At 35.8% G+C, this 50,244-nt stretch carries 37 protein-coding genes and 1 tRNA gene; 15 read left to right on the plus strand and 23 right to left on the minus strand.

Annotated features, from left to right (window positions below; translation table 11 throughout):
- Window positions 1-498: thiamine-phosphate kinase (locus CCAND38_RS05540; protein ID WP_042344262.1), on the minus strand; the 498-nt coding region annotated here is incomplete at its 3' end.
- Between the two features lie 111 nt (window positions 499-609).
- Between CCAND38_RS05540 and CCAND38_RS05545 the strand changes: the two genes are divergently transcribed.
- Both CCAND38_RS05545 and CCAND38_RS05550 read left to right on the plus strand, forming a co-directional pair.
- Complete coding sequence (locus CCAND38_RS05545) at window positions 610-1,104, plus strand: DUF4920 domain-containing protein (protein ID WP_042344295.1); 495 nt, start codon at window positions 610-612, stop codon at window positions 1,102-1,104.
- 213 nt (window positions 1,105-1,317) lie between these two features.
- A complete protein-coding gene (locus CCAND38_RS05550) occupies window positions 1,318-2,154 on the plus strand; it encodes an IS5 family transposase (RefSeq protein WP_042344264.1) in 837 nt (278 codons plus the stop codon).
- Between the two features lie 190 nt (window positions 2,155-2,344).
- Here CCAND38_RS05550 and CCAND38_RS05555 read toward each other — a convergent pair whose 3' ends face one another.
- On the minus strand, window positions 2,345-3,043 hold the full coding sequence (locus CCAND38_RS05555; RefSeq protein WP_042344266.1) for a CPBP family glutamic-type intramembrane protease: 699 nt from the start codon (window positions 3,041-3,043) through the stop codon (window positions 2,345-2,347).
- A 201-nt stretch (window positions 3,044-3,244) separates the two neighbouring features.
- A complete protein-coding gene (locus CCAND38_RS05560; protein WP_042344268.1) occupies window positions 3,245-3,661 on the minus strand; it encodes a hypothetical protein in 417 nt (138 codons plus the stop codon).
- A gap of 157 nt (window positions 3,662-3,818) precedes the next feature.
- Here CCAND38_RS05560 and CCAND38_RS05565 point away from each other — a divergent pair, with 157 nt between their 5' ends.
- Window positions 3,819-4,412: an SCO family protein gene (locus tag CCAND38_RS05565; protein WP_042344269.1), complete on the plus strand. Its 594-nt coding sequence runs from the start codon at window positions 3,819-3,821 to the stop codon at window positions 4,410-4,412.
- Between the two features lie 15 nt (window positions 4,413-4,427).
- Window positions 4,428-6,896, plus strand: a complete 2,469-nt coding sequence (locus CCAND38_RS05570) for a DUF5686 and carboxypeptidase regulatory-like domain-containing protein (RefSeq protein ID WP_042344270.1) — start codon at window positions 4,428-4,430, stop codon at window positions 6,894-6,896.
- An 84-nt stretch (window positions 6,897-6,980) separates the two neighbouring features.
- Here the strand turns inward: CCAND38_RS05570 and CCAND38_RS05575 are convergent, their stop codons facing one another.
- From CCAND38_RS05575 to CCAND38_RS11365, 10 genes are all read right to left on the minus strand, one after another.
- On the minus strand, window positions 6,981-7,340 hold the full coding sequence (locus tag CCAND38_RS05575) for a hypothetical protein (RefSeq protein ID WP_042344271.1): 360 nt from the start codon (window positions 7,338-7,340) through the stop codon (window positions 6,981-6,983).
- A gap of 293 nt (window positions 7,341-7,633) precedes the next feature.
- On the minus strand, window positions 7,634-10,255 hold the full coding sequence (locus tag CCAND38_RS05580) for an MGH1-like glycoside hydrolase domain-containing protein (protein ID WP_042344272.1): 2,622 nt from the start codon (window positions 10,253-10,255) through the stop codon (window positions 7,634-7,636).
- A 388-nt stretch (window positions 10,256-10,643) separates the two neighbouring features.
- Window positions 10,644-10,719 (minus strand) — tRNA-His (locus tag CCAND38_RS05585).
- A gap of 258 nt (window positions 10,720-10,977) precedes the next feature.
- Complete coding sequence (locus CCAND38_RS05590) at window positions 10,978-12,102, minus strand: DegT/DnrJ/EryC1/StrS family aminotransferase (RefSeq protein WP_042344273.1); 1,125 nt, start codon at window positions 12,100-12,102, stop codon at window positions 10,978-10,980.
- Window positions 12,103-12,257: 155 nt separating this feature from the next.
- A complete protein-coding gene (locus tag CCAND38_RS05595; RefSeq protein WP_042344274.1) occupies window positions 12,258-12,704 on the minus strand; it encodes a hypothetical protein in 447 nt (148 codons plus the stop codon).
- A 79-nt stretch (window positions 12,705-12,783) separates the two neighbouring features.
- Complete coding sequence (sov, locus tag CCAND38_RS05600; protein ID WP_082024962.1) at window positions 12,784-19,836, minus strand: T9SS outer membrane translocon Sov/SprA; 7,053 nt, start codon at window positions 19,834-19,836, stop codon at window positions 12,784-12,786.
- Window positions 19,837-19,873: 37 nt separating this feature from the next.
- Window positions 19,874-20,458, minus strand: coding sequence for a Holliday junction branch migration protein RuvA (ruvA, locus tag CCAND38_RS05605; protein WP_042009097.1), 585 nt, complete (start codon window positions 20,456-20,458; stop codon window positions 19,874-19,876).
- A 253-nt stretch (window positions 20,459-20,711) separates the two neighbouring features.
- Window positions 20,712-22,334: a RagB/SusD family nutrient uptake outer membrane protein gene (locus tag CCAND38_RS05610; RefSeq protein ID WP_042344275.1), complete on the minus strand. Its 1,623-nt coding sequence runs from the start codon at window positions 22,332-22,334 to the stop codon at window positions 20,712-20,714.
- Between the two features lie 13 nt (window positions 22,335-22,347).
- Window positions 22,348-25,140 carry a SusC/RagA family TonB-linked outer membrane protein gene (locus CCAND38_RS05615; RefSeq protein ID WP_052458143.1) on the minus strand — a complete coding sequence of 931 codons (2,793 nt, stop codon included), beginning with the start codon at window positions 25,138-25,140 and terminating at the stop codon, window positions 22,348-22,350.
- Window positions 25,141-25,144: 4 nt separating this feature from the next.
- Window positions 25,145-25,405 (minus strand): carboxypeptidase-like regulatory domain-containing protein, encoded by a 261-nt coding sequence (locus CCAND38_RS11365; RefSeq protein WP_052458145.1) that lies wholly within the window; start codon window positions 25,403-25,405, stop codon window positions 25,145-25,147.
- 473 nt (window positions 25,406-25,878) lie between these two features.
- On the opposite strand from CCAND38_RS11365, the gene CCAND38_RS05620 reads away from it, so the two are divergent.
- From CCAND38_RS05620 to CCAND38_RS05645, 6 genes are read left to right on the plus strand one after another with little or no spacing between them, the layout of a single operon-like run.
- Window positions 25,879-27,171, plus strand: a complete 1,293-nt coding sequence (locus CCAND38_RS05620) for a c-type cytochrome (protein ID WP_042344277.1) — start codon at window positions 25,879-25,881, stop codon at window positions 27,169-27,171.
- A 50-nt stretch (window positions 27,172-27,221) separates the two neighbouring features.
- Window positions 27,222-30,290 (plus strand): TAT-variant-translocated molybdopterin oxidoreductase, encoded by a 3,069-nt coding sequence (locus tag CCAND38_RS05625; protein ID WP_042344278.1) that lies wholly within the window; start codon window positions 27,222-27,224, stop codon window positions 30,288-30,290.
- A gap of 37 nt (window positions 30,291-30,327) precedes the next feature.
- On the plus strand, window positions 30,328-31,722 hold the full coding sequence (gene nrfD / locus CCAND38_RS05630) for an NrfD/PsrC family molybdoenzyme membrane anchor subunit (protein ID WP_042008345.1): 1,395 nt from the start codon (window positions 30,328-30,330) through the stop codon (window positions 31,720-31,722).
- Window positions 31,723-31,727: 5 nt separating this feature from the next.
- Window positions 31,728-32,252 carry a DUF3341 domain-containing protein gene (locus tag CCAND38_RS05635; protein ID WP_042008348.1) on the plus strand — a complete coding sequence of 175 codons (525 nt, stop codon included), beginning with the start codon at window positions 31,728-31,730 and terminating at the stop codon, window positions 32,250-32,252.
- Window positions 32,253-32,257: 5 nt separating this feature from the next.
- On the plus strand, window positions 32,258-32,815 hold the full coding sequence (locus CCAND38_RS05640) for a c-type cytochrome (protein ID WP_042008350.1): 558 nt from the start codon (window positions 32,258-32,260) through the stop codon (window positions 32,813-32,815).
- A 26-nt stretch (window positions 32,816-32,841) separates the two neighbouring features.
- A complete protein-coding gene (locus tag CCAND38_RS05645) occupies window positions 32,842-34,113 on the plus strand; it encodes a hypothetical protein (protein ID WP_042344280.1) in 1,272 nt (423 codons plus the stop codon).
- An 83-nt stretch (window positions 34,114-34,196) separates the two neighbouring features.
- On the opposite strand, the gene CCAND38_RS05650 is transcribed toward CCAND38_RS05645, so the two are convergent.
- Window positions 34,197-34,775 carry an acyl carrier protein phosphodiesterase gene (locus CCAND38_RS05650; RefSeq protein WP_042344282.1) on the minus strand — a complete coding sequence of 193 codons (579 nt, stop codon included), beginning with the start codon at window positions 34,773-34,775 and terminating at the stop codon, window positions 34,197-34,199.
- 242 nt (window positions 34,776-35,017) lie between these two features.
- Between CCAND38_RS05650 and CCAND38_RS05655 the strand changes: the two genes are divergently transcribed.
- From CCAND38_RS05655 to CCAND38_RS05670, 4 genes are all read left to right on the plus strand, one after another.
- Entirely contained in the window at window positions 35,018-35,701 is a 684-nt protein-coding gene (locus CCAND38_RS05655; protein WP_369801111.1) for a GH25 family lysozyme, read from the plus strand.
- Window positions 35,702-35,915: 214 nt separating this feature from the next.
- The gene (rbfA, locus tag CCAND38_RS05660) at window positions 35,916-36,308 is read left to right on the plus strand and encodes a 30S ribosome-binding factor RbfA (RefSeq protein WP_042008359.1); all 393 of its coding nucleotides are present in this window, start codon (window positions 35,916-35,918) and stop codon (window positions 36,306-36,308) included.
- A gap of 36 nt (window positions 36,309-36,344) precedes the next feature.
- Window positions 36,345-37,502 carry an ABC transporter permease gene (locus CCAND38_RS05665; protein ID WP_042344285.1) on the plus strand — a complete coding sequence of 386 codons (1,158 nt, stop codon included), beginning with the start codon at window positions 36,345-36,347 and terminating at the stop codon, window positions 37,500-37,502.
- 12 nt (window positions 37,503-37,514) lie between these two features.
- Window positions 37,515-37,757 carry a uroporphyrinogen decarboxylase gene (locus CCAND38_RS05670; RefSeq protein WP_042344286.1) on the plus strand — a complete coding sequence of 81 codons (243 nt, stop codon included), beginning with the start codon at window positions 37,515-37,517 and terminating at the stop codon, window positions 37,755-37,757.
- Window positions 37,758-37,818: 61 nt separating this feature from the next.
- Here the strand turns inward: CCAND38_RS05670 and CCAND38_RS05675 are convergent, their stop codons facing one another.
- The 7 genes from CCAND38_RS05675 to CCAND38_RS05705 all read right to left on the minus strand — a co-directional run bounded on the left by CCAND38_RS05675 (window position 37,819) and on the right by CCAND38_RS05705 (window position 45,637).
- Window positions 37,819-38,370, minus strand: coding sequence for a thioredoxin family protein (locus CCAND38_RS05675; RefSeq protein ID WP_042344287.1), 552 nt, complete (start codon window positions 38,368-38,370; stop codon window positions 37,819-37,821).
- Window positions 38,371-38,455: 85 nt separating this feature from the next.
- The gene (locus tag CCAND38_RS05680; protein WP_042344288.1) at window positions 38,456-39,811 is read right to left on the minus strand and encodes a sigma-54-dependent transcriptional regulator; all 1,356 of its coding nucleotides are present in this window, start codon (window positions 39,809-39,811) and stop codon (window positions 38,456-38,458) included.
- Window positions 39,812-40,439: 628 nt separating this feature from the next.
- Window positions 40,440-41,153, minus strand: coding sequence for a 3'-5' exonuclease (locus tag CCAND38_RS05685; RefSeq protein WP_042008392.1), 714 nt, complete (start codon window positions 41,151-41,153; stop codon window positions 40,440-40,442).
- A complete protein-coding gene (locus CCAND38_RS05690; protein WP_042344289.1) occupies window positions 41,143-42,294 on the minus strand; it encodes a serine hydrolase domain-containing protein in 1,152 nt (383 codons plus the stop codon). The genes CCAND38_RS05685 and CCAND38_RS05690 overlap by 11 nt, the downstream gene beginning before the upstream one ends.
- 97 nt (window positions 42,295-42,391) lie before the next feature.
- Window positions 42,392-44,167, minus strand: a complete 1,776-nt coding sequence (uvrC, locus tag CCAND38_RS05695; protein ID WP_042344291.1) for an excinuclease ABC subunit UvrC — start codon at window positions 44,165-44,167, stop codon at window positions 42,392-42,394.
- 89 nt (window positions 44,168-44,256) lie between these two features.
- The gene (gene ribH, locus CCAND38_RS05700) at window positions 44,257-44,736 is read right to left on the minus strand and encodes a 6,7-dimethyl-8-ribityllumazine synthase (protein WP_042008373.1); all 480 of its coding nucleotides are present in this window, start codon (window positions 44,734-44,736) and stop codon (window positions 44,257-44,259) included.
- 112 nt (window positions 44,737-44,848) lie between these two features.
- On the minus strand, window positions 44,849-45,637 hold the full coding sequence (locus CCAND38_RS05705; protein ID WP_042008376.1) for a tetratricopeptide repeat protein: 789 nt from the start codon (window positions 45,635-45,637) through the stop codon (window positions 44,849-44,851).
- Between the two features lie 270 nt (window positions 45,638-45,907).
- Here CCAND38_RS05705 and CCAND38_RS05710 point away from each other — a divergent pair, with 270 nt between their 5' ends.
- Entirely contained in the window at window positions 45,908-47,842 is a 1,935-nt protein-coding gene (locus CCAND38_RS05710; RefSeq protein ID WP_231550001.1) for an LTA synthase family protein, read from the plus strand.
- 1,132 nt (window positions 47,843-48,974) lie between these two features.
- Here the strand turns inward: CCAND38_RS05710 and CCAND38_RS05725 are convergent.
- The gene (locus CCAND38_RS05725; RefSeq protein WP_042344294.1) at window positions 48,975-49,157 is read right to left on the minus strand and encodes a hypothetical protein; all 183 of its coding nucleotides are present in this window, start codon (window positions 49,155-49,157) and stop codon (window positions 48,975-48,977) included.
- Between the two features lie 574 nt (window positions 49,158-49,731).
- On the minus strand, window positions 49,732-49,932 hold the full coding sequence (locus CCAND38_RS05730) for a hypothetical protein (protein ID WP_042008384.1): 201 nt from the start codon (window positions 49,930-49,932) through the stop codon (window positions 49,732-49,734).
- Window positions 49,933-50,244: the final 312 nt, after the last annotated feature.

The following is a 50,244-nucleotide window of genomic DNA, read 5'->3' on the forward strand; positions in this document are numbered from 1 at the left end:
TTCTTTAGCGCCATTTCGATAAACAATATCCCCTTCATCAGCCTCGCCTATGGCTGTTATCGAGATGATTAACCCTCGGGTGGAGGAAGTTGTATCGCCTCCAATCAAATCCACATCGTAAAGTTTACATGCCAATCGGATACCCTCGTACAATTCTTCCAGTGCTTCCAACGGAAAACGATTGGATACTGCAATAGATACAGTGATTTGCGTGGCACGGGCATTCATTGCGTAAATATCTGACAAATTGACCATGACCGATTTGTATCCCAAATGTTTCAGCGGGACGTAACTTAGGTCAAAATGCACTCCTTCAATAAGTAAATCGGTGGAAATAACAGCTTTTTTTTGCTTAAAATCAATAACAGCTGCATCATCGCCAATTCCTTTTAGGGTCGAAGGCTGTTTCAGTTCAAAATTCTTTGTCAAGTGAGAAATTAATCCAAATTCTCCCAAGTCAGACAAAGTGGTACGTTGCGGAGTTTTATCTTCAATCATATGGCAAAGATACTAACTTTTGAAATAAATATGAAAGAAAACAGCAGTGAATTAAAAATTTTCATACCTTTGCAAAGAAATTTATTAAAAATAATTCTAAATAAAAACAAAATGAAAAAAATATTGTTATCACTTACTTTTGTAGTAAGTTCTTTCGTAGTTTTGGCTCAAGAAACGCCTATTAAAGAAGCCTCAGTGGGGGTGGAATATGGAGCGGGAGTTGTTGATGAAAACTCAGTAGAGCGAGTATATGACGCTGAGATGTTGGCAAGTCAGTTGAATGAATCTAATCGAGAGATGAATGACTTGATAATCAGAGCTAAAGTAACGAATGTATGCCCTAAGAGAGGTTGTTGGGTTACGCTGGAAAACGATGCTAATATGCTTATGTTTGTAAAGATGAAAGACTACGCATTCTTTTTGCCGAATTCAATCGTAGGAAAAACGATTTTGTTGGATGCAAAAGCGACCTACAAAACAACTTCTGTAGAAAAATTGAAAGCCAATGCTAAAAAAGCAAAAAAATCGCGTAAAGAGATACGAGCCATCACTGAACCTCGTAAAGAGATTCATTTGTTGGCAACAGGCATCCGCGTTGTAGAATGAGGTAACCTTTCCTAAAAAATATCGGATACTCCCGAAGAATTTGAAAATGAACTTAAATTTTTTACAAGCTCAACAAAATTTAGAAAATATTAGACTTTCTATTTCTAAATTGGAAGATGAAGCTATGATTCTTAATAAGGAACCTATCTTGACTTTTAGAAAACAAACAAGGAATTATGATTTTTGTGGTGTGAAACATAAAAACCTAAGACCTTGTTTGTAGTACTGGACAAAGATACGATAGTAGAAGAAATTATCCCACATTTGCCTAAAAGAAAAAGAGGATTTAAACCAAAATCGCCTATTAGTGAGATAATTAACTGTATTTTATACAAATTGAAAACAGGTGTTCAATGGGCACTTTTACCGATGGAACAATTGTTTTCAGAGGTAGTTCCGAGCTATAAAACCGTGTTTGGGCATTACCGAAAATGGTGCAAAGAAGGCGCTTGGCAGACTTGTTGGGTAGAAATTTTGAAGAAAAACAAATCGAAAATAGATTGTTCAAGTTGCGACTTTGACGGTAGCCAAACACCCGCAAAAAAAGGCGGCGAAGAAGTCGGTTATCAAGCTCGTAAAAAAGCAAAAACAATCAATAGTTTGTACCTGTCTGATAGGCAAGGTTTGATGTTAGCAATGTCTCAGCCTATATCCGGAGAACATCACGACTTGTATAATATAGAGACTTATTTTCAAGAAATTACATCCGTTTTGAAAAAGGCTGAAATCTCCACAGAGGGTTTATTTGTGAATTTTGATGCAGGTTTTGACAGTGAAAATCTTCGGAAAATAACCGCCTCAGAAGGTATCATAGCCAATATTTTTGAAAACAAAAGAAACCAAAAATCACCCTCTGAAGCGGAACATTATTTCGATAAAAAACTCTACAAAGAGCGTTACTCCATTGAAAGAAGCAACGCTTGGATGGATAGTTTTCGTTCAGTTTTAAATCGTTTTGATACTACCGTAAATGGTTGGATAGGTTTTAATTACTTTGCCTTTATCGTCTTAGGACTCAGAAAATTTAAACAAAAGAGAAAGTCGAGATGAGTTCGTTGAATATATTTCTCTTACTCCAAGTAAAGAAAGAAATTATTACGTGTATATTACTCTTCCAAAAGGACTAAAAACATCTTATGGTAAAGATATAATATTCAATAAGGAAATGACAGGTAGAGCAGACATCATAACAGAAGATATGAGGTTAATAGAACGGTTTTTCTATCAAATACGAAAACTATTAGGTTATCAGCTTTAAACTCAAAATCAGCGCTATTGCATTATTGATACTATGAGTTAAAATGCTATATATAATTCCAAAATTCATCCGTATATATCCGAAAAAAAAACCTGATATCATTTGTGGTAAGGTAATTAAAGGAATGAAAAGTAAATCTTTTCCTTCCAATGAATAATTTTGAAAGTGTAAAAGTCCAAAGCTAAATGCACTCAAATAGAAGATATATTTAAAATTTTTTTCGTAAAAATTCAGTATATTTTTATAATATTTTTGAATTACCAAGATTGATACCAACCCTACCCCTACAGGAATCGTAATTCGGATGAATAACATATCATTAAAATTCATATTTCTTATCCCTAAAATTACATTCAAAATAAAAAAAGATAATACGATAATGGGAATAAATATCCAGCGATTAAAAATTAAAATTCCTCTGAAAGCAATTTCTTCAAGTATAGGACCCAAAAAAGCTCCTATAAGAAGTATGTACAAAAAAGAATGGTTTTCAAAAAATGAGTGAGCAGCTCCATTTTTGGGTAAGGAAACGAAAATTCTTACTCCTAAATTCAAAACTACCGTCATTGCTATAGAAAATAATAACAGCCCTATACAATAGCTTATATTTTTAATAATACCCCAATTTTTTTTCTCTCCGTAATAAACAGGATTAGAAATATATCTGAAAAACTCAATCATTATATAAATTTTTTATACACAAAAATATAGTAAAAAAGGAAGCAAAATTAATTTTGCTTCTTTTTTATTTATCATTTAATCTATAGCAGATAGCTTTTATATGAAGCATCAAATCTTTGTTTTTTTGCCTCTTGTTCCCAATATGTATTAAGTTCTATTTTCTTTCGTAAGGGTGGTAAATACACCGACTCTCTTTTTAAGTTATTTTTCATTATTGGTCATAGGCAAAAGCCAAACTCCCTTATATTGGTCGTGTACATTTCTCCAGCTGCTTTGATAAGGTTTAGGCCCATGTAAAAATCCAGTTTGGGTATTTAGGAAAAAATCACCTTTATATCCAAGACTTTCGGCGGGAAACCCTTCACCAATATGAAAGCGACTGCGTTCGGATTTATTTAGCTCATGCGCATCTCCCCAACCTGTTGAGGTTTTAACTTGGTACGACATGGCATTGGTGTTGATGTACACATCACCAACACTTCCCAACTCGTTGGCAGGTAGTTCCACTCCGAAATGAAAAGCTCCTGCTTGTGTGAGAACGGTTTGGTGTAGTTCTAATTCTTCTTTGCTACAACCAAGCACAGCTATTATGAGGAGTATGTTTAAAATTCTTTTCATAAAAGCAATATTGTTTAAGTTCCTCCTTAGACCGACAAAATTAAAAAATAATTACATAGCACACAAAATTTTAACACTGGATTTTTTTTGGAATCCTAAGTAGTTTCATTTGAGTTTTGTTGTATATTTGTCCTTTTATTTACAAAAAATTGAATTTATGAAAAAGAGTGTTTTATTTTTACTTTTTATTGTTGCCTTTGGATGCACTTCACATGATTCTAAGTTAGTAACTATAGGAGAAGTTCCTAAGTTCTCACTTACAAATCAACATAATCAAACTGTCACAAATGATACTTACAAAGGAAAGGTCTACGTGGCAGAATTTTTCTTCACTTCGTGTCCCTCCATTTGTCCGATAATGACCAAAAACACGGTGAAGATTCAAAATACGTTTCCTAATGAAGATAGGCTTGGTTTCGCCTCATTCTCAATAAATCCAGATTTCGATACTCCCGAAATATTAAAATCATACGCTGACGTACAAGGAATTAAGAGTCCCAATTGGCATTTACTTACAGGGGAAGAGGATACTATTTACGATTTAGCCAACGAAGGGTTTAACTTACATGCCAAAGTTGACGACTCTGCTGAGGGTGGTTTTGAACATTCTGGATTGTTTGCCCTCATTGATACTAATGGAAACATCGTATCTCGTAAAGATGCCAACGGAAATCCTATTATATACTACAATGGATTGGATCAAGAACACATCAAAATGCTTATAGAAGACATCCAATTTCTGTTACAATAAAATGATAGTAGTAATATGAGGCAATTATTGACATCTATCCTTTTAGGAATTTTTGCATACTCCTTCGGACAAATTCAAGGAACAGTAACCGATCAAAATCAACAACCTATACCATTTGTAAGCGTTTACATCGAAAACGGAACGAAAGGAACCACTTCTAACGAAAAAGGAATGTATCTTTTGAATACAACCGATAAAAATCCGACTGTGGTTTTTCAATCTTTGGGGTATAAAACCGAGAGACGTACCATACAAATTGATAAAACGCCCTATATTTTAAACATCTCGTTATCAGAGGAAAGCTACTTGCTCAGTGAGGTTACCGTTAGTAGTAAAGAAAATCCTGCTAACGGAATCATTCGCAATGCTATCAAACACAAAACGAGAAACAGTGAAAAAACAGACCGATTTGAAGCCGATTTCTATTCCAAAGGTTTTCTGAAACTGATGAATGTCCCGAAAAAAATTTTAGGGCAGGAGGTAGGAGACATGGGCGGTAACATCGATACAATTACCCGCTCAGGCATTGTTTATCAGTCTGAAACAATTTCTAAAATAAAATTCGAAAAACCTCGTCAAATAAAAGAACATATCATCGCATCCAAGGTAGCGGGTAACAGTAATGGATTCAGTTTCAACACTGCAGCTTCGGCAAATTTCGATTTCTATGATAACTATATGAACTTCGATGCTAAAATGATTTCACCCATTGCCGATAACGCTTTTTCTTATTACCGATATCAATTAGAAAGTACGTTTTACGATGATCAGAAACGATTGGTAAACAAAATAAAATTGATTCCACGACGCGACAAAGAGCCTGTTTTTGAGGGATATATTTACATACTTGAGGATTTGTGGGCAATTTACGCTGTGGAAGTCACAGCTAAAGGCTATCGGATGAATAATCCTGCTATTTCGGAATTGCATATAGTCCAAAATTTCGGTTTTAATGAAACTTATGGGCTTTGGACAAAGAATTTACAACGTTTCGACCTTAAGGCTAAGATATTTATGGTTTCGTTGGAAGGTACGTTTTCCTACGTATATAACAACTACCAATTCAAGGATTCTTTCTCAAAAAACGAGTTTAAGGGTGAAGTTCGACGTTTTGAACAAAATTCAAATAAAAAAGACAGTATTTTTTGGCAAAAAAACAGACAAATTCCGCTTACGGAGGCTGAAATAGTCAATTATCGGAAGAAAGATAGTGTTGAAACTGTCAGAACTTCCGATAAGTATATCGATTCAGTTGAAACGAAGAATAACAAATTCGGTTTTTTCGATATTTTCACAGGATATTCATACCGAAAGACTTCCAAAAGATACAGATTTGGCTATGATGGTTTTATCGATCCAGGCAGTATGGGATTCAACACCGTACAAGGATACTTCCTCGGAACAGGATTCTATTTCAGCCGATGGAATAAAGAAAAAACTAATAGTACTAATATAGGAGTTGATTTTCAGTATAGTTTTGCCGAAAAAAAATTGCGAACAGCAGGATATTTTACGCATTTGTTCAATCGGATTAATTACCCTCGCTTATCCGTTAGAGGAGGTAGTGAGATTCATCAATTCAATCGTTCACAACCTATTTCAGGATTGGTTAATGAAGTAATGACCTTGTTTTTCCGTGATAATTATATGAAACTCTACCACGAAGAGTTTCTGTATTTGGGATACGGTCAAAACCTTACTCCAGAAACTTACATTGATGGCTCGTTACGATTTAGCAATCGTAGTCCGTTGAAAAACAATACTAATTATTCATTTTCGAAAAAGAATAAACCTTATCTATCTAACAATCCATTATTGCCGTTGAGCGATGAACCTTCTTTTGAGCCTCACTACACTCTGTCGGCTTCCATATATGCTCGGTTTCGTTTTAATCGAACCTATACCTCTTTCCCTGACAGAAGGATATATAATGAAAATGATAGGTATCCGGAGATTGTACTTGGGATGAAGAATGTGTTGAGTGCTAGTAAGAAATCCTATCAATATCAGCAATTACATGCTCGTGTCGATTACGAACCTTCATTTGATAATAAAGGAGATATGTTTCTTTGTCTCAATGGAGGATTGTTTTTCAATGCTAAGCATATCAGCTTTGTTGATTACAAGCATTTTAACGGAAATTTGACCCATCTGCAAGTAGAGGAAGATCCCAATGCATCGTTCTATCTGTTGCCTTACTATTCGCATTCAACCAATGAGGCGTATGCCGAGTTTCACGCACGCCATCGTTTTAGAGGATACATTTCGAATAAATTGCCTCTATTCAATAAATTACAATGGCATTTTGTTACGGGTTTTCACCAACTGCACCGTGAGGGTAAACGTCCCTACACCGAATTTACGATAGGTTTGGAGAATGTTGGCTGGGGTAAAATACGCCCATTGCGAGTGGACTATGTCCGTTCATTTGATGGTAACAAAGCTGTTAATGGAGTGATGTTTGGAATCAAACTGTTTGATTAAATTTTTATGGCATTAGTAAAATTCACTTAAATGGAAAAAATATAGGCTGTATAGAAAGCACCGTACAGCCTATTTATTTGTTTGTTAGGTTTTTGTTAATATCTGTGTTAAAATTTCATTTCTCCTAAATGAATAATTTAGACTATTTTGATTTGTATAGTTTATTATTTTTTCTAATTTATCAACAATTTCAATAGACTCATCTTTCATTTGAAAAAGTAATTCTATGATAATATCCAATGTTTCTATATCCTTTCCATACGAGGCAGTTATCTCTTCAAATGATGATGTTATGAAGAAATCTATACCATGTTGTGTGTATTTTTCTGATAAATTTGATATTTCTTTAAATCTTGTTTCTTTTACAGTATTCTTAGTTAGCACTGCAACTAATTCTTGAAAAAACAAATCTATCTGTTTTTTTAGATAATCCTTTTCTATCATAACACATACAAAATAATTTGAAATCACAAGTGCATTGTAAAACAAAAAAGTTGAGTTCAGTACTTAATTACATATATTTTCTAATAGTTAAATACTTATTTTTCAGTATTTTGACCACTTTTCATCGGCGTTGGAGATTTGGTATTAAGAAAATCAACGAAGAAAAGCGTGAAAATTTTCCACTGTTCGAAGCGACCGTATGACACTATAAAAAACTGAAAATCATAGAAATAGTAAAACACGTCCTCTTTTCTTCCTGTTTTATAAACTGGGATGCATACACCGCTTAAAGGTTACCAATCTCCAACTTCATCAATCAGATTTGCCACTAATGATGTCCAACCAGTTTGGTGTGATGCTCCGATGCCCCGACCGTTATCGCCGTGAAAATATTCATAGAATAAGATTAAATCTTGGAAGTTTTCTTGGCGATATACATCTGAATGTAATCTATTCACAGGACGATTTTCTTGTGCATCTTTTTGGAAAATACGAATCAATCGCTTACTAATTTCATCTGCTATTTGATTGAAATTCAATGTGTTTTGTTCATTTCCTGTTGGGAATTGATAGGTTGTATCGTCAAAAAAGCGATATAATTCTCGCAGAGTGTCAATCAGAATATAGTTTATGGGAAACCAGATTGGACCACGCCAATTGCTATTCCCCCCGAACATATTGCTTGTTGATTCTGCAGGATCGTACGCAATTTCATACATTTTTCCTTCCAAAGGTACACGGAAAGGATGTGTGTATATCTTTGATAATGAGCGTATTCCGTAGTCGCTTAAGAATTCTTTTTCATCGACTAAGGCACGTACCATTTTATCCAATCGGTTCTTAGGAACTAATGAAAGTAGCATTCCTTTGTTGTTGTCCGAGGTTTGAATAATCGGATATTTAAGTTCGTTCATCAAGTGTTTTTGAAACCATGAAAAACTGTTTTTAAATCGTGGTAAGCGATCTAAGGTTTCTTGGTCAATATGCAACACAGCGATTAGAGAAAGCATTCCTGCTACTGAGCGTACTTTTACCAATTTGGAATTACCATCTTTGAATATAATCCTATCGTAAAAAAATCCTTCTTTTTCGTCCCAAATGCCTTTATGTTCTTCGCTAATATGGTTCAATGCTTTGGCTATGTGGATAAAATGTGCAAAATATTTGGTTGCCATTTCCTCGAAAGACTCATCGTGTTTGGATATTTCCAAACTGATTTTCAGCATACATAGGCTGTACAAAGCCATCCATGCCGTACCATCTACTTGTTCCAAAGTTTCCACTCCTTCAATACCTTGTGTGCGGTCAAAAACTCCAATGTTGTCCAGCCCTAAGAATCCTCCTTCAAAAATGTTGTTCTGACTGGAATCCACTTGATTTATCCACCATGTGAAATTCAGGGACAATTTATTGAACATTCGTTTGAGAAAACTAATGTCGGATGTACCATTTTGTTTCTGATCAATATTGTAAATCATCAACGTTGCCCATGGTTGTACTGGAGGATTTACATCACTGAAGTTCCATTCATAAGCTGGAATTTGTCCATTAGGTCTCATATACCATTCCTTGGTAAACAGTAGTAATTGCTCCTTAGCAAACTGAATATCAATCATTGCCATGCTCACACAATGAAAAGCGGAATCCCAAGCGGCATACCACGGATACTCCCATTTGTCGGGCATTAGCAGTACATCTGAATTTCGCAAAGTTGTCCAATCGGAATTACGACCTTTCCAACGTTCTTTAGGAGGTGCAGGATGTTTACTATCGCCTTTGAGCCAACGTTCAATGTTGTAGTAATAATATTGCTTACTCCATAACATTCCCGAAAGAGCTTGTTTTTGAATTAGATAGAGTTCTTCGTTTTTCGTTTTTAACCTATTACGGTAAAAAGTATCACACTCTTGTTCACGCGATGCAAATAACTCATTTACACCGCTAAAAGGATTTTCTTTTTCCTCATTAGTAAGACGTAAATAGATAATTCGCTGTTCTTTAGTCTCAAGTTCAAAAAAGTACATCGGCGAGAATTTCGTTCCATGGTTTCGTTGCGTAGCAAGTTCGAAATCACCTGAAATCACAGCATCGTGAAACAAATCTTTTTTGTAAGGATGTTCGTTAGGATGTTTGTGTAATTTTTCGTTATTACTTTCATTTTCAGTGAATAAACATCTATCGGCTTGTTCAAAATAGAGATAGTAATCTTCCTCCAAGGCATTGCTGATTTTTACACTATTTTCATTTCCCTTTCGGGAGATACTCGGCAGGGGATTTACATCAAAAAAACTCCAGTGATTTCGGAGTAATAACGTTGGTAACACAAAAATTGGAGCTTTCTCTTCCCCTTGGTTGATGATGGTGATTTTCATAAAAATATCCTTTTCATCAGCTTTGGCATATTCTACTAAAACATCAAAATAAGCATTGTTTTTAAAAATTTCGGTATCAATCAACTCAAATTCAAGATCTCGCAATCCCTTTTTACGGTTAGTTTCTTCCAAAAGTTTATACGGAAATTCCGATTGAGGGTACTTGTAGAGGTATTTCATGTAGGAATGTGTTGGCGTGTTGTCTAAGTAATAATACAACTCTTTGACGTCCTCGCCGTGATTTCCTTGATTGTTACTCAATCCATAGAGACGCTCTTTGAGAAAGGGATCTTTACCATTCCACAGAGCTACCGACAGACATATTTTACTATGATTGTCCGAGAATCCTGCTAGTCCGTCCTCTCCCCAACGATAAGTACGACTACGAGCATGTTCATGAGGAAAGTAATTCCAAGCATCTCCGTTTGCACTGTAATCTTCGCGAACTGTACCCCACTGACGTTCACTTAGATAAGGCCCCCAAAGCAACCAGTTTTTTATTTTCTTATCTTTTTCTTCTATGCGTTTTTTTTCGGTGTTCATTACACTATAATTTTTGTTTTGTAGAGATATGTTGTACCATATTTCTGCTGAATTATCCTAATAAATTGTAATATACGATTCCTTCTATAGATATTTATTCGTTTACCTGATGGTTATCCATATGAATGTTTACAAATATACATGAAATATTATTACGATTAGATTTTTAACCTTAACTTAACTTTTATTTTCCACCATAGAATTATTAGCAGAGGTTTTATGAGATGTAATTTGTAACTGACAAATATTGTAATATGTTGATTTTAAGCTGAAATGTTTTAAAAAGTAAGGGAAAATACCAATATGATGAGAGTAATTGTGTAATATTTGTCATAAAAAAAGAGCTTTTTTGGATTACAAAAAGCTCTTTTTATTACAGTTATAATTTGGGTGGAATACCGGGCTCGAACCGGCGACCTTCGGAACCACAATCCGACGCTCTAACCAACTGAGCTAAAACCACCATTTTGCATTTGCGAGTGCAAAGATAAAAAATATTTTTAAATTACAAAAGTATAAATGCAAATATTTTTATTATTTTATTGAGTTTAGTGCTTAATTGCATATATTTTTAATGGTTAAACACGTATTTTTCAGTATTTTGACCACTTTTCATCTAAGGAAAAGAACAGTGTATAAAATAAATAATGAACTCGTTTATTTTATATCATGTTCCTTTGTTAAACATATAAATAACTGATTAATAGTGGATTGAACTCTGTTTAAACAACTTCATTGATGATACTTGTGATATATTCAATCTGTTCATCATCCAATTCAGTGTGCATAGGCAATGAAATGACTTCTTTCACAAGCTGATTGGTAGCTACAAAATCAGTTTCATCATATGAATCATTTGTATAAGCCTTTTGAGCGTGAAGTGGAATAGGGTAGTAGATACCGTAAGGCACACCTTTTTCTGTTAAGGCCTTTGCTAAAGCATCGCGTTTTCCATTAGTGATTCGCAGTGTGTATTGATGATAAACATGGTCATAATTCGTTTTAACAAAAGGGGTTACGATGTTTGGGTTTTCCATAAGTGCTTTTGTATATTTTTCAGCAGCAATTCGACGTTTTTGGTTGTAAGTATCCAAATGTGGTAACTTGGCTCTTAAAACGGCAGCTTGTAGGGAATCCAATCGAGAATTTACTCCCACAACATCATGATGATAACGCACGTACATTCCATGGTTTACGATACCACGTAGGGTGTACGCCAAATCATCATCGTTCGTAAAAATAGCTCCTCCATCGCCGTAGCATCCCAAATTTTTCGAAGGAAAGAAAGATGTTGCTCCTACATGTCCGATAGTTCCTACTTTTTGTTTACGTCCATCTGACCACGTAAAATCTGCCCCAATAGCCTGTGCGTTATCCTCAATAACGTACAAATTATGTTTCTTGGCTATTTTCATAATAGCTTCCATGTCAGCAGGTTGACCGAAAAGATGTACAGGAACAATTGCTTTAGTTTTAGGAGTAATGGCCTTTTTGATGGCATCAATATTGATGTTGAACGTATCGTCATAAACATCTACTAACACAGGTGTAAGATTTAACAATGCAATTACTTCAACAGTAGCGGCAAAAGTAAAATCGGCTGTAATGACTTCATCACCAGGTTTTAACCCTAATCCCATCATCGCAATTTGCAATGCGTCTGTCCCATTTGCACACGGAATCACGTGCTTCACACCTAAATAAGTTTCTAAATCCTTCTGAAAAGCACTTACCTGAGGGCCATTGATGAAAGCTGTGCTGTCTAAAATCTCATTAAAAGAAGATAAAACTTCATCTTTAATTTGTTGATATTGACCATTTAAGTCAACCATTTGTATTTTTTTCATAGAATATACTGTCTATATTTTGATACTCAAATAGATTCGTTTACAAGCTACAAAGGTACATAATTGTTGCGAATAATCAATATTTCATTGTGTAGAAAAAAAATGAAAAAAGCATATAACGGTTGGTGTTATATGCTTTTCTTTGGGTTATTTTGCTATTTATTTACAATTTTTTTGTACAAATCAAAGTAATAGCTACCATCAAATGTATCACTGACTCCTGAAATGCTTTCAAATGAAAACACGCCTACTGTGATTAGAACCAGACCCACTACAAAAAAAGCAACTTTTTTTGAAGGAGAGGTTACGTAATAATACAGTGAAATAGTCCCTAATATGCTAAAAATCAGATAAGGAATCACAACCCTAATACCATCCGTAAAAAAAGATGTTATGAGCAGTAAACTCAAAATGGGAGCATTTATCCAAATTAAATTATGGCGAGCTTCTTTCTTTTCTTTGTTACGAACTACAAAATATGAAACAAAGATATTTAGTAGCAAAAAAGTGATAAACATATAGTGATGATAACCACTAAAAAGAATTCCCGCAAGTAGGTATAATCCAATACCTATCAAACTTTTTTTGATGATTTGTTTCATAATGAGAGATGTTAAATGATTATACATCCCCAAATGTATGCATAATCATTTAAAACTCCAAATAATCATAAATTTTTCTCTAATTAAACGTATATTTCACGGATAACCCCGTACGGATGGTTGTCATCGGGAAAGCTGTTGAAATAGCTGATTTTGAGAAATTATATCGGAAATAGTACGAAGCCAGCAAGTTTCTGCTCAACGCATATTCTGCCGTAAAATCACCAATCCAGTTGCTTTGCCCTGCGGTTACTTGGTTGTTGGTAATTTCCATATTCCTGATAACGGTAAACTCATTCAGATGCGAGAGAGTTCCCTTGAGTATCAAATCACTTTTCAAAGTGGTTCGTACGCCATTCACTTTGGTTACAAAACGTAAATCTTTGATGCGATAGCCTAATCCCATTCGAAATTCCTTACGGATAATTTCGGTTAAATAGTCGTTGTCCAAACTGATGGATATAGTGCGGTCACGATTGATTTCAAACAACGCACTGATTGAGTTTTTCATTTCCATATCAGCACGAATCAGCGGATTGAATTGCTCTACCAAAGTTACGTTGGTGAATAGTTGCTGACTTAAATAATCACCTTTAGCATTGACTTTAAACAAATTATTAGGGTCGAATTCTAAATTCGTACGGAACTCACTTAGCACATAACTCGCATTATAGCCGTGAGCTAATGAAAATCGATTAAAATATCGTTTCATTGATTCCAATCGCCCCAATCCTGTGTAGGTTATTTTCCATTCAGGAACCGGAATGTTTTTAAAGGCACTCAACGAAGTGGAATTAGCATTTCCACCTGAATAGGCCGCAAAAAACGCCGGAATCATCACCGATTGACTGGTTTTGCTGTATCCCTTTGGAAAACCTTCTTGATCAAGATTATTTGGATCGTTCAAGTCTACACCTCTTTCTGAAGCCAAACGACTTGCTATTGTGATGCGATTTTCTTTGAAACGCTCAAACGGTACAGAGTTATATTCGTCTATTTTGTTGAAAGTGGTCGCAATCAAATTGGTTGTAATGTTGAAGTTACCTACTTGATTTCCTATAAGTTTATTATATGTTAGGTTGTTTACTTCAAAGGTCTCGGTGTAATTATCGGTATACTGACGTTTTGCTTTCAAATCAATTTGCAGATCAGGAATCGGTAACAAATTGGCAGTGAATGTTAAATCACGTTCCTTTGACTGTAGGAATTGATCGTTAAAATCAACAAAATCCGTTAAATACCCTTTTTTTGCCATTTCATAACGCACATCCGCCTGACTTCCAAACATGAAACCAAAAGAGGGTTTGGTTGTACCTAAGAATCCTACATTTTGAGTATACCCGGGTAAGGTTTTCCCATTGGTTTCAGCATAATTTACGCTAATGGTTTTCAGCATTGTAGCCAACGATTTGCCTACTGACGGCTTTTCACCGCGAGGAGTTGGTTTCACTCCCAAATAGCGGTAAAACTGTTCAAAGGATGCATTGACCATCAGGTTGTGCGTATTGGCATTTTGTAAAGTATTGATATCGTGTTTTGCTAACTGCAGTAAGGTTTGCGATCCACGTTGCCAATCGAAGTCGCCTGAGTAAGTGTAGTTTGCTTTCATAAAATCCAAAAATGGAAATTTGGACAGGGGTAGTTCATAACTTATTTGTAGTTTTGACAAAAAGTGATTTGGATTACCTAAATCCCAGAAATCACTCCACAAGGTTACGTTTCTGTCATATGAAGCTACATCACCATTACTGTCGTAGATGTAATAATTTCGGATAATACTATTATTTGTAGCGTTGAAACTTGCTTTCAAAGAGCGGGTTAGGTTGTAGTTTACTCCGAATTGATAATTATGTAAATAGTTACGCTGTTGTAATTCGGGTAAGGTTTTTTGCAAACTCGCGTCTACTCCTTCAAAATACACATCGCGAAATAATTGTTTTGATAATGAACGATTTACATCGGAAGAGAACATAATGCTGGTAGGCAATAAGTTAAGATTTACATCTGCCAACCATTGCCAGTATTTTTTACCCGTAAAACGTTCCGATTTTTTGAAAGGTTCAATAGTTTTATTTTCAAATCCATAGTTGTACAAGAATCCCGCTCTGACGTTTTGTTCATCTTCATAACGGAGTTCATAATCATGGTGATGCATCTCGTTATAGGCATAGTTAAACGTAAAGTTTTCAATATTGTACATACGTTTTTTCTGTCCTTCGGAAAAATTTTTCTTCACACCAATCAGATTGATTCCTTTGCGAACAGTCAGATTTTCAGCCTGTTCCCTGATAGTTTTGCGTTCTTCTGGTGTTTGTGCAATATTCAAACGATCATCGAGCTTAACATCTTGATATGAAGGATCATAGAACGGTGTAGAACGTTTTTGAGCATGATTTAAACTCACGGGGACTTGTATCTGCCATTTTTCGGGTAGTAATTTCCCTGCATTTATATTCATCACCACATCGTATTCTTGAGTGTTGTCAATTGAACGTTGGTTAGGCGTCTGGTCAACTGCACCGAAACCTACCGTATGCATACGTCCTGTAGCTGAGATATTTAACAAATCGGCCGCATTCGCATCTAGCGCTCCGACCATTGCCCAACCACCTTTGTTGGACAATTCTGCTACCCGAAGTTCATTGAACCAAAATTCTCCACTTTGGGTATTTCCTGTAATGTTTTTCACTCCAATCATCACTGAGCGGACACTTCCTAATGAAGGATTTCCTTTGATTACATAACGATTTTCTCCTATGGTATAAGGCGTATTTTCGTTTACTACATTCAGATTGGTATCGTAATAAGTAGCGTTGTTCAGTGTTTGATTTCGAAGTCCAATGGCTTTCATTTTTGTTAGTACATCCATTGACACAATTAGCTGATTTTCAGTTGGCCATATAGCCATATCAGTGTTTGCTCCTGAAGGTGTGATTTTCAATGGTATTTCTACCTGATAGTAATTTTCGTTAAAATCCGTACCGATACGCATAAATGCTACCATCTGATTGTCAGATAATGATTTATTTTGATACGCTTCTGCATGGACAAACATTTTGATATATTTGTACTGACGTAAATCCAAATTCATCACCTTATAAACAGCGCGGCTATCTAAAGGCTCTAAGTTATTTACACTGTAGGATAATGATTGCTCATTCTGTTCAACCAAAGTATTGTTAGCGTTTATACGTTCGCGGTATACTCCAGGAGGCATACGATATGGAATAGGGGTACGTGTTTCATTTTCAATTAGATTCACTGAACCTATTTCCACTTGGGTGTTATCATCTGAAGGATCGTCTAAATTAGTTTCTAAGGTTTCGCTGTAGTATCGCCAATCTCCACGAACCAAATCTAAAGTTCCGAAACGTAACAACATTTCTTGTGAAAATCCAGTCATGTACATCCGCATATGGGTAATGGAGTTCATGATGTCAATTTCTTCGTTCGGAGCTAATGGGAATTTATAACCTTCACGCACCATTTGCCCTTGAGCAATCGGAATTTTAAACTGAATCCAACGAGCGGATACGGTTCTGCCATTAGGAGCTTCCACAGCTACCGTTCTAATATCGTTTACAAAACGGTCGGAACGCGTAATATTCGGACGGATCTTCACTCGATATTCATAGTAATTATTCTCCGTATTCATAGCGAAATCCCCATTAACATCTTCAATATCAGGATTTGTAGTTGCTCCTCGGTTACTTTCAGTTACGGAAACAGGAGAATTTGCTTGTGTTCCATTGTAGTTGAAATAGCGATTCAAAATGCCTCCACCACGACTCATGAAATACTCATAGTTGTCCAATGCAGGGTCGTTCGGAGATTCGCTTAGATTGTTATTATAGACTGAAGCCTCATCACCATCGGATAATCCGTCTAAACCAATGTCTTGTAAGGCTCTGTTCGATGAATTGGTGTCAAACGCATAGAGTAGAGACTGAGCTCCGGGTACCTTGCCCCATGATGAGGAATTGACCGCTGCTGATGATGATAACCCCGGCAATCCGTTTTCATATTGCTTCCTGCCGTCCTTCAAAACGTCTTCTGAAATGTTTCCTAAGTTAAATACCAATTCTCCAGTTCCACTGTATTCACCTGAATGATAAGGATCTAACATCCAGAACTGTATATATTCAATATTACTTTCTTGAAAATCAGAATATGTTAATCCACGCATGATGCCTCCCCATTTCTCATCAGCATTGGCAGACTGAAAAGCTGGATTATTGTTGTACGAACCTTTATTATTTGGATAATATGCCAAATCCAAGGTTGTTTGTACAAGGGATTCACCCTGAGCTACTTGCTGTTCAGGGAATATTTCTTCTAAATAGATACGCCGTGTGCTATTTTTTGAGATTTCATCACCACTCACGTCGTTCGGTTTTTGTGATGAATAGAAAATAGGGTCAATGGTATACCATGCTAATTTGGCACGACCGTAGCCGTTTCGCATATTTTCAGGATCTTCAGGTGAAGTTCCGTATAACCTTCGTGGAGAATTTCCTGATCCTGAGCCAAATTCGAGAGGAGTACTGGCTAATTTCCATGCTAAAGGAGAGCGAATATCAATAGTTGCTTGAGCCGACTCAAAATCATCTAAGTAGACGGTAGTTTCTCCATCGAAATCATCTCCTTTAGGAGTTCCGGGGACAAGGTACGCAAATTCTCCTCGTACAGACAGATTAGAGGCTACATCTGATTTTATGGTAGGAATGCGATTTACCCAACGTGTCAAAAAAGGTAATTCAGTGGAGTATGTGCCTCCAAAACCAAAAATAGTGTTATTGACCGACTCTTGTCCATAGCTTGTTTTTTGGGTGAATGGACGCTCACGCAGGTTCACAACCGACGCTCCCATAATGAATTTATCACTGAATTTATGTTCGATATTCACTCCCATGAATCGAGTGGTCTGCCCACCAAAAATCAGATTATTTTCCATGGATACTTGAATCGGAATGTTTGATGCCTCCAAACTCGGATTTGTAATTTCGACCGTTCCCGACATATAGTCCACTAAATAATCAATACCCTCTTCGAGAATACGCCCTCCTGCCGTTACGGTTACTGACCCTCGAGGTACGTTGAACGCTCCTAATGAAATGCCACGCCGTCCTGAGGATTTGTAGCGTCCTTTCATTTGGAATTTATTTTTACTACCGTCCATCTGAGCCTGTGTTTTGGTATTGGCATACAAACTGGGATAGACATATTTTCGTTGGTTTTCGTTATACGTAGCAGGGTCATCGTAATTTCCACCTCCTAAGGTTTGGTGAAGAAATTTTCCAAAAGGCTCTACTTTAGTAAAAAATATCTTTCCGTACTGTTGATCAACTGTAATTCCTGGGATAAAATCAAAAAATCCGTCACCTCCAGGTTGGGGATCTTGGTATTTATTTAATCGATCGAAATTGAACAAATTTAGTAGGATTTTATCTTCCAATCCATTATCCCAACCCGCATCGGACACTTTTGAAATATAGTTTAGCGGGGATGGATCAGAGTAGTAAATATTCATTCTGAAATCCTCAGGGTCTAATTGCCCGGATCCTAGGGAATAGACGTTTTTCATCATTAAATCCCAGATAGGATCTTTTACGTTCAAACGATTACTCTTTAACATTTTCAGTACCAACAAATTATTGGTGATAGCGTTTTGGCTTGCTGAAGTGTTATAGGTTGTCGCTGAAATACCATCATTGGCAAATTCTCCTACTTGAAACACTTCACTCCCGTAGGTGTATTGATAAGCAACGGCCAGTACTTCATTGCTACTCAAGGCAACGTTTAGCGAAATGTATCCTAATTTTGTATCTACTTTATAATCAACCCCTTCTTCTAACTTACGAGCGTTTTCAATCACCGCATAATCATAGCCTTGGTTCACTAAATTGGAAATGGCACCGAAGCCTTGTTGTAAAGTAGCCACATCGCGAATCGCATCGGTTAACACCGAGGAACCTCCAATTTCAGCAGGGTCAAAACGGTTGGCAGCATTGGTTGGCATGTTGTTAGTTGTCGATGAAAAAAAACCTATGGGAGCATTTTGGTTGATGCGTGTGTTCAACGGATTAGCTTCTCCTAAATCCTGTAGTGCGAGTATGTTACGTATATTTCCTGTACGGTTATTACGATTTGTAACCCATACTTCCAAACGTGTGATTTGTACTTTGCTGTTAATAAAAGGATAATTTTCTAAGGCTTTATCATAATTATCACGGAAGAATTGTGCTAAGAAAAAGTTTCTATTTTCGTCATAGTCCAATGCGGTAAACTCAAATTCGGTAAGTATTCCTCCTCCCTGGGCAGTCACTGTTTTCCGTTCGGACTTTTGTTCAGAAAATACTCCTGTAATGGTAGTGCGACCGAATTTTAATTCGGTTTTCACCCCAAATAGACTCTGCGAACCAGTGATTAGAGAGTTAGACATCGGCATACTGATATTTCCTAACTCAACCTTTTGGATAATATCATCCTCGTTAGGTTCGTATTCCAACTTAAAAACGTTCTGAAAATCAAACGAAGCCTGAGTGTCATACTGAGCGTTTAATTTTAATCGTGTCCCGACTTGCCCCGTGAGTCCTAAACTGATTCTTTGATCGAAATCTAACCCATAAGTGATTCTATTTCTTGGAGTTATAGCTGGGTTGTCATTTTTATTAACGTATAAACCTAAATCAATTCCTACGTTTCCTTTAGGGATAAGGTCAATATTTCGCCCTCCAAAAATACTTTCAAATAACTCGGACTTAACATACAAATCAGGAAGCAAATCACGTTGAGCTTTATTTTTCTGCTCCTCTCCTTTGTTACCACTCAAAGCACTACTTTTTTCTCTAAAATAAGCACTTCGTTGTTCTCGTGTAATCAGCGCTTCATATTCTTCAATAGTAAGAATTTGAGGTACAGTCAAATCGGTTTCACCTAATGTTTGACGGTACACATAGCGATTCAATTGCGGGTTATAGGTATAGCGATTAGCAATGCTGGATGGTGTTCGCAATCCTATTTTGGGGATATTATTCTTAGTTTGTGTTGTATCTTTCGTAATTTCTTGTCCCCAAACCGATAGGTTAGTAAGAAATGCTATGAGAAAAATATATTTTAAATATCTATTCATCTTCAAGTAGTTAGATTTGAAATAGTTCACGCTGAAGTTATAAACTTTTCAGAGCTATTTTGATAATTTGTTCAACACTAAGTTCTTCCGAATCTGATTTGATAATTTTATCTACTACTTTTTCGGCTTGTTTACGCACAAATCCTAATACTTCTAAAGCTGCTAAAGCTTCCTCTTTGTTTGTATTTGATTGTGTAAGAGCTACTTCTTCAATATTTTGCACTTTCATCATCTTTTCTCGTAAATCCAAAATAATACGTTGTGCAGTTTTTGCTCCTATACCTTTAACACTCTGAATACTAGCAACATCTCCATTGACAATAGCTCCGCGAACTTGAGCAGCTGTCAATGATGATAGCATCATCCGAGCTGTACTCGCTCCAACACCTGATACGGAAAGCAACAGTACGAATATCTCACGCTCAGCACGGGTGAGAAATCCGTAAAGTGTATGAGAGTCTTCCTTGATTTGTAGATGAGTGTAAATTTTTATGGAATCAGCTTCAGGTAGAGCTGCAAAAGTATTTAAGGTGATGTTCACGAAATACCCCACACCGTTGCAGTCAACAACCACGTGAGTAGGGTTTTTCTCAATCAATTTTCCTTGTAACTGAGTAATCATGTTTATTTAGCGTTCAAAAAAGGGAAATTTTTGGCTAAAATAGAAAATATATTTCAATTACAAGGTAAATAATACATTTTTAAGGTTTGCTTAAGGGAGTTTTAACAGAGCGTATTAAGATCTATAATCATTAATGTAAATGTTGTTATGTCTTTTGAGAAAAAAAATCTCAAAAAGAATAATACTAAAAACCACAAAACTACTAAAATCAGTAACTTTGTGGTTTTTATACAGCTAATTTAGTATATTATGACTAATATCCCTTCGCTTTTTGGGCATTTTTCAATTTAGGATTTCTGTCGATAGCTGAAATTGGGAAAGGTAAACGTATAAACTTGTCTTCCCAACGACGTTTCTGAGCCAATTCACCGTGAATACTATAAATGCTTTTCATTACTTGCGAAGATATTCCCCAACGTCTAATATCGTTCCAACGGTGTCCCTCTCCTGCCAACTCAATACGACGTTCATTACGAATTACCTCACGCATAGCTTCTTTTGAAAGTCCTGCTGTCACATCGGGCATTCCTACACGTGAACGTACCTCGTTAAGAGCTTCATATACAGAAGCATCGGCTCCAGCAACTTCGTTCTGAGCCTCGGCATACATTAGTAGAATTTCAGCGTAACGAATTAATGGATAATCATTTACTTTTCGGTAGACGCCATTTTCAGGGTCAACCATTTTTCTGTAATTATACCCTGTTTTTGATGTGTTGCTTGCTTTTCCGTTGTTTTGCCAAACGAATTTGCTATCTCCTATGAGAGTGTTCCAAATAGCTCCTGGGAACAAAATGGAAGCATACAAACGTGTATCTCGGTTTTTAAACTCATCAAGATAAGAAGGTTGATAGTCTCCATTGTTGTAACGCACTTTTCGTTCATCATCCGTTGGAGGAGTAAAAGCCGTTCCGTCAGCTTTCCAATAAGAATTAACTAATTCCAAAGTAGGCGTAATAGAACTCCATCCACCACTAGTGTTACTTGATAACAAGTATAGACCAATGTAATTAAAATTATCCTCTATAAATTCTTGATTTAAAATGACCTCTACATTATTTTTATTCTCCTCCCAGAACATCTTTTCATAACTACGAAGCCCGTTGTAAAATTTTTGTTTGTGGGTATTGTCAGTGAAATCAATAAAAGCAGAATAATCATCTTTATCGCTATTTATGTCTACGTCTAATTTGAAGAGTCTATAACCCATTCCCATAATGTTTCGAGTAGCTTCAACCACTTGTGGATATTGACCATAAAACATATGTACACGTGCTTTTACAGCATAGCCTGCAGCTCTCCCCAAACGACTTTTTACCGAAGGCGTAGTAGGTAAATCAGGAATGCTTTCGGTTAGTTCATTAAGTACAAAGTTAATTACATCATTTTCAGAAGTGGGTTCTATTTGTCCCTGCTCAGTTTCTGTAATAGACGTTTTGATAAGAGGTACAGCCCCGAATCTGGAAGCCATATTGAAATAAAACCAAGCTCGAAGGGTTCTTACTTCTGCTTTATACTGTTTCTTTAAAGCATCAGACATAGGAACTCTGTCAATATTTTCTAAAAAATAATTAAAACGTCGTAACCCTGTAAAGCCATAACCGAAATCGTGATTGTCGGTAATGTCTCCTGCCGAAGCTACAGTAGCTTTGCTTTCCCAAGGATATTGGCAAAATGAATTATCTGCATAACCATCATCATACGCGTCATAAACACTCGAAGGGAGATACGCATAGCAACCAAGCAAAGCTCGTGTGGCATCGTCTTGGGTTTTCCAAAAACTATCGGAAAAAATTTTGTCCTGAGGCTCTCTGTCCAGATTACAACCCGCAATGAACAGCCCTACTACTAACGGAATTATATACTTTATTTTCATGTTGATTTTTTTTTTAAAATGATAAATTTACACCGAAAATGATATTTTTCATATTAGGATAAGTACCCCGAGCAGAAGGTGCTTCAGGATCAAAATCCTTCATACGATTATCCGCACGGAAAGTTATCAAGTTCGTTCCTGAGAGATAAAAACGTACCTTTTGACATCCCATGTGTCGGCTCACCTCTTCTGGCATAGTATACCCTAGAATAATACTTTTAATACGGAAGTAATCAGCATCGTATAGCCAAAAAGATGAAGTTTTGGTGTTGTGATCATTAGCTGAAGTGATAAGCAAACGAGGGTAATTAGCGTTAGGATCAGGATTTTGAGTTGTCCAACGTCCTAAATGATATTCTTTACCTCCAGCTCCATTGAAAAACGCCTGTGAAGCTTCTCCTGAGAGATAAACCATTACATCATTTACTCCTTGTCCTTGAACTGAAAAATCAAAACCTTTGTACGATACATCAAAACTTAATCCATACGTAAAATAGGGAACATCATTTCCTAAAACAGTACGGTCGTTAGCATCGAATTTTCCGTCATGATTCACATCAACATACTTAATATCACCAGCGGCTGTGTTGGTACTTTGTTTTACGTGATTGGCAACTTCTTCCGCATTTCTGAATAACCCTTGAGCTTGATATCCGTAGAAAGCACCGATTGATTCTCCTTCTTTGATGATAAAATTCCCACTGATTTGATTATCTTGTCCTTGTAAATCAAGAACTTTATTCCAAATTTTCGAAAAGTTCCCTGAAATACCATATTTCAGTTCGCCAATCTCTCCTCTGTAAGAAACAATTGCTTCAATCCCTTTGTTAGAAACCTTTCCTGCGTTTGTAGAGGCTTGCTCTTTATTTCCTAATCCTAATTCATAAGGTTGTGGTTTTTTCAATAAAATATCAGTAGTTAATTTGTCAAAAACATCTAATTGAACGTTTAATGAATTTCTGAAAAATGAAGCGTCAAGCCCGAAGTTCGTCATTGTAACGGTTTCCCAAGTCATATCTTTATTAACTTGAATAGAAGGCCAAGCTCCATCTGCTTTAACCCCGTTAGTAATGTATGCCGAACCAACTCCTAACGCATCAAAATAATCATAGTATCCCACATTGTTTACGTTACCCAATTGCCCCCACGACGCACGTAATTTCAAATCTGAAAGCCAATCAATATTTTCCATAAAATTCTCTTGTGAAATACGATACGCTGCAGAGAATGAAGGGAATACACCTAATCGATTATCTTTATGGAATTGTGAAGATTGGTCAGCACGTACATTGGCCTCAAATAAATATTTACTAGCGTAGTTATACTTTAAACGGCTAAAGTAAGACAAAAATGCTCGTTCTTCAATTCTACCATCATTACCTAAATTTTCAGCTTTTCCTGAACCTGCATTAATTGAGTTTAGATTGTTATTAGGAAAATCTTTACGTGAAGCACGAATCCACTCGTATCTATAATCCTCGTATTGAGTTCCTGCCATCAGTGAGAAATCATGATTATTTAAAGAAAGATCATAGTTTGCATAAAGCTGGGAAACTAAATTTTTAGTGTGTTCCCAAGTCTTAGTCATTTTATTAATCGTATTTTCCCCTTGGGTTCCGTTCATTGGTTGCTTGCTGATAAACCCGATTAGTTTTTCTACCTTATTCTCGAAGTTTGTATCTCTTTTGTCATAGGTTCTATACGATAACTGCCCCGTAAGGCTTAATCCCTTTATAGGTTTCCAGACTCCATTTAATGAGGCATTGAATCTAGTGGTCATGTAATCATTTCTACCATATTCAGCAATTTTTCGGAGAGGGTTGTTTTCCGCTAAAACAGTACTTTGACTGCCTCCGGTTACAGTTCCCCAGCTTCCATCGGTGTGGCGTGCTACGGTTAGTGGAGTCATTCGGTCTAAATCGGTAATAGAAAAATTACCGTCTCGTTTGTAATCATCACGAACGTATGAAATATTTGTTCCTAAGGTAAATTCGTCTGTGAAATCACGCTCCGTATTGGCTCTGAAACTGTATCTGTCCAATAAACGTCCTTTTACTACGGATTCTTGTTCATAAAATGTTCCACTTACAAAATAACGTGTTTTTCCTCCTCCTGAAAGGCTAATATTATGCTCTTGAATAGGGATTTGTTTTCTAAAAACCAATGAATACCAATCGTTATTAGGATATAAATCAGGTGAATCTTGTGCCACGATTCTGTCCATAGCCATCTGATCGTAAATAGCATTTTTACCTGCATTTACGTTGGCTTCATTCAAGAGTGTAGCGTAATCGTAGGCGTTTAATTTTTTAGGAAGAATAGTTGGCGATTGAAAACCGTAATATCCGTTGTAAGAAATATTGGCTTTTCCCTCTTTCCCTTTTTTGGTAGTCACCAAGAAAACTCCGTAAGCAGCTCTGGCTCCGTAAATCGCTGAAGCAGCAGCATCTTTCAAGATACTGATACTTTCAATATCTCCAGCGTAAATTCGTTGAAAATCACCTTCACTAACAGGTACACCATCAACTATATAGAGCGGTGCTGCAGTGCCGAGATTTCCACGTCCACGTATGTTGATGTTCCCCATATCCCCACCGATGTCGCCTGGCCGAGAAATAATTGTTACACCAGGAGCAACACCTTGTAGAGCGTTTGCAAGCGATGTAGTAGCCTTTCCTTCAATCGCTTCGGCTTTGACCGTATTTACGGTACCTGTGAGGTTGGCTTTCTTCTGAGTTCCGTAGCCCACTACAACTACGTCGTCTAATTGTTCAGCTTCTTCTTCAAGCAAAACATTGATAATCAATGTTTTACCCCCCCCCTGTAACTTTTTTACTCTGCGTATGGAAGCCCATAAAGCTGAACTCAAGTACATCGCCTTCTTGGGCTTGAATTTCATAATTTCCATCGAAATCAGAACTCACCCCTCGGGTTGTCCCCTTTACTAAAACATTTGCACCTGGTAGTGGCGCGTTGTTCTGGTCGGTAATTTTACCAGTTACCTTTACTTGTGCTAACAAAGGCGAAGTCAAAAACGCTAGCACAAATAGCATTAATACGTGTTTATACATTTCTTTTATGTGTTGGTTTTACCCCACAAAAGTATATAAAACTCGAAACAAAACAAAAGTTTAAATGTTAATTTTTTTTCATTTTTTTTATTTAATTCATATAGAGTTGTTTAAAAATATACTTCCCGCTTTTTTCTTATAGCCAAATTTAATTATCTCAATACAAATGTGATTAATATCATTTCTTAGCTTATAGAAATAGAAAAGAAACACATTTTGTTAATCTTAAAAAAAATAAAATCATCTTAAAAAAATCTTTGTTCAAATATTTTGTTAAAGAAATAACAGTTTTTAAAGCGATTTGTTTCTTTAAAAACTTTCTCAAAGGAATGTAGTTTATTTAGAATTTATATAAATTGAAATGAAACAGAATAACTTTTTTTTGTATTTTAAGAATATGTTATACTTTTGTGTCTTGAATCAATAAATGTTTAGAGTTCAACTATCGAAATATTAGATAATATATTTTTAATATGAAAAAGGTTAAAAACCATAACTTGTTTGGTGTCAGTGTTTTCTCTATTTTACTGACATTCATGTTTTCAACTTCGGCTTTTGCACAGGGCGATCCAGCTAAGGGAGAGACTTTGTTTAAGGCAAACTGTATGGCTTGTCACCAGTTGGATAAGCGTACTATTGGACCTGCCTTGGGTGGAGTTACTGAAAGGAGAACCACTGAATGGCTTCATGCGTGGATCAAAAATAGTGAAAAATTGATTGCCTCAGGAGACGCTGATGCTAAAGCTATTTTTGAGGAATTCAATCAAGTGCCCATGGCACCCTATGAAGACATTTTATCAGAGCAAGATATAAATGACATCTTAGCGTATACAGCTAATCCGCCAGTAGTGGAAGAGGTAGAAGAGGAGGTGTTTGTTCCTGTGGAACGCCCTGAGGTTGTTGCCGAAAGATCGCTCATCTACTTTATCACTATTGTTGGTATACTTGCAATTATTGTTGCGTTGATTGTTATTTTGTCGGTGTTGAATATGGCTTCCAAAGTTATTGCTGAAGGAAACATTACAACGGAAGAGTTTTCAAAACGTAAAGAAGGTTTCTTGGTTAGAGCATTTGCCGAAAATCCGTTCTTTGTACTGACTACGGTAACAATTTTGTTGTTCGGTTCAACCTATGCAATGTATGGATACTTTATGCAAGTAGATGTTAACCAAGGATATGAACCTATTCAACCGATTCACTTCTCTCACAAAATTCACGCAGGAGATAACCAAATTGATTGTAAGTTGTGTCACTCTGCAGCTCGTGTGTCAAAAACAGCGGGTATACCATCTTTAAATGTATGTATGAACTGTCATGAAACCATTTCAGAATATAAGGGTGAGCCAGATATGGTTAATGGTTATACACGTGAATTCTATTCTAACGAGATTAAAAAATTGTATGACGCAGTAGGCTGGGATGCTCAGAACTTCAAATATACAGGAGAGACGAAGCCAGTACGTTGGGTACGTGTTCATAATCTACCTGATTTCGCTTACTTTAACCACTCGCAACACGTAACAGTGGCAGGGGTGGATTGTCAACAATGCCACGGAAAAGTAGAAGAAATGGAGATCTTACATCAACATGCTCCATTGACAATGGGATGGTGTGTGGACTGCCACAGAAAAACCGAGGTGAACACTGATAATGGATATTATGAAAACTATAAAGAAGTTCACGCAGAGTTGGCTAAAAAACTTAACGTAGAAAAACTTACTATCGCTCAATTGGGTGGTTTGGAATGTGGTAAGTGTCACTACTAATTTTCGATTTATTATTTTTTAAAGAGTTAAATTTCAGAATATAACTAACTATGGCATCAAACAAAAAATACTGGAAAAGTGTAGAAGAACTTAATGAGAATTCAGTCATAGATACACTGAAACAGAATGAGTTTGTCGAAGAAATCCCAGTAGATGAGTTTTTAGGAGATAAGGCTACCTTAGAGTCCTCATCCACAACCCGTCGTGATTTCTTGAAATATGTAGGTTTCACTACGGCAGCTGCTACTTTAGCAGCTTGTGAAGGGCCTGTTCACAAAGCAGTTCCTTATGTTGTGTTACCCGAACAAATTCGTCCAGGAGTAGCTGACTACTATGCTACGGCAATTGCTGACGGATATGATTTCGCAAGTGTACTTGTGAAAACCCGTGAAGGAAGACCTATTTTAATTGAACATAATAAAGAAGCAAACTCCCATTGTGAGGCAAATGCTCGTGTGATTGCTTCGGTATTGAGCCTGTATGACAATCTCCGTGTAAAAAATCCGATTGCAAAAGGAGGTTCAGCTATATCTTGGAATGATTTAGATGCAGAGGCTATGAAAGCCTTGGAGAAAGCAGCACAAGAGGAGAAGCAAATTGTCGTATTCAGTCATACTTTAGCAAGTCCTTCAACCTATAAGTTAATTGAGAATCTCAAAGAAAAATATCCTACCGTGAAATTGGTGGAGTATGATGCCATTTCAGAAGAAGCTACTCTAAACGCATTTCAAAAAAAATATGGAGTTCGAGCAATGGCGGACTATGACTTTACAAAAGCAGATGTAATTGTTTCTTTTGGAGCTGATTTTATCGCTGATTGGCAGGGAGGTGGCTTTGAGGGAGCGTATGCCCAAAAGCGTATCCCAAAAAATGGGAAAATGTCAAGACACATTCAGTTTGAGTCAAATATGACTTTAACAGGAGCGAATGCTGACAAACGAGTACCTTTGACTCCTTCACAACAAAAAGTTGCATTAGCGAAATTCTATGGTTATTTAACTGGGATTTCTGTATCAGGAAATTTAGATGCTAAAGTAGAAGAGCAGGTTAAAAAGGCTGCTGAACAAGTGAAAAGAGCTGGAACAAGAGCCGTAGTAGTTTCAGGTATTCAAGACGAAAATGCTCAATTGCTAGTATTGGATATTAACGAAAGATTACAAAGCGTAGCTTTCAACACAAAGAACCCTATCAACGTTCGCAAGGGAAGTCTTGTGGCTTTGAAAGAATTGATAGCTGATATGAACAGTGGAAAAGTAGGGGTTCTGATTATCAATAATTTAAATCCATTATACACTTTGCCTAACGCAGCAGAGTTTGAAACAGCTCTACAAAAGGTAGCTTTTTCAGTGTCTTTTTCAATGAAAGCAGATGAAACGGCAATTAAAACAAATTATATAGCTGCAGCACCTCACTATCTCGAGTCTTGGGGAGATGTTGAATTTAAAAAAGGATACTATGGTTTAACACAACCAACAATCCGCCCTCTGTTTGACACACGTCAATTACAGGATGCATTGTTAAAATGGTCTGGATCAGACAAAACATACTACGATTTTATTAAAGAAAATTGGACAGTTTCCATTTTGGGTGAAGCTAAATGGAATAAAGCTTTACATGATGGAGTATTTGTTTCAGCTAAAGAAGAATTAGCAGTAAGTAATGAGGTTTCTGTGAATGAAGCACTTAACTCGTTGGCAAAAACTTCGACCAATGGGTTTGAATTGACTTTGTACTCAAAAATAGGAATTGGAGACGGGCAACAAGCTAATAACCCTTGGTTACAAGAGTTACCAGATCCGATCACGAGAACTACGTGGGACAACTACTTAACCATGTCATCCTATGATGCTAAAGAATTAGGCATTAAAAACTGGCACGTAGCTACCGGAGCTTTAGACGGGAACTACGCGGAGATTACTGTAAATGGAATTACGCTGAAGGTTCCTGTACTTATTCAACCAGGACAAGCGAGAGGTTCTGTTGGTTTAGCATTTGGCTACGGGAAAAAAGAAGCTATGAAAAAAGAGATGCAAGTGGGAGTTAATGCTTACCCACTGTATCAGAACTTCGATAATGTACAAAGTGTAACCATCAAAAATATTGGAGGGACGCATGAATTTGCTTGTGTTCAGTTGCACAATACCCTTATGGGACGTGGGGATGTTTTGAAAGAAACTACTTTAGAAGAGTTTAACACGAAAGATGCGAAAGAGTGGAATGTAAAACCAGTGGTGTCATTAGATCACAAAGAGGTATTAGCTTCCAGCGTTTCTCTTTGGGAAACTTTCGATCGTTCCTCAGGGCATCACTTCAATCTATCTATTGATCTAAACGCTTGTACGGGCTGTGGAGCGTGTGTGATAGCTTGTCATGCAGAAAATAACGTTCCAGTAGTTGGGAAAGAAGAAATGAGACGTTCGCGAGATATGCACTGGTTGCGTATTGACCGATATTATTCTTCGGCAGATACCTTCAAAGGTGATTTAGAGACTAAAGCGGGAATTGAGGGATTGAGTGCTGCACTTTCTACCTACGGAGAGATGGAAGACCCAGCTGAAAATCCGCAAGTAGCGTTCCAACCGGTTATGTGTCAGCATTGTAATAACGCTCCATGTGAAACGGTATGTCCAGTAGCTGCAACCTCACACGGTCGTCAAGGACAAAATCACATGGCATATAATCGTTGTGTGGGAACACGTTACTGTGCTAACAACTGTCCTTATAAAGTACGACGTTTCAACTGGTTCTTATACAACAATAACGATGAGTTCGACTTCAACATGAATAACGATTTGGGTAAAATGGTATTGAATCCAGATGTAACGGTTCGTTCACGTGGGGTTATGGAAAAATGTTCATTCTGTATCCAACAGACTCAGGCTGTTATCTTGAAAGCTAAAAATGAGGGTCGTGCAGTTCGTGAAGGAGAGTTCAATAACGCTTGTGCTTGTTCAGCAGCTTGTGGGACAGGAGCTATGGTGTTTGGTGATATCAACGAGAAAAATAGCGAAATCGCTAAATTGATAACCGACGACAGAGCATATCATTTGTTGGAACACATCGGGACACGTCCGAATGTGGTGTACCAAGTGAAAGTAAGAAATACGAACGAAGCATAAAAATAATTTAATAACTAAGAAATAATATAATAAGGATATGGCGTCGCATTATGAAGCACCTATACGAAAACCCTTAGTAACAGGCGATAAATCGTATCACGATGTTACGGTAGATATCGCCCGTCCAGTAGAGGGTAAAGCGAACAGGTTATGGTGGATTGTATTTTCCATTTCATTAGTAGCTTTCCTTTGGGGGTTGGGAAGTATGATTTATACAGTATCAGTAGGTATTGGTACTTGGGGATTAAATAAAACAATCGGTTGGGCTTGGGATATTACCAACTTCGTTTGGTGGGTTGGTATAGGACACGCAGGAACCTTGATTTCTGCTGTGTTGTTGCTTTTCCGCCAAAAATGGAGAATGGCTGTAAACCGCTCAGCCGAAGCAATGACTATTTTCTCTGTAGTTCAGGCGGGACTCTTTCCGATTATTCACATGGGAAGACCTTGGTTGGCGTACTGGGTAATGCCAATTCCAAACCAGTTTGGGTCGCTATGGGTAAACTTTAACTCTCCGCTTTTGTGGGACGTATTCGCGATTTCTACCTATCTTTCGGTATCGTTGGTATTCTGGTGGACAGGTCTGCTTCCTGATTTTGCCATGTTGCGTGACCGTGCCGTAAAACCTTTCCAGAAAAAGATTTACAGTTTAGTAAGTTTTGGTTGGAGTGGACGTGCTAAGGATTGGCAACGTTTTGAAGAGGTTTCTCTTGTTTTGGCAGGTTTGGCAACTCCGTTGGTACTTTCCGTACACACCATCGTATCGTTTGACTTTGCTACCTCGGTAATTCCAGGTTGGCATACTACTATCTTCCCGCCTTACTTCGTTGCTGGGGCAATCTTTTCAGGTTTTGCGATGGTAAATACGCTTTTGATTATCATGCGTAAAGTATGTAATTTTGAAGATTACATCACCATTCAACATATTGAATTGATGAACATCGTAATTATGATTACAGGTTCTATCGTAGGATGTGCATACATCACGGAGTTATTCGTAGCGTGGTACTCAGGTGTAGAGTATGAGCAATACGCTTTCTTGAACCGTGCTACAGGACCTTACGCTTGGGCTTACTGGTTGATGATGGGATGTAACGTATTTTCTCCACAATTCATGTGGTTCAAAAAATTGAGAAGAAGCATTATGTTCTCGTTCATCATTTCGCTTGTGGTAAACGTAGGAATGTGGTTTGAGCGTTTCGTGATTATAGTAACATCTTTGCATAGAGATTATTTGCCTTCATCTTGGACAATGTTCTCACCTACCTTCGTTGATATTGGAATTTATATCGGAACTATTGGATTCTTCTTCGTGTTGTTCTTGTTGTATGCACGAACATTCCCAGTGATTGCACAGGCTGAGGTAAAATCAATCTTGAAATCATCTGGCGAGAAATATAAAAAACTAAGAGATAACGACCCTAATCATTAATCATCATGAGTAAGAAAGTAGTACAAGCATTATATAATGATGATGATATTTTAATGGCAGCTGTAAAAACAGTTCGTTCTAAAAATCATCAGATTTCGGAAATATATACTCCATTTCCTGTTCACGGATTGGACAAAGCCATGGGGTTAGCTCCTACGCGATTAGCGATAGCTTCGTTCATTTACGGCTGTATAGGGTTAACTGTAGCTACCTTGATGGTTAATTATATCATGATCGAAGATTGGCCACAGGATATTGGAGGAAAACCAAGTATGACATTTTTACAAAATATGCCTTCTTTTGTTCCTGTCATGTTTGAGATGACGGTATTTTTTGCAGCTCACTTGATGGTAATTACTTTCTTTTTGCGAAGTAAATTATGGCCATTTAAAGAAGCAGAAAACCCTGATGTAAGAACTACTGACGACCATTTTTTGATGGAAATCGCAGTAACTGAAAACAATGTAAGTGAAGTAACAACTCTATTGAAGGAAACAGGAGCTGTTGAAATTAAAATAGCAGAAAAATAGGAGATATGAAAAATATAGTTAAAATAGCTTTATTCAGCAGTGTATCTTTACTTTTAGTATCTTGCTTTAACAAACGCGAGCCGAACTATCAATTTATGCCGAATATGTATGAAAGTGTTGGATATGAGACTTATCAACAATCACCGGCATTTAAGGACAGTATGCAAGCTCAACTACCTGTAGCAGGTACCATCAAAAGAGGATGGCAACCGTATGAGTACGCGGACACACCAGCGGATTTGTTACTTGCAAAAGAAGAACTGAAAAGCCCATTAGTAGCTGATACAGAAAACCTTGAGCAAGGTAAGTTTTTGTATGACATCTATTGTGCTGTTTGCCATGGTGAGAAAGGTGACGGAAAAGGAATTTTGGTTGAAAGAGGTAAATTTGGAGGAGTGCCAAGTTATGCCGATAAGAATCGTGTTATTACACCAGGCGGAACGTATCACGTCATTTATTATGGGCTGAATGCTATGGGTTCGTATGCCTCACAAATCAATGAAAAAGAACGTTGGCAAGTGGCGTTGTACGTAGAAAAACTACGTGATGAGTTAGTAAAATAATTTCCTAAAAGAAAGATATTTAGATTATGTATACATTTTCAAATAAATTAAGACTTACAGCAATTGTCCTTATCATCATTGGGATTATTGGAATTGGAGTTGGATTTTTCACAGCACCCAAAACTGTAGAAGACGTTAAAACCATGGAACAAGCTCATCATTCTGACGCTCACGCTGATGCTCACCACGATGATGCTCATTATGAACATGTGTTACATCAATTGCAGAACAAGCCTTGGGCTGCGGTTTATGTGGCGGCCTTGTTTTTCATGTTGATTTCTTTGGGAGTATTGGCTTTCTATGCAATCAATCGTGTGGCACAAGCAGGTTGGTCTCCTGTGCTTTTTAGAGTCATGGAAGGAATCACAGCATACTTATTTCCTGGAGTGGTTATTGTTTTTACCTTATTGGTACTTTCAGGGATGCATTTCAACCATCTTTTCATATGGATGGATGAAACAGTGGTGGCTCACGATGCTCTTTTACAGGGTAAACAAGGCTATTTGAACGTGCCTTTCTTCTTGGGGAGAGCCGCGTTTTATATGTTAGGTTGGGTAGGCTACCGTTATATTTCGAGACGTTTGTCGATAGCTGAGGACACAGCAACCACTAATCGTCCGTTTGTTAGAAATTTCAAGTGGGCAGCTGGATTCTTGGTGTTTTTCTTGGTTACCGAATCGATGATGTCTTGGGATTGGATTATGAGTGTTGATCCGCACTGGTTCAGTACTTTGTTCGGATGGTATGTATTTGCAAGTTTCTTTGTATCAGGGATTACAGTCATCGCAATGATTACAATCTATTTGAAAAGTCGTGGTTTTTTACCTCATGTGAATAGTAGTCATCTGCATGATTTGACTAAGTTTATGTTCGGTTTGTCAATTTTTTGGACATACTTGTGGTTTTCTCAGTTTCTATTACTTTGGTATTCCAACATTCCAGAAGAGGTGACTTATTATGTTTCAAGAATTAGAGATTATAAAGTGTTATTCTTTGGAATGTTACTGTTGAATTTCATTTTGCCTTTGTTGGTGTTAGTTAATACAGATTACAAACGTATCAGCAAATTGGTTTTCGCTATGGGAATTGTAATTTTGGTAGGACACTACGTTGATTTTTACGTAATGATTATGCCGGCTACTGTTGGAGATCAATGGAGCATAGGAATTACTGAGATTTCTGCTGTATTATTCTTTTTAGGGTTGTTTATCTTTGTGGTGTTCACTGCATTATCCAAGTATCCGTTGTTGCCAAAAGGCAATCCGTTTATTGAAGAAAGCAAGCATTATCACTATTAGGATTCATAGTTACATTTTTAATATTTACTCAAGAAGCTATCCGAAATAAGATTTGGGTAGCTTTTTGGTTTTTGAAATGGTGGCTATAGTTGGTGTACTATAAATTTACGGATATCCTCAAAGAAAGAAAAAAAATCATTTTCAAATACGGATTCGTGTTCAATAAGGGGTTTGATTGCATATTGCATATTTGATTTAAATCCAGTTCGTCTGTCCATTTGGTAGAGAATCTTTTCCATGCCCTCTAATGAAGCATATGCTAAGAGCCAATTATCTTTAATCATATGTTGCATTATAAAAATAGTATGTTCATTCAATTTACTTTTCTCACATTCAAGTAGTTCATAAAATTGTTGAACATAGTCTTCTAGGCGGATGTCGGAATACAAGTTCCAGTTTTTTGCTAGAAAATAATCGTAAAAAACATCTGTAATCACTCCTGAATAATGTCCAAATTTAGGGACTAATCGTTTTCGGCTACTTCGAAAAGTGGGGTTAGTGTCAGTGAAAGTGTCTATTTGCCGATGTAATAAAATACCTTTTTGTATCGGTTCAGGGAAAGAAAGATACTGCTTTCCACGAACGGTATCCGCCATAAAATTTCCAATTTTTACTAAGTTGTCTTCTTCTCCCGATAAATAGATGTGTGCCAAAAAATTCATAGTCAACCTATTTTCTGGCAAAAATATAAAATACGTAGGAATTTATCTATATTTGCAATAATGATAGTTTATAAAAAATGAGGAAACGAAAAAGACAACATACCGCTAAGAAGAGAAAAGAATTTTCATGGAATAAGTTCCTCGTCGTATTTATTCTTTTTTTTAGTTTGCTAATTGGAGGGTTTCTTTATGTAAGAAAATATTATCCTGCACATTATCAGCGAATATTAAATAAAGTTTTTTTGTCAAAAACGAATATAGATTATGAAAATAAGCGTATAGAACGGATTTCGTACAATTATAGAACCAAAACTTTTGGGATTGATTTATCCCATTACCAAGAACGAAATGATATTGTTTGGGACAGTTTATATTTGGAGCGAGGAAATATCCCTTTGAAATTCGCTATCTTTCGAGCCACAATGGGAAATAATACACGAGATAAAAATTTTCATTATTTTTGGGAACAAGCAAGGAAACAGAAGTTAGTGCGAGGAGCTTACCATTTTTATCGTCCTGATGAAGATCCTGTTCAACAAGCAACCTCTTATTTGCAAACGATAACATTGGAAAAAGGGGATTTTTTACCCATTTTAGATATTGAAAAACTGCCAAAGAAGAAAAAAGTAAAGCAATATCTTCAAGATATTCAAGTTTGGTTGGATATTGTGGAAAAAAAATACGGCCGAAAACCTATAATTTACACCTACATTAGTTTTTATAATGACTATTTACATGATAAATTCAAAAACTATCCTCTTTGGATAGCCAATTACAATAATGTACTCACCCCGACACATATTCATAATTGGAAAATGTGGCAATTTACAGAAAATGGGATTACTCCGGGTTCTAAAGTGAAAATAGATTTGAATATCTACAACGGAAGCGAAGAACAGATGCAAGAACTTCTGATTCAGAAATAATGTTTTGATTGACGGTTCAATCACAGCGTTATTGTCTTCCAATTAATGAATCTATATCCCAGCAAAACTTATATTATTGATTATATAAGAATAGACTCTCTGTAAATAACTAAATTATTGATTTTTCAGAAAATAGTTCAGGTTGCGAAATAACAAGAGAACTTTTACCATAGGAGTTATCTTTTTGAACGAAAAAAAACATTATCTTTGCCAAATGGAAAATAATAGACAAAAGAAAATAGCAGGGATTATTCAAGAGGAGCTTGCCAAAGTGTTACAGCAGTCTATTCGAGATGCAGGGCAGCACAATTTAATTATATCGGTAACAAAAGTAAGTGTTACAGTTGATTTGTCGGTTGCCAAAGTTTATCTGAGTGTCTTTCCTGAGTCTAAAGCGGAGGATATCTTAAAAGGGACTATTTCAAATACATCTTTGATTAAGCACGAATTGTCGCAAATCACTAAAAACCAATTCCGACGTATGCCTGATTTGCTTTTCTATATAGACGATTCATTGCAATATATAGAAGGAATTGAAAAATCACTCAAAGGCGAAGAGAATCCCATTGAAAATCGTGAATTACTTTATAAACGTAAAAAATCATAGCCTTTGAAGGCAGTTTTTTACATAGCTAAACGCTACATGGTAGCAAAGAGTTCGCAAAATGTCATCAACATCATTAATCGTATTACGGCATTGGTGGTGGTACTTGGTGCGGTGTCTCTTTTCGTTGTTTTAGCAGGGTTTGCAGGATTGAAAAATTTTACACTTTCATTTTCTTCCATTTTTGATCCTGATCTAAAAATATTTCCCAAGACTGGAAAATACATCACTTTTTCTGATGAAGTAGCAAATAAATTATCAGACACTGATGAAGTTGCTTTTTTTAGTAGTATACTTGAAGAGCAAGTTTTTTTAAATCATAAACAGAAAAATCATATAGCCTATATCAAAGGAGTTGATGAACATTACCCGTTGGTGTGTGATGTTGATAGTATTTTGGTTTTAGGTAATTGGGAGATTCAAGCTCCTAATGTAGTAGTTGGAGCAACGATTTTTAACACCTTAGGATTAGGGTTTGTTGATACATCGTCGCCTTTGCAAATTGTAGTTCCAAAGTCGGGTAGAGGAAGTATTACCCAAGAGGTAAAGCCTTATCGAGAATCGTTTGTAGTCGTTGCAGGAGTTTATCAACTTACCGAAGAATTAGATAAAAAATATGTCTTTTCATCACTTTCCGAAGCTCAACAAATCCTAGGACTATCCTCTGACCAAGTTTCAGCTATTGAAATCCGCCTAGCGTCACATGTTTCTGAAAAAGAGGTGATTGAAAAAATTTACCAGATTTTTGGAGACACCGTAATCGTGAAAAATAGGATGCAACTCAATGATGCTCTTTATCGAATGTTAAACACAGAAAATATTGCTATTTATCTGATTTTTATATTAGTACTAATCATAGCATTATTCAATTTGGCGGGAGCTATTATCATGATGATTCTTGATAAAAGGAAGGATTTACATACACTGTATGCGTTAGGAATGAATGTTTCCCAAATGCGACAACTTTTCTTTTTGCAAGGAACGATGACTTCGGTTATCGGATCTTTTTTGGGAATAATTATTGGGATGTTGATTGTGTTTCTGCAACAGCAATTTCAGTTCGTTACTATTGGCGTTGGATTGCCTTATCCTGTTGAAATAGAGTGGATTAATGTGTTTTTGGTTTTCTTTACTATAGTAATTCTTGGGGTGTTAGCTTCGTGGATAGCTTCTTCAAGAGTACGATTACAACCTTAAAAAAAGGAGCAAATGAGTTGGTATGATTTTATAGGTTATGCGGCGTCACTTTTTGTAGTGGGTAGTTTTTTGATAAAAGATAATATCATCTACATACGCCTTACCAATTTGATAGGGTGTGTTCTTTTTGTGATTTATGGTGTCTTGATTAATAATATTCCTATTATTTTACCTAATGCGTTTTTGATGTTGGTACAAATATATTTTATTTTCTTGAAAAGAAAAGATAAGAAAAAACAATCCTGTGATAAATAAAAAAAGGTCGTCTAATTTTTTAGACGGCCTCTCTCTGTCTTAAAGTCTATGAAATAGATATTTATTCCTTAAATGTTCCTTTAAAGTTTGACTGATATTCTTGAAAGTCAGCTCTTGTTTTTATGTTTTTATAGTCGTTATTGGCAACTAATTTTAAGAATATTTCCAATTGAGTAGCAGGCATACCTCCTTGTACAGGCAAGATATACTCTCCGTTATCATCAAAAAATATCATTGTTGGGTAAGCATTCACTTGAAGGTAACCAGCAAAAGAGTGTTGGCTATTTCTTGTTTGAGCTTTCGAAGCATCGTATCCTTGATTTTCAAACTTTTGACCTTTGTAATTTACAACGTCATTTCCTTCAGCATTGAATTTAACAGCATAGAAGTTTTTGTTCATATACTCAACCAAGTCTTTGTTTTTAAACGTTGTTTTATCTAAATATTTACAGGGGCCACACCAATTTGTGTATACATCTACAAATATTTTTTTAGGATTTTTTTTCTGAGCTGCTAAAGCCTCGTCAAAACTCATCCAGTTAATTTCCTGAGCCGAAATAGTAGCCAATGTTCCCACCATTAGGGCAACTATTGCAAAAATTCTTTTTGTCATGATTGTTAAATATTAATTTTTATAGGTTTGAGGCATCAAAAATAATGCCAAAATTGAGTGTTTTTAATCGTTGATTTTTAATGTTTTACAAATTTATCCCGTATGCTTTTAATTTATTATACAAGGTTTTTCGAGTGATGTTCAGAAGTTTTGCTGCTTCTGTCTTGTTGTAATCAACTTCTTTCAAAGCGTTGATAATCAAATCTTTTTCATTATCTTTAGTTGAAAAAGAAATTTTTTGTATGGAAGGAACTCTTGATGAGTTTATGATACTTTCAGGCAAATCATTCTCGGTAATATAGCTGCCTTGAGCAAGTAATGTTGCTCGTTTGATAGCGTTTGACAATTCTCGTAAGTTTCCATGCCAAGAGTAAGAAAACATATGTTGAACGGCCATTTTTGTAAATCCTAATATGTTTTTATGTAATTTTTGATTTGCTAAATCCAAAAAATAAGACGCAAAAATCATCAAATCGTCTTTGCGTTCCTGTAATGAAGGTACTTTTATTGAAAATTCATTCAATCTATGATACAAATCTTCACGAAACTGTCCTTTTTCAACTGCTATAAGTAAATCTTCGTTGGTAGCCGCCAATACACGTATGTTTACATCAATTTCCTTAGAGCTCCCTATGGGTTTAATTTTCCGTTCTTGCAACGCTCTTAGCAATTGTATTTGATTTTCATAGCTTAGGTTGCCTACCTCATCTAAGAAAATTGTTCCTCCATTAGCCTCTTCAAAATGCCCTTTTTTATCTGAAATAGCTCCTGTAAATGAACCTTTTACATGTCCAAAAAACTCACTTGACGCAATTTCTTTGGGAATTGCTCCACAATCAACAGCGATGAAGGGTTTACTGGCACGTTCACTTTTCATGTGTATTGATTTAGCTACTACTTCCTTACCTGTGCCACTCTCTCCAGTAATCAAAACAGACATGTCAGTTGGAGCAACTAAACGGATAAAATCGTTTAATTTTTTAGATGCAACACTGATACCTTCTACAAAAAGTTTTTGCTTTATTCTTTCGGAAGGAAGAACATCTTTATTTTCTGGTTTTGAAGTATTTTTAATTTGGAAAGAAGCTGATTTTTTGGCGTTTGTAATTACATTAAGAACATCTTCACGTTGAAAGGGTTTCGAAATATAGTCAAAGGCTCCCAATTTCATTGCCTCAACAGCTGTCGAAACTTCGGCATAACTGGTCATTACAACCACAGGAATCTGTGGATATTTTTCTTTTACTTCTTTTAACAAAAGAATACCATCTCCGTCAGGAAGTCGCAAGTCGGTAAAAATCATACCCAACGAAGAGTCAAGCATTGTTAAAGCCTCTTCCAGCGTAGAACTTTCAACAATGTCATAGCCGTTTCTTTCTAAAAATCGAGACAGCATTTTTGAAAATGTAATGTCATCTTCTACTAAAAGTATCTTGTTCATTTACAGCGGTTTAAATTACACTATCTTTCTTCAAACCACAAAGTTACTATTTTTTGGTCAAAAAACGCTAAACAAAGGTCAAAAAAACGAAAAGGTTCCTTCTTTCGAAAGAACCCTCTCAACAATGCATATAAATACTACTACTAACTCCTGATTTAATTCTTGATTAAATTATCAAACTTGAAAAAGCTTTTTTCATAAATTTTTGTTTGTAACAAGTTCGATAAAATCAATGTTTTGAAAAAAGTAATCTAGATGTTTTTTGATGATACATCTATGTGTAATTTAATATTTATTCAATAATTTCCCAACTATTGGTTTTAATGATAATTTTTATCTAACAATGTTTCTTATAGCAATTTTAAGTAATTCGTTTTTTTCGTTTGTGAACTAATCTTGATAGCAATAAATTTAATATGCATAAACATCATCTCTCATGGTACTGTTCGTACTTTATATTCTTCATGTTTACGTTCATTATATAGAAAATACTGTGCCAAAAAGGAATGTAGTAAATCTTACTTTTGTAAATATCTAAAAATAAGTGTTTTATATTAAAGAGTGTAATTTTAACAATACACATAAGTGTGTAAAAAATGTAAAAGTGTAGCTTAAAAATGTGTATTTTTTACACAAATAAAATTTCATCTTCGTCTAACAGTTCTTCATTACGGAAGCGAAGTAGAATTTGAGCCACTGTTACGGTATCTTTTTGGCAATAGATAGCAATGCGGTCGATGTCTTTCTCTTTATAGAAAACTTCACGTACTTGGCTACCATCAATGTCATCTTTCGGGGATGGGATTCCCAAAATGTGAGTGAGTAGTTTCAAAGAGGTGAAATGTTTGTAGTCTCCAAACTTCCAAAGTTCGAGTGTATCTAAGTGTGGAACTTCCCAAGGCTTCTTACCAAATAGCTGTAATTTAGCTGGTATTGGTAATCTATTGATAATCATTCGTCTTAAGATGTACGGAAAGTCAAACTCCTTGCCGTTATGAGCACATAAAACGTGGTTAGGACGTGAAAAATGTGATTCAATTAGCTGAGCAAAATCTTTTAAAATGCATATTTCATCACCGATAAAAGAGGTTACGCGAAAGGTACGTTGCTGGTTCCGGAAGGAAAAGAATCCAACAGAAATACAAACAATTCTTCCAAATTCAGCCCAAATACCTGCACGGTCATAGAATTCCTCAGCACTGAATTCCTCTTTTCGAGAGTATTTCGTTTTTTCTTCCCATAGTTGTTGTGTCTCTTCGCTGAGTTCTTGGTAGCTTTCGAACAGAGGTACTGTCTCTATATCAAGAAATAAAATATCTTCTAATGGTATCTTATTGAGCATTTTGTAACATTTTATAGGCTTGATCAATGTATCCATAGATATCATCAGTAAAAGGATCTCCGAGTTTATCCTCTCCTTTTAGATGCCCCAGGCGTACGATTATGATTTTATCTTCGGGTTGCATGATTACATATTGTCCTAGATGTCCTCGCATCATAAAGAATTCTTTTCCATTTCGACTGAGTAACCACATTCCATAGCCATATTCTGGGCTTTCCGTAAATCTGGGTTGAATGGACTTCGCTACAAAAGAAGAATCAAGAAGTTGATTACCATTCCATTTGCCGTAATTCAGATAAAGTTTTCCCATACGTGCAAAATCACGAGCATTGGAAGCTATGCAGCAATAGGCTTTTTCTAAGCCTTTTTCCTCGCTATCAATTTGCCAAAAAGCATCATATTCACATCCTAAAGGTTGCCAAAAGGTTTCTGAAAGATAGTCAGTTAGTTTTTTTCCTGTTGCTTTTTCCAGAACCATTGCTAAAAGTTGTGTGTTTCCACTTTGGTAAACGTATTTTTGTCCTGGTTCTTCTACAATCTTAACTTTTTCTAAAATGATTTTGCGAAGATCTTTATCATAATAAGCCTGTGTGGTTACAGAAAAAGCGTTGTAATACGATTCATCCCAATTGGAGCCTGAAGCCATGGAACTCAAATCACCCACTGTGAGGTCAGCTGCTAATCCAGTTGAAAACTCTGGAAAAAAATCACCTACTCGCTGATTCAAACTTTTGATGTACCCTTGCATAATAGCTTTTCCAAGCATTGCTGAAACATAAGTTTTAGCCATTGAAAATGAGTTACTAAGAGTTTTATGGCTATTGTCGTCAAAATATTGTTCATGCCACACACTGTCATTTTTGATAATCATGAAAGCGGTGCTGTGATATTTATCATGTAAAGCATCTAACTCCTCTGTAGAAGCGACCTCGTTATAGTTTTTGTGAATATTCCAAGCCTGTGGTTTGCCACGCTGAATAGTACGGTTATCAAAATAAGTAAAATCCGACAGAAATGCCGTACGATGCCCACTACCATAAACCACACGAACAGCAGTGAAAACATAGCCATATCCCATAGCATAGAAGACTGTAATGGTAATGGCAATCAATAAAACAAGTGCAATTAAAAACTTTTTCATAATCTCAATGGTTGATGCTTCACAAAGGTACAAAAAAAATATGTACGAAGAGCATTTTGCATAAAGAATACTGATTTGTAGTTGAGGATGTTGTAATTTACCTAAAATACTCCCATACTTTTTTAGCACGATATCCAATCACAGCTTGTAAGTCCTCTAAAGAGGCTTCCTTAATTCGTTTTACCGATTTAAAATGTTTCAGTAAAGACTCTTTAGTCTTGTCGCCGATACCTTCAATATTATCCAATTCTGATACAATGGCTACTTTGCTACGCTTCTGTCGGTGAAATGTAATTCCAAATCGATGTGCCTCGTTGCGAAGTTGTTGGATTAGCTTTAAAGATTCAGATTTTTTGTCTAAATAGAGAGGAATGCTATCTTCAGGGAAATAAATCTCTTCCAAACGCTTAGCAATACCAATAATGGCTATCTTTCCCCGTAGATCTAAACTTTCTAACGATTTCAATGCTGATGACAATTGTCCTTTCCCTCCATCGATGATGATGAGTTGGGGCAGGGGTTCATTTTCTTCTAACAAACGTTTATAGCGACGATATACCACTTCTTCCATAGAAGCAAAATCATTTGGGCCTTCTACTGTTTTGATATTGAAATGGCGATAGTCTTTTTTGCTTGGTTTCCCATTTTTAAATACTACACAAGCTGCTACTGGGTTTGTTCCCTGAATGTTGGAATTGTCGAAACACTCTATGTGAATAGGAGGTTCCGATAGATGTAAATCTCGTTGTAATTGTGATAAAATTCGGTTCGTATGTCTTTCAGGATCAGCGATTTTAACTTGCTTAAAACGTTCTTGTCGGAAGTGTTTAGCATTGCGTAGAGACAGTTCCAACAACTGATGTTTTTCTCCTAATTTAGGAATAGTTAATTGCAAATTATTAGGTAGAGTTACTTCGAAAGGTGTGATAATTTCTTTGGAATTAGAGAAAAATCGCTCTCGGATATCCACAATGGCAAATTCCAGCAGTTCTCGGTCGGTTTCTTCCAATTTTTTCTTGATTTCGATGGTATGAGCTCTTACAATAGCACCATAGGCCACCTGTAGAAAGTTTACATAACCATATTCTTCATCCGAAACAATAGAAAAAACGTCTATATTGTTGATTTTTGAGCTTACAATAGTCGATTTAGCTTGATAGTTAGTCAAAATATCAATTTTTTCTTTGATTTGTTGAGCTTCCTCAAAACGTAAATCCGTCGCAAGTGATACCATTTCTTTTTTAAATCGTGCTAAGGCATCTTTGAAGTTTCCTTTTAAAATCTCGATAATTTCACTGATATTTTGCAGGTAATTTTCCTCTGATTGCAATCCTTCACAAGCTCCCTTACAATTCTTAATGTGATACTCTAAACACACTTTAAATTTCTGATTTTGAATATTTTGTTCTGATAAATCGTAGGAACAATTACGCAGAGGATAAAGTTCTTTAATAAGTTCTAATAGTGTTCGGACGGTTTTTATGCTAGTATAAGGTCCAAAATAAAGCGAACCATCCTTGATCATTTTGCGCGTTTGGAAAACACGAGGAAATCGCTCTTTTTTAACACATATCCACGGATAACTCTTATCGTCTTTGAGAAGAATGTTGTAGCGAGGTTGATATTTTTTTATGAGGTTATTCTCCAAAAGCAAGGCGTCGCTTTCGGTGGCTACGACAATGTGTTCAATGCGAACAATTTTTTTTACCAAAACCCGTGTTTTTCCTGATTCATGTTTTTTTTGAAAGTAAGAAGATACCCGTTTTTTGAGATTAATTGCTTTGCCAACGTAAATCAACGAGTCCGATTTGTCGTAAAATTGATAGACTCCTGGTTTGGATGGCAAGGTTTGTAGCGTAAGTTCAATGGACATGCATATTATCTTTTTGAAACTCTATATCATCATAGCCAATACTCAATTCTCTCTTAATCACTAGCAACTTGAAGACTCGTTATGGTTCACTACCCCAACGTTACCATTTTAATGGCAGCGATGGCAGCTTCTACTCCCTTATTACCGTGTTTTCCTCCACTTCGGTCTAAGGATTGTTGCATATTGTTATCAGTGAGTACACAGAAAATAACAGGTATGTTTTCGGAAACATTCAATTGTGCAATCCCTTGTGTAACTCCTTGACAAACAAAATCAAAATGTTTAGTTTCTCCTTGAATGACACAACCAATCGCGATGATAGCGTCTATCCTTTGGGTTTTAATCATCTTTTTACTTCCGTAGATAAGTTCAAAACTCCCCGGTACTTCCCAACACAAAATATTTTCTTCCAAAGCACCACAATCTTTAAGGGTGTCAATGGCTCCTTTTTTTAACCCAAAAGTTACTTGCTCATTCCATTCGGAAGTAACGATACCAAACCGATAGTTTGCTACATTGGGAATTTTCGTTTTGTCGTATTGTGATAAATTTTTGTTTTCTGTTGCCATAATGTATTGTATTTAAAAGACACACCCACCATTTGTTCTAAGAAAATGGCAGGTGTGGAATCATATAAATTTATAAACTATGAAGAAATTTTATCTTTTCTTATAGTGACGCTTAATTGCTTATTTTACCAATAAGAATGTCGATAGTACGAGCTTCTTCGGAAGTTGGGTACTCATCTTTGATTTGCTCGAAAAGTTTACCAGCCTCTTTATTGTCGTTCAACAACATAGCTGTTATTCCAGCTTTTTTCAAATACATCGGTTTAGTAAATTCGTTATCACTATGAGTATATGCTTTTTTATAGAAATTCAATGCTTCCTGATTGTTTTTCAACTGTGAATAGGCATCACCAATGTTCCCTAAGGCTAAAACTCCCATCACATCGTCAGGTGAATCGAATTTTTTTAAATGGTCAATAGCTTTTTGGTATTCACCTTTATGCATGTAAGCCATTCCAGCTCCATATTGCGACAAATTAGCAGCCTTTGTACCGCTATACTCTTGGATGATTTCTAAGAAGCCGTACTTCCCTTTACCTCCTTCCAACGAAAGTGTGAAAAGCGAATCTTTTGCACGATCGTCAGTAGCGTTTAATGCTTCATTGAAAAATTCATTCGCGAAAAAGAATTCGTTTGCTCCTTCTTTCTCTTTTGGAGCAGAAACAAATTGTTGATATAACAGGACTCCCAAACCTACCACAGCTACAGCGACTAACACTCCAAGGATGGTTTTTTGATTTTTTTGTACCCAAGCCTCTGTTTTTGAAGCTCCTGCATCAAGACTGTCAAAAACCTCAGCCGTAGTACTCTCTTGGTGAAGTTGCTCTTCCTCAAGTTCGTCTAACTCATCTATCTTCTTTTTTCTATTAGGTCTGTTGTTTCTTTTTTTATAAACTGCCATGTCTTTTTTGATTAAAAGTTTGGCAAAAATAAAACTTTTATTTGTATTTGAAAAATGGTTTGACAAAAAAATATAAAAAATAACGAATTAACAATTATTCGTTTTGGAGTAATAGTTCCATTGTTCTGGTTAATAGTTTGTAAATCAGTGTTTTTAGAATATATTTTTGTTAAGATAAAAATATATTTTACTTTTGTGGGATATTTTCCACAGAATTCTAAAATACATAGCGTTATGACATTAGGCGGTATGTAATTCAAATTATCTTTTATGAATAAATTTATCCGAATCACCGAATATCTTGTTTTTTTGTACCGACTTTCCTTGGTATTCTTGTTCTATTTTGTAGCTCGACTTCTGTTCATAGCATTTAATATTGACGTTATAGATGGATATAACTTTCTGACAGTGAGTAGGTTATTTGCGTATGGAATCCAATTCGACACTACAGCGATTCTTTATGTAAATTTATTGTTTATTCTATTGAGCATTTTTCCTCTGTGGGTAAACACTCGAAAGGGATACCAAAAAATGGTTTTTTGGGTGTATTTTATTCCAAATACTATAGCTTATGCGACTAATTTTGTGGATATGATTTATTATCCATTTAGTAAATCACGATTGACTACAGCTTCTTTTGCAGTGATTGAAAATGAACAAAATAAGACCGCTTTGTTTTTTACCTTTGTGGGGATGTATTGGTATGTTTTTATAATGTTTATCGCTCTGATTTTCTGTTGGATGTATTTTTACAAACGAATCAAAGTTCGTGAGAATACGATTCATCCATTACCATATGTTTTTGGTTCGTTGGTGGGGTTAGCGGGTATAGGTACGATGGTTCTGGCAGGGATTCGTGGAGGAACGCTCTCCCATTCGTCGCGTCCGATAAATATTGTTGATGCTAGTCGATATGTGTCGGTCTCAGCTCATGCGGATGTTATCCTAAACACGCCTTTCACACTTATCCGAACTATAGGAAAAAATAAGGGATTCAGAACCTATGATTTTGTATCAGAAGACTATATAGCGGAACATATCAAGCCTGTAAAGTTGTATTACCGAGAGGTAAAAAATAAACCTAATGTAGTTCTTTTTATTTTGGAAAGTTTTGGTCGAGAATATTGGGGATGTATGAACAAGGATAGAAATATCCCCGATTACAAGTCATACACTCCCTTTTTGGATTCTTTAGCACAGCATTCAATGGTTTTCGACAATGCGTATGCCAACGGTCGTCAGTCTATTCACGGAATGTCGTCTATCTATGGAGGAATACCGACCTTGCAAGTGGCATACACCTCATCGCCTTATGCTCAACAGCCTACACAATCACTGGTTTCAATCGCCAACGAATTAGGATACGACACCTCGTTTTTCCACTCAGCTCCCAACGGCTCAATGGGGTTTTTAGGGTTTTCCAACATACTTGGGTTTCAGCACTACTACGGCAAAACAGAGTATGGCAATGATGTTGATTTTGACGGAGTTTGGGGCATTTGGGATGAACCTTTTTTTCAATTTATGAATACTGTTCTTAGTCAAAAACAACAACCTTTTTTTGGGTCGATATTTACCGTTTCATCCCACCATCCTTTTAAAGTGCCTCAGCAGTACGAAGGTAAGTTCGATAAAGGAAATCTGGAAATTCACCAATGCGTTCAGTACACGGACCATGCGTTGAAGAAATTCTTTGAAAATGCTAAAAAACAATCTTGGTTTCAAAACACTATTTTCCTGTTTACGAATGACCATGGCAATCAAACGTATTACGACCTGTACAAACAACCTATTACTAAAATGGGTTCTCCAATAATGTTCTATAGTCCTAACGAAGAGTTTGTTACCATAGGAAAATCATCGGAAATTGCACAGCAAATCGACATCTATCCATCGTTGGTAGATCTAATGGGTTACAATAAGCCATTTCGTTCATGGGGGCGTAGTTTGTTTGCTGAAGCTAACGAAACACCACGAGCCTATATTTCTGATACACATGTCTATAGCTTGATGCAAGGTAGTTACATTTATGTAATGAATCAAGACGGAACGATGAACGGCATTTACGAACGTGAAGATGAAGGGTTGAAAAACAACTTGTTAGGAAAAGAAAATAATCCCGAAACAGAAAAAGGAATCCGTGATTTACAGGCTTTTATTCAAGATTATATGGATAGGGTAATTCACAAAAAGTTGGAAAATTAACTAAAAAAATCACTGTAAAAATTCCTTGTCTGCATTAAGTTTTCGTGATTGCCTGATAATATGATTTTTCCTCCGTCTAAAATACATATTTCATCGGCTACTTTTTGAAGAGAATGCAGTCGATGTGAGATAAAAATTATCATAGTTTCTTTTTTGATTTTTTGTCGGTCATTAGTTATTAGAATTACTTACTTTTCTTTTTATATATCTTTCGCTTTTGGCTCATCAAACAAAAATAGCTTCCCATTATTACGAATATAAAAAACTTTTCCACTTCGTCATAACTTATAAAATAAGCAGCAGCTAATAAAGAAACAAATCCGAATACACCAAAGGAAATTTTTTGTGCGTTTTGTTTTTCAAATGATATTGCAAACAAGGACAAGCAACCCATAGAAGCAAGTGCAAATGCTATCTTAGTTATAAATTCATACAAAAACTACAGAAATTAATACTATACACAGTAATAAATAGTTTAATAAACTTTTCATAGTAAAAAAATTGAGTCATACTTATATTATCAATCCAAAATAATACTAAAAACAAATACTATAACTTATTGATTAACAGGTGTATGTTTATGTTTTTTTCCAGATAACTACACTTTGTTTAAATCTAATTATCTCATTTTCGCTTTTTTTTTCGTTACAACATATAAAAATCAAATAGCTAATATAAAATCAATTAGCCCTGTCTTTTCTCTTCTTTTATAATTTTAAAAATCAGAGCAAAAATAATTACCAATGCGGGTACAAGAAAAACATCTCTTACTGTGGTTGTTTCCAAAATTCCGTTTGTTAGAACAATAAGAGATATTATTATAAGCAAACCTACCAATATTAAACCCAATTTCATATATTTCATAATACCACAATATGTTTATTAATAATATTTATCCAACATTAATCTGTGGAGCCTTTTCTATGGATACCATTTTATTTAAGTCTAATTGCTTTATTTCTTGTTGTTTTTATACATATTTATAAATATAGTACACAAAAGAGGGATTAATCCTAAAACTACAATAAAATTCAACCCTTTCCCCAAACCATTATTTGTTAAAATATTCACTAATAATATAATTAGAAAAAAAGCAGTAAGTATTATTATAGTTTTATTTTGAATATTCTTATTAATCAAAACACCCCGAATAAGCTGCTCCTGCAGTAATTGCCATTGCTGTAAAAAAAACCGCAGGAACAAGGAATCCACTTACAAAAGCAACCGCAGCCAGTCCCCCTCCTATTAAACAGGCTCTCTCGCTTGCTTTCCCTCCTTGAAGTTTTTCCATTTGATTTAATTCTAACTTTTTCATAACAGTAAAATTTTTAAAATAAATAATTCACTTAACGGCTCATATAGTTTTTCCGGATAACTACAGTGTAAATCTAAAAAAAAAGATATTACAATTCAAAGAAAAAAATAAACTTTAACATTATTTAACTCTAATAGTGTTTTTATCAAGTTTTATTGTTATAAAAATGGGTTAAATGTATTTGTTTTTAATTTTAATAGTTATTATTTTATGAATAATATAGCGTTTTAAAATATGAAATATATAATAAAATAGTTGTTATTTTGATAAAAATTCAATTTAAATAAAATCTGAATATAAATTACAAAATGAAGAGTGGGGGACTAAAAAAATCAATGAATTAGTTTTTTTGTAACAATTAAAACACAAAAACAAAATGATACAAACAAACGCTACATCAACTTCTATTTTTCAATTCTTTGGCTTTCAGGAAAATATTTGAATATAAAAGTAATCGCCGAACCTAAATACAAGATAGCTTTGTGTTTTCTGCTCAAAAAATCTACCATAAAGAAATTGACCAATATGAGTAGTAATAAAACTATTGAATTCAGTACTTAATTTCATGTATTTTTTAATGGTTCAACACTGATTTTTCAGTATTTTGACCACTTTTCATCGGCATTGGAGATTTGGCGTTAAGAAAATCAACGAATAGAGCGTGGAAATTTTCCATTGTTCGAAGCGACCGTAGGAAGCAAGTTTGGAAAATTTTAGCGACATGAGTCTGATTTTTAGACAAATATCCAAAGCCTTGATTTTTGGTTCTTTTCATCTAAGGAAATCCAACTAATTTTACAATATATTTATTATCAGTGTGTTACTTGTTTTTCAAAGTCTATGAGGTAACGATTTAGTAACGGAGCCAATTTCATTGATTTTATTTGTTTTGCGTTGTAACTCAACGATGCGAAGATACAAACTATTTATAAATTGACAAAATCATCTTACATCTATAATCAAATTAAAAAAGGCGTGTTTTTCGAAATGGAAAACACGCCTTTTTGGTCGTGTTTTAAAAAGTATGATGGTATAAAAATTTGACAATCAGGGAATAAAGTTGTATTTTTGTTGAATGCTAATAACA

Origin of the sequence: Capnocytophaga canis, assembly GCF_000827555.1 — a bacterium.
GTDB classification, from domain to species: Bacteria; Bacteroidota; Bacteroidia; order Flavobacteriales; family Flavobacteriaceae; genus Capnocytophaga; species Capnocytophaga canis.

What these genes read in the sequence shown, in the direction of transcription:
- CCAND38_RS05580 (WP_042344272.1), bottom strand. Translation starts at nt 10,255, where the DNA reads ATGAACACCGAAAAAAAACGCATAGAAGAAAAAGATAAGAAAATAAAA.
- CCAND38_RS05710 (WP_231550001.1), top strand. Translation starts at nt 45,908, where the DNA reads ATGAATAAATTTATCCGAATCACCGAATATCTTGTTTTTTTGTACCGA.
- sov (WP_082024962.1), bottom strand. Translation starts at nt 19,836, where the DNA reads ATGAATAGATATTTAAAATATATTTTTCTCATAGCATTTCTTACTAAC.
- CCAND38_RS05590 (WP_042344273.1), bottom strand. Translation starts at nt 12,102, where the DNA reads ATGAAAAAAATACAAATGGTTGACTTAAATGGTCAATATCAACAAATT.
- CCAND38_RS05555 (WP_042344266.1), bottom strand. Translation starts at nt 3,043, where the DNA reads ATGATTGAGTTTTTCAGATATATTTCTAATCCTGTTTATTACGGAGAG.
- rbfA (WP_042008359.1), top strand. Translation starts at nt 35,916, where the DNA reads ATGGAAAATAATAGACAAAAGAAAATAGCAGGGATTATTCAAGAGGAG.
- CCAND38_RS05690 (WP_042344289.1), bottom strand. Translation starts at nt 42,294, where the DNA reads ATGAAAAAGTTTTTAATTGCACTTGTTTTATTGATTGCCATTACCATT.
- CCAND38_RS05565 (WP_042344269.1), top strand. Translation starts at nt 3,819, where the DNA reads ATGAAAAAGAGTGTTTTATTTTTACTTTTTATTGTTGCCTTTGGATGC.
- CCAND38_RS05675 (WP_042344287.1), bottom strand. Translation starts at nt 38,370, where the DNA reads ATGACAAAAAGAATTTTTGCAATAGTTGCCCTAATGGTGGGAACATTG.
- CCAND38_RS05650 (WP_042344282.1), bottom strand. Translation starts at nt 34,775, where the DNA reads ATGAATTTTTTGGCACACATCTATTTATCGGGAGAAGAAGACAACTTA.
- CCAND38_RS11365 (WP_052458145.1), bottom strand. Translation starts at nt 25,405, where the DNA reads ATGTATAAACACGTATTAATGCTATTTGTGCTAGCGTTTTTGACTTCG.
- CCAND38_RS05635 (WP_042008348.1), top strand. Translation starts at nt 31,728, where the DNA reads ATGAGTAAGAAAGTAGTACAAGCATTATATAATGATGATGATATTTTA.
- CCAND38_RS05730 (WP_042008384.1), bottom strand. Translation starts at nt 49,932, where the DNA reads ATGAAAAGAACCAAAAATCAAGGCTTTGGATATTTGTCTAAAAATCAG.
- uvrC (WP_042344291.1), bottom strand. Translation starts at nt 44,167, where the DNA reads ATGTCCATTGAACTTACGCTACAAACCTTGCCATCCAAACCAGGAGTC.
- CCAND38_RS05670 (WP_042344286.1), top strand. Translation starts at nt 37,515, where the DNA reads ATGAGTTGGTATGATTTTATAGGTTATGCGGCGTCACTTTTTGTAGTG.
- CCAND38_RS05620 (WP_042344277.1), top strand. Translation starts at nt 25,879, where the DNA reads ATGAAAAAGGTTAAAAACCATAACTTGTTTGGTGTCAGTGTTTTCTCT.
- CCAND38_RS05575 (WP_042344271.1), bottom strand. Translation starts at nt 7,340, where the DNA reads ATGATAGAAAAGGATTATCTAAAAAAACAGATAGATTTGTTTTTTCAA.
- CCAND38_RS05595 (WP_042344274.1), bottom strand. Translation starts at nt 12,704, where the DNA reads ATGAAACAAATCATCAAAAAAAGTTTGATAGGTATTGGATTATACCTA.
- CCAND38_RS05685 (WP_042008392.1), bottom strand. Translation starts at nt 41,153, where the DNA reads ATGCTCAATAAGATACCATTAGAAGATATTTTATTTCTTGATATAGAG.
- CCAND38_RS05560 (WP_042344268.1), bottom strand. Translation starts at nt 3,661, where the DNA reads ATGAAAAGAATTTTAAACATACTCCTCATAATAGCTGTGCTTGGTTGT.
- CCAND38_RS05680 (WP_042344288.1), bottom strand. Translation starts at nt 39,811, where the DNA reads ATGAACAAGATACTTTTAGTAGAAGATGACATTACATTTTCAAAAATG.
- nrfD (WP_042008345.1), top strand. Translation starts at nt 30,328, where the DNA reads ATGGCGTCGCATTATGAAGCACCTATACGAAAACCCTTAGTAACAGGC.
- CCAND38_RS05645 (WP_042344280.1), top strand. Translation starts at nt 32,842, where the DNA reads ATGTATACATTTTCAAATAAATTAAGACTTACAGCAATTGTCCTTATC.
- CCAND38_RS05665 (WP_042344285.1), top strand. Translation starts at nt 36,345, where the DNA reads ATGGTAGCAAAGAGTTCGCAAAATGTCATCAACATCATTAATCGTATT.
- CCAND38_RS05705 (WP_042008376.1), bottom strand. Translation starts at nt 45,637, where the DNA reads ATGGCAGTTTATAAAAAAAGAAACAACAGACCTAATAGAAAAAAGAAG.
- CCAND38_RS05725 (WP_042344294.1), bottom strand. Translation starts at nt 49,157, where the DNA reads ATGAAAAAGTTAGAATTAAATCAAATGGAAAAACTTCAAGGAGGGAAA.
- CCAND38_RS05640 (WP_042008350.1), top strand. Translation starts at nt 32,258, where the DNA reads ATGAAAAATATAGTTAAAATAGCTTTATTCAGCAGTGTATCTTTACTT.
- ruvA (WP_042009097.1), bottom strand. Translation starts at nt 20,458, where the DNA reads ATGATTACTCAGTTACAAGGAAAATTGATTGAGAAAAACCCTACTCAC.
- CCAND38_RS05625 (WP_042344278.1), top strand. Translation starts at nt 27,222, where the DNA reads ATGGCATCAAACAAAAAATACTGGAAAAGTGTAGAAGAACTTAATGAG.
- ribH (WP_042008373.1), bottom strand. Translation starts at nt 44,736, where the DNA reads ATGGCAACAGAAAACAAAAATTTATCACAATACGACAAAACGAAAATT.
- CCAND38_RS05545 (WP_042344295.1), top strand. Translation starts at nt 610, where the DNA reads ATGAAAAAAATATTGTTATCACTTACTTTTGTAGTAAGTTCTTTCGTA.
- CCAND38_RS05610 (WP_042344275.1), bottom strand. Translation starts at nt 22,334, where the DNA reads ATGAAAATAAAGTATATAATTCCGTTAGTAGTAGGGCTGTTCATTGCG.
- CCAND38_RS05570 (WP_042344270.1), top strand. Translation starts at nt 4,428, where the DNA reads ATGAGGCAATTATTGACATCTATCCTTTTAGGAATTTTTGCATACTCC.